The following is a 55,900-nucleotide window of genomic DNA, read 5'->3' as shown; positions in this document are numbered from 1 at the left end:
ATGCCCCTGACGCTAGGAACGGACGCGGACCGGTTTAAGGTCCACTTCCGGGGCCGGTTCGGGGACCACTTTTCTGCGGGACCCGTGATCCCTTACGTACAGGAGGCGCATCCCGATGACAGGAGCGGCCGGTACCGCCGCCTGGGAGCTGCTGCTGCCCGCCGCGTCCGCGCCCGCCCGCAGCCGTGGCCGCAGCCTGCAGTCGGCGCTGCGCGAGGCGGTCAGGTCCGGGCAGCTGACACCGGGGACGCGGCTGCCCTCCAGCCGGGCGCTCGCCGCCGACCTGGGGGTCTCGCGGGGGCTCGTCACGGAGGCGTACGAGCAGCTGACGGCCGAGGGGTATCTGCGCAGCGACCGCGGCGCGGGAACCTGGGTGGGCGGCGCGGCGCGCAAGGCCGCTACGGGCACACGAGATCTGGCGCCGCGGCCCGTCCACGCGCGCGTGGACTTCATCGCGGGCACCCCCGACCTGTCCCTGTTCCCGCGCGCGGCATGGGCGGCGGCGCACCGCGGTGTCCTGGCCGAACTGCCCCACCAGGTCCTTGGCTACCCGGACCCGCGGGGCCTGCCCCGGCTGCGTACGGCCCTCGCCGGACTCCTCGTACGCCGCCGGGGTGTGGTCGCCGACCCGGAGGGGATCGTCGTCTGCTCCGGAGTGGCCCAGGCCATGGCGCTGCTCGGGTTCGTGCTCCACGCGCGCGGGGTGCGCCAAGTCGGCGTCGAGGATCCCGGCAGCCCTCAGCACGACGATCTGTTCGCGTCGGCGGACGTCGCCACGGTGCCGGTCCCCGTCGACGACGAGGGTGTGGACATCGGCGTACTGAGAGAACTCGGCCTGCGCGCGGTCGTCACCACGCCCGCCCATCAGTTCCCGCTGGGTATCGGATACTCGGCCCGGAGACGGGCCGAACTCCTGCACTGGGCACGGTCAGTGGACGGTCTGATCGTCGAGGACGACTACGACGGGGACTTCCGCTATGACCGCGCCCCGGTGGGCGCCCTGCAAGGACTTGATCCCGAACACGTCGCGTACACGGGCTCGGTCAGCAAGTCGCTCGCTCCCGGCCTTCGCCTGGGCTGGCTGCTCGTACCGGAGTCGATGAGCGATGAGGTCGTCGCCCGCAAACGCATGATGGACCTGGGCAACCCGGTACTCGACCAGGCGCTCCTCGCGCGATTCGTCGAACGCGGTGACTACGACCGTCAGTTGCGCCGCTGCCAGCGCGCCTACCGCGAGCGCAGGGACGTACTCGTCGCGGCGCTCGACCAGCACTTCCCCGGTACGGAGGTGACCGGGATCGCCGCAGGACTGCACGTCATCGCCCGGCTGCCCGGGCGGTGGGGTCCGCAGGAGTCCTTCCTGCGGCGGGCCTCGGCGGCCGGGGTCGCGCTGCGGCCGCTGAGCGACTACGGCTCGGCGCCCGGCCCTGGCGTGCGCCTCGTGCTGGGCTACGCGCACCTGGCGCCCGCCCAGATCGCCGAGGGGGTGCGGCTCCTTTCCGGGGCGGCTCAGGAGTTGGACCACGCGCGCGTGCAGAGCACCAAGCGGTAGCCGTCCGGGTCTTCGACGGTGACGCCCCACTCGTTCCAGTACGGGTTGGGGGACAGGACGCGTGTGCCGCCGTGCGCCTCCAGGCGGGCCACGAGATCGTCGGGGACCGGTTCGTCGAGATAGATGACGAGCAGATCCTCGTCCGTGGGCCGGGGCAGGACCGGCTTGTCGGCCTCGTGGACGAGTTCGAGATGCCAGGACGCGTCCGGCCATCCGGCCATGAGCAGGTCGTGCTCGCCGGGAGCGGCGCCACCCTCCGACCGCCATACGACGTCCAGACCGAGGCCCGTCACCCAGAAGCGCTCCGCCGCCGCGAGGTCGCGGGACGGGCGGGCTATGCGGATGTGGCTCTGACCGTTGACAGGCATGGGGCTCCCCCTGGTGATGCATCGACGTGATGCTCCGGCGCGGCGCGCTCGACCGTGCGCCGCTGCCGCCGAGCGTAGGCAGGCGAGCGATCGTCGCGCATCGGCCGTCCGGCCCCGGCCGCGTGGCGGGACCTTGCGACCTCCGTTCTGCGACCTCCGTCCTGCGACCTGCGTCCGGAGACCTGCGACCGGGGATGTAGACCACATAGCGTTCGCACACCGGTTCCCTTTATCCCATGGGCAGTTGTTCACTTGTGGTTTGTGTGTGCGCCGCAGCGCACCATTAGTTGTTGCCCTGCACACTGGTCCGACCTGTCACTGGAGGCGCATTCATGTCACACCCTCAGCCGAGCCCGTCCCCTCGCCGCCGCAGTGTGCTGCGCGGTTCGCTCGCCCTGCCGGCGGCGCTGGCCGTGCCGTCCCTCTCCGGGGCCGCTCCGGCGCTCGCCCTGTCGGGACGCCCGCGGGCCGAGTGGGGCGTGCAGGCCGGTGACGTGACGGCGCACGCGGGCCTGGTGTGGGTGCGTTCCGACCGTCCGGCCCGCATGATCGTGGAGACCTCCGCCACCGAGTCGTTCCGCGACCCCGTCCGCTGGAAGGGCCCTCTGCTCGGCCCGGACACCGACTTCACGGGGACGACGCGGCTGCGCGGACTGCCCGCGGGCGAGCAGATCCACTACCGCGTGCTCCTGGCCGACCCGGACGACCCCCGGCGCACCGGGGAGCCGGTCACCGGCACGTTCCGTACGTCTCCGAAAGGCCGCAGGGAAGGCGTGCGCTTCCTGTGGTCGGGCGATATCGCGGGCCAGGGGTGGGGCATCAACCCCGACCGCGGGGGCTGGCGCATCTTCGAGGAGATGCGCCGCAGGAACCCGGACTTCTTCCTGTGCAGCGGCGACAACATCTACGCCGACGGGCCCATCCTGCCGAGCGTCACCCTGCCCGACGGCAGCACGTGGCGGAACGTGACCACGGAGGAGAAGTCGAAGGTCGCCGAGACGCTCGCGGAGTTCCGCGGCGCCTTCCGCTACAACCTGCTCGACGAGAACCTGCGGCGCTTCAACGCCCAGGTCCCCTCCATCGTCCAGTGGGACGACCACGAGGTGAAGAACAACTGGTATCCGGGGCAGATCCTGACCGACGCCCGCTATACGGAGAAGAACGTGGACGTCCTCGCCGGGCGCTCCCTGCGGGCGTTCAGCGAGTACTTCCCCATCTCGACGCTCCCGCCGGGCGACGAGGACGGGCGGGTGTACCGCGTGCTGCGGCACGGGCCGCTCCTGGACGTGTTCGTCCTGGACATGCGCTCCTACCGCAACGCCAACTCCCCCGGCAGGCAGCCCGACGACACCACCGGCATCCTCGGCGCCCGGCAGTTGCAGTGGCTCAAGCGCGAGCTGTCGCGCTCGCGGGCCACCTGGAAGGTCATCGCCTCCGACATGCCGCTCGGCCTGGTCGTGCCCGACGGCTCGGCGAACTTCGAGGCCGTCGCGCAGGGCGACCCGGGCGCGCCGCTCGGCCGCGAGCTGCAGATCGCAGAGCTCCTGCGGCACATCAAGCACCGCAAGGTCACCGGAACGGTGTGGCTGACCACCGACGTGCACTACACGTCGGCCCAGCACTACGACCCCTCGCGGGCCGCGTTCAAGGACTTCGCGCCGTTCTGGGAGTTCATTTCCGGGCCGCTCGCCGCGGGCGGATTCCAGGCCCTCAAGCTCGACGGGACGTTCGGCCCCGAGCAGCGCTTCATCAAGGCGCCGAACCGCGCCAACACCTCACCGGCCGAGACCCCGCAGTACTTCGGCGAGATCGACATCGACGGCGACAGCGGCGAGCTGACCGTGCGGCTGCGGCAGGAGGGCGGCGGGGTGCTGTTCACCAAGGCGCTGCAGCCGGGGCGGGTGGGACAGGAGTGATCATGGCCTCGAACGCGCAACGAAAGCGCATACCCGGACGCCAAGAGCGAGCAAAGAGGAATTAAACGGGCAGAAGGTCTCTTAACTCGTCAGTCACAGAACGTTCGTGATCACGCAACACCCTTCCTCCACAGTGGCTGTATGAGTGCAGACATGTCTGATGTGAAGCGAACCAAACACGGCCGTCCTGTCCACCACTGGCGGCGGGATCTGGTGGAGCTCGCCGCCCTCTTCACGGCTGTGGCCGTGGCGGACGCGGTGGCGAACATGATCGGGCACGGGCCCGACGGTCCCGCCCTGCTCGTGATCTCGGCCGTGGCGCTGCTCGCCACGGTCGGGTTCCACACATGGTGGGCACGCCGCCACAACCACGCACCCCCGACGGCGGACGATACCGGCGCCCGGCCGCCCACCGCCGGGCAGCCCGGGCAGCGGGACCGGGAGCCGGCCGGACCCGTGACGGCCATGGAGCAGGCCGGGGCCGCCGCCGCGGAGTCGTCCGCGGGGGCGACGACGCTGTGGCGGATGCGCACCACGGTGCGGGACGAGCCGGGCTCGCTCGCCGCCCTGTGCACGGCCCTCGCGCACGGCAGGGTCGACATCCTGAGCCTCCAGGCGCACCCGCTGGCCGAAGGCACCGTCGACGAGTTCCTGCTGCGTGCCCCCGCCGACCTGCCCGCGTCCGAGATCACCCGTGGCGTCTCGCACGCGGGCGGCTTCGGCACCTGGATCGAGCGGGCGGACGCCCACGACCTGGTGGACGCCCCCACCCGCATCCTGGGCCTGGCCACCCGCACCGCCCTGGACGCCGCCGAACTGCCGCTCGCACTGCGCCAGTTGCTGGGCCGCTGCACCATCCGGTCGCTGCCCGCGAAGGCACCGGGATCGTCCGGACCACAGGCGGAAAAGCCCGTCGAGGGCGCGCTCGAAGGCGAAGGCACGGTGCTGCGGCTGCAGGCGCCGGAAGGCGAAGTGATCACCGTGGAGCGGCCGTATCTGCCGTTCACGCCCACCGAGTTCGCCCGTGCGCGCGCCCTGGTCGAGCTCGACACCCGGCTCGGCCCCCGCATCCCGCACAGCCAGGACGTACTGACGCTCGCCGAGGGCAGCGCCATCACCGTGCGCCGCGCCGACACCGACGACGTCGAGGCGGCCAAGGCCATGCACGAGCGCTGCTCGCAGCGCACCCTCGGCATGCGGTACCACGGTCCGGTGCGGGACGCCGACCGCTATCTGAACCACCTGCTCAGCCCGCGGTTCGGCCGCACCCTGGCGGTGCAGACCGCGTCCGGGCGCATCGTCGGCCTCGGTCATCTGCTCTGGGACGGCGACGAGACCGAGATCGCGCTGCTCGTCGAGGACGACTGGCAGCGCCGCGGCATCGGCAGCGAACTGCTCGGCCGCCTGGTGACGATGGCCGTCGAGGCGGGCTGCGAGAGCGCGTACGCGGTGACGCAGGCGTCCAACACGGGCATGGTCGCCGCGATGCGCGGCCTCGGACTCCCCCTGGACTACCAGATCGAGGAGGGCACGCTGGTCATCACCGCCCGCCTCGAAGCGACGCCGGTCAGCTCACGACTGCCGTACGACCCCTCCCAGCAGGAGCGGACGCACTAGCAGCCGGGGCGGGGGCCGGGCCGAGGGCCCGGTCGAGGTCCTGCCACAGGTCCTCGACGTCCTCGAGCCCGGCCGAAAGCCGCAGCAGGCTGTCGCTCACGCCCGACGAGCGCCGGTCCGCCGCGTCCACCACCCGGTGGCTGATGGACGCCGGATGCTGGATGAGCGTGTCGACGCTGCCGAGACTGACCGCCGGGGTGATCAGCCGCACCCCGGCGGTCACCGCGTGCGGATCGCCGATGACCTCGAAGGCGACCATGGCGCCGCCGAGCCGCGGATAGTGCACGCGGCGCACGCGCGGGTCGGCGGCCAGGCGCCGCGCCAGTTCCGCCGCGTTCGCGGAGGCGGCACGTACCCGCACCGGCAGGGTGGAAAGGCCCCGCAGGAGCAGGTATCCGGCGAGCGGATGCAGCACACCGCCGGTGGCGAAGCGGACCTGCCGAAGCTGCCGGGCGAACTCCTCGTCGCACGCGACCACTCCGCCGAGTACGTCGCCGTGGCCGCCCAGGTATTTGGTGGCACTGTGCAGCACGAGGCGCGCCCCGCTCTCCACCGGCCGCTGGAGCACGGGCGTCGCGAAGGTGTTGTCGGCGAGGAGCGGCACCGTGCCGCAGGCGTGGGCCACCGCGCGCAGGTCGAGTTCGGCGAGGGTGGGGTTGGCGGGCGACTCGACGAGCACCAGGCCGGTGTCGGGGCGGATGGCGTCGGCGATCCCGGCGGGGTCGACCCAGGTGACCTCGGAGCCGAGCAGCCCCGCGGTGAGCAGGTGGTCGCTGCACCCGTACAGCGGGCGGACGGCGACGACATGACGCAGTCCTGCCGCTCCCCGTACGAGAAGGACCGCGGTCAGCGCCGCCATGCCGCTCGCGAACGCGACCGCGCTCTCGGTGCCTTCGAGGCGGGCCAGGGCGGTCTCGAAACGCGCGACCGTGGGGTTAGCGAGGCGGGCGTAGACGGGCGGCCCGTCGTCCAGGGCGCCGTCGGCGGCGAAGGCGTCGATGCGCGCCGCCTCGCCCCGGGTGTCGTACGAGGGGTATGTGGTGGACAGGTCGATCGGCGCGGCGTGCAGGCCGAGCCCGGCGAGGTCGTCGCGTCCGGCGTGCACTGCCTCGGTGGCGAGGGCGCGCGGCGCGGCGGGCGGTACTGCCGTGGGAGCCGGGTGGCCGGATCCGGTGCGGGATTCCGTGTTCGTGTCCATGCCGGACAGCCTGAACAAAGGCCGGTGCCTGATGGTTGAACCCCGTGCTACGTTCGGCGAGTGGCTGAATCTGTCGTACTCGACCCGGTGGATCTCCGAATACTGCGGCTGCTGCAGAACGATGCCCGGATCACCTACCGCGATCTCGCGGCCCAGGTGGGCGTCGCGCCGTCGACCTGTCTGGACCGTATCTCCCGGCTGCGCCGTTCCGGTGTGATCCTCGGTCATCAGCTGCGGCTCGATCCGGCGAAGCTCGGGCGCGGCCTGGAGGCGCTGCTCTCCGTGCAGGTGCGGCCGCACCGGCGGGAGCTCGTCGGGCCGTTCGTGGAGCGGATCAGGGCGCTGCCGGAGTCCCGGTCGGTGTTCCATCTCGCCGGGCCCGACGACTATCTGGTGCATGTGGCGGTGGCCGACACGGCGGACCTCCAGCGGCTCGTCCTCGACGAGTTCACGGCGCGGCGCGAAGTGGCGCGCGTGGAGACCCGGTTGATCTTCCAGCAGTGGGAGTGCGGGCCGCTCCTGCCGCCGGGGCCCGGTGCCGACGACCGTCCCGGGGCCGATGACCAAGGGGCAACCTCCGGCCAATCCTGCTGACGCGGGGTTGTCCCGCATACGAGTATGTCCGCATGTCAGACACGAAGATCCCGAGCCCCAACGCGAGCGAGAGCGCCGATCCGCTGCCTCGCCAGGTCGCCGACACCTATGTCGACGAGCTCATTGCCCTCGACCCCATCAACGGCACCTATCTCGGCGTCAGGGCGAGCCACAGCAAGCTCCCCGACACTTCTCCGGCGGGCCAGGACGCCATCGCGGAGCTCGCCCGCACGACGCTCGCCCGGCTCGACGACGCGGAGCGTCTGCCCGGCGCCGACAGTGACGCCGAGCGCCGGTGCGCACGGCTCCTGCGAGAGCGGCTCACCGCCGAACTCGCCGTGCACGAGGCCGACGAGGGGCTGCGCGCGGTCGGCAACCTGCACACGATTCCGCACGCGGTGCGCGAGATCTTCACCGTGACGCCCATGGAGACGGACGAGGACTGGGCGGCGATCGCCGAACGGCTGCGGGCCGTGCCGGCCGCGTACGAGGGATATCGTGCCTCGCTCGAACTCGGTCTTGAACGCAAGCTGTTCGCGCCTCCCCGCCCGACGGCCACCTTCATCGAGCAGCTCGGCGAGTGGGCGGGGCCCGGCGGCAGCGAGGGCCGCGGCTGGTTCGAGGAGTTCGCCTCGGAGGGCCCCGACTCCCTTCGCGCCGAACTGGACGCCGCCGCGCGCGCCGCCACCGCGTCGGTCGTGGAGCTGCGCGACTGGATGCGGGACGTGTACGCGCCCGCGATCGAGGGCGCCCCCGACACGGTGGGCCGCGAGCGCTACGCCCGCTGGTCGCGCTACTTCAACGGCGCCGACCTGGACCTCGACGAGGCGTACGCGTACGGCTGGTCCGAGTTCCACCGGCTGCTCGGCGAGATGCGCACCGAGGCCGAGAAGATCCTGCCCGGCGCCGCCACGCCGTGGGTGGCGCTCGCCCACCTCGACGAGCACGGCACGCACATCGAGGGCGTGGACGAGGTGCGGGTCTGGCTGCAGGAGCTGATGGACGAGGCGATCGAGGCGCTTGACGGCACCCACTTCGAACTCGCCGAGCGGGTACGCAAGGTGGAGTCCCGCATCGCCCCGCCGGGCGGCGCCGCGGCCCCGTACTACACGCCCCCGTCGGAGGACTTCTCGCGTCCGGGGCGGACATGGCTGCCCACCATGGGCGACACCCGCTTCCCCGTGTACGACCTGGTCTCCACCTGGTACCACGAGGGCGTGCCCGGCCATCACCTCCAACTGGCGCAGTGGGCGCACGTCGCGGAGAACCTCTCCCGCTACCAGGCGACCATCGGCATCGTCAGCGCCAACGCGGAGGGCTGGGCGCTGTACGCGGAGCGGCTGATGGACGAGCTCGGTTACCTCACGGACGCCGAGCGCAGGCTCGGTTATCTGGACGCGCAGATGATGCGGGCGCTGCGCGTCATCGTCGACATCGGCATGCACCTGGAGCTGGAGATCCCGGCGGACTCGCCCTTCAGGCCCGGCGAGCGCTGGACCCCTGACCTGGCGCAGGAGTTCTACGACGCGCACTGCAGCCGTCCCACGGAGTACGTCGCGAGCGAGATGACCCGCTACCTCTCCATCCCCGGCCAGGCCATCGGCTACAAGCTGGGCGAGCGGGCGTGGCTGCTCGGCCGCGAGAACGCGCGGCGCCGCCTGGGTGAGGCGTTCGACGCGAAGAAGTGGCACATGGCCGCGTTGTCGCAGGGGTCGCTGGGTCTCGACGATCTGGTGGACGAGTTGTCGGCGCTCTGAGGCCCTTCGGAGGTGGCTTTCAACGGCGGAAGCCGCCCTCCGAATCGATCACCTGCCCGGTGATCCACTCGGCCTCGTCCGTGGCGAGCCACGCGATGAGCCGGGCCGGATCATCGGGCATGCCCCACCGCCCGGCCGGAAACCTGGCCGCGATCGCCCCGTAGACGTCACCGGTGAGGTAATCCGTGTCCACCGGGCCGGGGTTGACGGCGTTCACGGTCACGGCGTGCTCGGCGAGCGTCGTGGCCAGGGAGCGGGTGGCGGAGGCCAGGGCTCCCTTCTGCAGGCTGTAGGCGATCTCGTCGGGCATGCCGCCCGCGATGTCCTGCCCGGACGTCATCATCACCACGCGTCCGCCGGGCGTACGAGGGGGCAGCCCCGCCCGCAGCCGCGCGTACGCCTGCACGAGGAGGATCACCGACCTGGTGTCCACCGCCCAGTGGGTGTCCAGCATGGCGGCGTCGATGGTGTCGAGGGTGCCGTCGGCGCCGCTGACCGCGTGGTTGGCGACGAGGATGTCGATGCGCCCGCCGAGCGCTTCGGCGGCCGTGGCGATCAGTTCACCCGGGGCGGCGGGGTCCGCGAGGTCGGCGGGCCCCTCGTGGACGGCTGCCGCCGGATCTCCGAGCGCCTCGCGCACTCCGGCAACGACGTCGGCGGGGCGGTCGGCACCCCAGGGCATCGCGGCGTCGTGCGGCACGTGGTGATGCAGATAGACGCCGGCTCCGTACGCGGCGAGGCGTCTGGCCACGGCATATCCGATGCCGCCGCGCCGACTGGCTCCGGTGACGAGAGCGGTGCGACCGCGCAGCGGCAGAGGATCACGCCGCAGCGCTTCGGGGGCGGGGTGCGGAAGTTGGGGCATGGCAGATCATGATGAGGGGCGCGGGGCCGGGGCGCATCCCATTTGCGGCGCGCTCCGTTCCGTCTCAGCAGCCGCAGTCCTCCGCGTCCAGCGGCGCCGTCAGCGGGTCGGGGGTACGCCGCTCGCCGCCCTCCCAGGTTTCGAACGCGAAGCCCTCGCGGGCCCAGTACTCGAAGCCGCCCAGCATCTCCTTTACCTGGAAGCCCAGTCGGGCGAGGGCGAGGGCGGCGCGGGTCGCGCCGTTGCAGCCGGGGCCCCAGCAGTAGGTGACGACGGGGACGGACTTGTCGAGGAGCCGCTCGGCCTGCTCGGGGATGAGCGCGGTGGGGAGGTGGATCGCACCGGGGATGTGTCCCTGGTCCCAGCTCCCGGTCGAGCGGGAGTCGACCACGACGAAGCCGGGGTCACCGTCGGCGGCGAGCGCCGACGCCACGTCGGACACGTCGGCGTGGAAGGCGAGGCTCGCGCCGAAATACGCGGCGGCGGCAGCCGGGGAGGCGGGGGCGACCCGCAGGACGGAATTCGGGGCGGTCGTCGGTTCTGTGTTCGTCGCTGTGCTCATGGCAAAAAATCTACGGGCGAAGCCACCGCCCCAGAAGAGCCGATCCCCGGCCTACCTCTTGATCGGCCGGGGATTCCCCTGTTATCTCTCAGGCATGACCGGCTATTCCACGGACGCCACCGACTGGCGCATCCTCGACGTCCTCCAGCGCGAGGGCCGCGCCAGCTACGCCGAACTGGCGCGCGCCGTCTCCATGTCCCCGAGCGCCGTGACCGAACGGGTCCGCAGGCTCGAGGAGGCGGGCGTGATCCAGGGGTACGCGGCCGTGGTCGACCCGGAGCGACTGGGCCTGCCCATCCTGGCGTTCGTGCGGCTTCGCTACCCGAACGGCAATTACAAGCCGTTTCATGACCTGGTGGAGGCGACGCCCGAGATACTCGAGGCGCATCACGTCACCGGCGACGACTGCTTCGTGATCAAGGTCGCGGCACGCTCGATGAGTCACCTGGAGGAGGTCGCGGGGAAGATCGGCGCTCTGGGGTCCGTGACCACGAGCATCGTCTACTCCTCTCCCCTGCCGAGGCGCCCGCTGGGCAACTGACCCCGGCCGCCCTGCACGCCCCCGGTCCTCACACCCCGCCGCGCCGCCGTACGACCGACCCCGCACGCCCCTTCTCCACCCACAGCTGTGCGTGGACGCGGCGCCGCAGGTCGGCGACGTGGCTGACGATGCCGACGCTGCGGTCCCGCTCGCGCAGCGAGTCCAGGACGTCCAGGACCTCGTCCAGGGTCTGGTCGTCGAGGCTGCCGAAGCCCTCGTCGATGAAGAGCGTGTCGAGCCGTACGCCGCCCGCCTCGTCCGTGACGACGTCCGCGAGGCCGAGCGCGAGGGCGAGCGAGGCGAAGAACGTCTCGCCGCCCGAGAGCGTGGCCGTGTCGCGCTCGCGGCCCGTCCACGCGTCGACCACGTGCAGGCCAAGGCCGGAACGGCCGCGCCCGGTGCGGTCGTCGGAGTGGACGAGGGTGTAGCGGCCCGACGACATGCGCCGCAGCCGCGCGGTCGCCGCCGCCGCGACCTGTTCGAGCCGGGCGGCCAGTACGTAGGACTCCAGACGCATCTTGCGTTCGTTGTCCGCCGATGTGCCCGCCGCCAGGCCCGCGAGGCGCGCCACGCGGTCGTACTCGGCGCGCAGCGGCGCGAGCCGCCGGGCTCCGGCGGCCGACCGTCCGGAGAGCCGGTCCAGTTCGGCGCAGCACCGGGAGGCCGCGTCGAGCGCGGAGGCGGCCTCGCGGGTCCGCCTGGCGGCGTGCTCGGCGGCTTCCTGCGCGGCCCGGACGTCGGCCGGGGGCTGCTCGGCGGCAGCGGCCGTGTCCGGCTCGGCGAGCAGGGAGCGCACCGCGGCCTCTTCGTTCCGCCACTCGTCGATACGGTGCTGGAGCTCGCGGTGGCGGGCATCGTCGAGCAGGGCTTCGGCCGCGTCCCGCGGCGTGTCGAACCCGGCGCGGAACGCCGCGTCGGCGAGTCGCGCGTCGGCGTCCTTGAGCCGCTGGGCGGTGTCGTCGGCGACGCGCGCGGCCTCCGCCGCGTCGGTCAGGAGCGCGGCCTGGCGCTCCAGCTGGGACGCGCGGGCCGCGACACTGCCGCTGGCTCCCCGCGCACGGGTCAACTCGGCTTCCAGACCTGCCTGTTCGCGGTCCAGGGAGTCGCGCAGGGTGGTACGCGACGCGGCCCGCACGGCGGCTTCCTGCCGCACGGCGACCCTGCGGTCGTGCTCGCGCTCGGCCTGCGCGAGGGCTTCGCGGGCGGCGTGCAGTCCCGATGCGCTGCTGCGCGCCTCGGCGTGTTCGGCCCTCAGCTGCTCGACGAGTCCGGCGAGTCGCTCGACGGACGGCCCTTCCGGGGAGTCTGCCGGTTCCTCGTCGCCAACGTCCTTGCCGCAGTCCCCGCCGGACGACCCCAGCGCGGCGGCACGGGCAGCCGCCAGCGACTCACGCACCTCGCCGAGATGCCGCTCGTCCCGCGCACGCCGCTCCTCCGCCTGCCGGTACGCGGCGAGCGCCGACTCCTCCGTGGCGCGATCGACGTGACCGGCGTCCTTCGGGGCGGGGGCGGGGTGTTCGGTGGCGCCGCAGACCGCGCACGGGTCACCGTCGGCCAGGCCCGCGGCCAGTTCCGCCGCGATGCCGGTGAGGCGCTGTTCCTTCAGGGCCAGCCAGTGCTCGTGGGCCGCGGTGGTGCTCTCCCGGGCCGCGAGGGTGCGCTCGTACGCGGTCGCCGCCTCCCGGGCGAGGCCATCGCGGCGGCGCGCCGCATCCAGCCTGCCCTGCGCGGGCTCCAGTCGGCCCGCGAGCTGCTCCGCGCGCGTGGCCGCCTCCTGGGCGGAGTCGATGCGCTCCTGGAGCGCGGCCTTGCCCGCCGCCCAGCCGTCGAGCCAGCCCGCGGCCTCGCGCAGCAACTCGTCGTCGGCCCGCTCCTCGCGCTCCGACGACGCGCGCTCCGTGCGGAGTTCGGCGAGGCGCTGCTCGGCGCGCCGGGCGGATTCGAGGCCGCCGAGTTCTTCGGCGGCCTTGCGCGCGGCGGCGGCGAGGCCCGCGGAGCCGGAGTCCGCGAACGTGGCGGGCAGGTGTCCACGCGCGCGTGCCTCTTCGTCGGTCGCGCGCCGGTGCTCGTCCTCGGTGGCCCGGCGCAGCCCGAGCGCGGGGGCGACCGTCTCGGCCTTGCGGGCCCGCTCCATCAGGGTCTGCCGCTGCCGGTGCTCGTCCGCCCGCTCCTGGAGGCGCCCGGCGCGCTCCCGGGCAAGGGCGAACCGCCTCTGCAGCCCGTCGAGTTCGCGTACGCCGTCGAGCCGGCGCCCCGCCGCGGCCTGCAAGGACTCGGCGGCCGTGAGCGCGCACCCGGCGATCGTGTGCCGTTCGCGGGCGCTGCTGCGGGCGACGGCGGCCCAGGCCAGGACGGCGTCGGCGAGCCCCGGATCGCCGGGCGACAGATCGGGCAGCGGCGACGAGGCGCCGACCAGCGCCTCCCCGGCGGCCTGCTGCATCCGGTGCGCGTCGGCGAGGAGCTCCCGGTCGCCCTCGCGCACCGCGCCCTCGGCCTCGCGCCGCTGCTCGGCGAGCCGCTGCTCGACCGCGGCGAACCTGCGCGTGTCGAAGAGCCGCCCGAGCAGCTTGCCGCGGGCCTCGGCGTCGGCCCGCAGGAAGCGCGCGAAGTCGCCCTGCGGCAGGAGCACCACCTGGCAGAACTGTTCCTTGCTCATGCCGAGCAGCTGCGTGATCTCCTCGCCGACCTCCTGGTGGGAGCGGCTGAGGTCCTTCCAGGTGCCGGGCTGCCCGGCTTCCCCGGCCTCGTACTCGCGCAGCCAGCTCTGCGCCTTCTCCGTGGTCGTGCCGGTGCCGCGCTTCTTGGGGCGTTCCCACGGCGGCTGCCGGGTGACCTCCAACCGCCTTCCCGCGACGGTGAGTTCGAGGCACACCTCGGTGCGGGTGCCGGCCTCCGCGTGGTCACTGCGCAGCGTCACACCCTGGCCGCTGCCCTGGCGGGGTCCGGGCACCGAGCCGTACAGGCCGTAGCAGACGGCGTCCAGGACGGAGGTCTTTCCGGCGCCCGTCGGGCCGTGCAGCAGGAAGAGCCCGGCGGCGGAGAGGTCGTCGAAGTCGATGTCCTGGGTGGTGCCGAAGGGACCGAACGCGGTGATCCGGAGCCGGTGCAGCCTCATCGGGCGACCTCGCGCAGCGTCTCGTCGGTGCGGACCGTGTCGAACGCGGCCCGCAGCACCGCCTGCTCCCGCTCGTCGGGCCCCGCGCCTCGCACATGCGTCACGAAGTCCTCCGCGATCTGCTGGTCGGTGCGGCCCTCCAGGCGCTGGGCGTACGAGACGTCCGGGTCCTCGGGGGTGCGTTCCGGGTCGAAGACGAGGCTGAGGGTGTGCGGGAAGCGCTCGCAGAGGCGGGCCATGGGGTCGTCGGGGCGCACCGGGTCGGTGAGGGTCGCCTCGATCCAGGAGTCCTCGTGTACGGCGAGCTCCGGGTCGGCGAGCAGCGTCTCGATGTCTCCCCTGATGCGGGCGAGGGGACGCGGCACCGGGCAGTCGATGCGCTCGGCGGCGATCTCACCGGCCGGGCCGAGGTCGACGAGCCACATGCTCTTGCGGTGCGCGGACTCCGAGAACGAGTACGGCAGCGGGGAGCCCGAATAACGCACGCGTTCGCTGATGGCCTGGCTGCCGTGCAGGTGGCCGAGCGCCACGTAGTCGACGCCGTCGAAGACCCCGGAGGGCACGGCGGCCACTCCGCCGACCGTGATGTCCCGCTCGCTGTCGCTGGCCTCGCCGCCGGTGACGAAGGCGTGGGAGAGGACGACGGACCGGGTGCCCGGCGGCCGGGCGGCGAGGTCGGCGCGCACGCGCTCCATGGCGGCCCCGAGCACCGCCTCGTGACCGGCGCGCTTGACGCCGAGCTCGTCCTTGACCAGCGCCGGTTCGAGATAGGGCAGGCCGTAGAAGGCCACGTCCCCCTGGTCGTCGGCGAGGACGACCGGCTCCCCGCAGGCGGCGGGCGCGGTGCGCAGGTGGATGCCCGCGCGGCCGATGAGCCCGGCGCCGACACCGAGGCGGCGCGCCGAGTCGTGGTTGCCGGAGATCATCACCGTCGGGATGCCGAGATCCGCGAGCCGGTGCAACGCGTCGTCGAACAGCTCGACGGCGGCGAGCGGCGGCACCGCCCTGTCGTACACGTCACCGGACACGACCACGACGTCGACCTCGCGCTCACGCGCCGTGGCGACGAGGTGACCGATGAACCCGGCCTGGGCACCGAGCATGTTCACGCGGTGGAACGACCGGCCGAGATGCCAGTCGGACGTGTGCAGAATTCTCAAGACGCCGCTCCGGCCCGCATACTCACTCAACCCCTCCTGTGCCCCGGAACGAGGACCGCCCCAGCACGGCCTCTCCGACAGCACCCACCACGCTAGCGCCTGCCGGCACCTGCCCGATCACGAACCCCGATCCGCCACGGGCGAACATCCCGCCCGGCATCAGGCGTCCCCGTACGCCTCTCCCCCGAGTTCGAACACCGCGCTGCCCGCGGTCGCGTCCGCCAGCCAGGCCGTGAAGGCCTCGACGTCGGCGTCGGGCAGGCCGATCTCGATGGTCACCGCGTCGCCGTACCGCACGTCGCGCACCTCGCGCCCCGCCGACCGCAGATCGTTCTGGATCTTGCCCGCGCGCTGGTGGTCGACCGTGACGGTGGCGAGCCTGAAGCGCCTGCGGGTCAGCGTGCCGACCGCGTCGAGCGCCTCGCCGACGGCGCCGCCATAGGCCCTGATCAGGCCTCCGGCGCCGAGCTTGACCCCTCCGTAATAGCGGGTCACGACGGCGACGACGTAGCGCATGTCGCGGCGCAGGAGCATCTGGAGCATCGGCACCCCCGCGGTGCCGCCGGGCTCCCCGTCGTCGCTCGCCTTCTGTACCCCGGCGTCGGCCCCGATGACGTACGCGAAGCAGTTGTGCGAGGCGGAGGGGTGCTCCTTGCGGATGCGGGCGACGAAGTCCCGGGCCTCCCCTTCGGTGGCCGCGGGTGCCAGGGCGCACAGGAAGCGCGAGCGGTTGATCTCGGTCTCGTGCACGGCCTCACGGGCCACTGTGCGGTACTCGTCGTGCATCCCGCCAGAGTAGGCCCCCGCGCAGACCACGGCCCCGGTACGGTGATCCGTTGTGACGTCACCCTCGAATCGCGTACGCCAAGTCCCCGAGAGCACCGACGTGTTGGGGACGCTGCTCGCCGCCGACCCGGTCACCGTCGTGGAGACCCGCGAGGACCCGGTCGATCCCTTCCTGTTTCCCGAGGAGTCGGACGCCGTCGCGCGGGCCGTGGACAAGCGGCGCCGCGAGTTCGCCACGGTCCGCCAGTGCGCCCGTACCGCCCTGGCCGGGCTCGGCGTGCCGCCCGTGCCGATCCTGCCGGGACCCAAGGGCGCGCCGCTCTGGCCCGAGGGCATCGTGGGCAGCATGACGCACTGCACGGGCTACCGCGCCGCCGTCGTGGCCCGCGACTCGGCGGTCTCGTCGATCGGCATCGACGCGGAACCGGCCGCTCCGCTCGCCGACGCCGACGTCCTGAAGCTGATCACGGACGAGACGGAGCGCGCGGCCCTGGCCGAGCTCGGCACCCGGCATCCGGACGTCCCCTGGGACCGGCTCGTCTTCAGCGCCAAGGAGTCCGTCTACAAGACGTGGTTCCCGCTCACCGGGCGCTGGCTCGGCTTCGAGGAGGCGCGGGTGGACCTGGCCCCGGACGGCACGTTCACCGCGGCCCTCCTCGTCCCCGGTCCGACGGTCCGGGGGCGCGAACTGACGGGTTTCAGGGGTTCCTGGCTGATACGTGACGGTATCGCCGTCACCGCCATCGTCCTGCCGCTCACTCCTGCTCCTCCCCTGCCCGGTACGTAGGGACTCCGCCGAGCCACGTGCCGAGCACCCGCACGTGCCGGATGGCCATCGGGTCCACGGTGCGCGGGTCGGCGGAGAGCCGCACCAGGTCCGCGGGCGCGCCGGGCACCAGGGCGAGGCGGTCGTCGGCGCCCGCCTGGTGGGCGACGCCGCTGGTGGCGGCGGCAAGGGCCTGCTCCACGGTGAGCCGCTGATGCGGGATCCAGCCGCCCTCCGGTGCCCCGTCGAACGTGCGCCGGGTGACCGCGACCTGGATGCCCTCAAGCGGTTCGTACGAGCTGACGGGCCAGTCGCTGCCGAAGGAGAGCCGCACCCCGTCGCGGGCCAGCTCTCCCATCGGGTACTGCCGGTCGGAGCGTTCGGCGCCGATCCGCGGCATCGACAGATCGGTCTGCAGCGGGTCGGGCTGCGCCCACAGGGGCTCGAAGTTGGCGATGACGCCGAGCGCGGCGAAGCGCGGCAGGTCGGCCGGGTCGACGAGCTGGACGTGGGTGATCACTGGCCGCCGGTCCCTGGCGGGGTTGGCGCGGACCGCGGCCTCCACCGCGTCGAGCGCCGCCCGCACGCCCGCGTCGCCGATGGCGTGGATGTGCGTCTCGAAGCCGTCGGCGTCGAACGCGCACACCGCTTCGGCGAGCGCGCGCGGCTCCCACACGGGCATGCCGCAGCTGTGCGGCGCGTCCAGATAGGGGGCGAGCAGGGCGGCCGTGCCGCCCTCGATCACGCCGTCGCTGAAGTACTTCACGGTGCGCGCGGACAGCATCGGGCCGCCCTCGGCCCTCACCCGCTCACGCGTGGCGTCGAACTGCTTGCGCTGTTCGCGCCAGCGGTCGGGGTCGGCACGCTGGGCCAGGTCGACGCGGACGCTCAGCGCGTCGTGCCGGGCCGCCGCGAGATAGGCCTGAGCCATCTCCGGCTCGACCCAGGCGTCCTGCACCCAGGTGATGCCCGCTCGCGCGTACGCCCGGGTCGCGCGGCGCACGGCTTCGACGAGTTCGGCCTCCTCGCGGGCCGGCACCTGGTCGAGCACCAGGTCGCAGGCGTGCCACTCGCGCAGGGTGCCAAGCGGCGAGCCGTCGGGGCGCCGCACGATCCAGCCGAGGCGCGGCTCCGGCGTCGTGTCGCGCACTCCGGCCCGGCGCAGCGCCTGAGTGTTGCACCACACCGTGTGGTAGTCGTGGGCCCGCAGCACGACGGGCCGGTCCGCCACGGCGGCGTCGAGCCACCGGGCGTCGAACTCGCCGTCGGGCGCGAGCGCGGGGTCGTAGGACGCGCCGACGATCCACTCCGCGTCCGGGTGCGCGGCGGCCCACCGTCCGACTTCCGCCGCGATCGCGTCGACGGAGGTGAGGTCCTTGATCTGCGGGCCGAAGCTCTCCAGACCCCCGAAGAGGGGATGGGCGTGGCCGTCGCCGAAGGCGGGAAGGAGCAGCCCCTCCCCCAACTCGACCACCTCGTACGCCACTTCGGCGAGCGCGCGGGCCTCGTCCCCGAGCGCGGCCACACGTCCGCCTCGTACGGCCAGTGCCGTGGTGTCTCCGTGGGCGGGGCTTCCCGTACGCACCCGCCCCAGGAAGACCCGCGTCACCGTCTCGTCCGCCATGTTGTTCCGCTCCTCCGTCATCACACGCTTTCCGCGTCCACTGTCGTCAGCCGTTCGTACGCCCCCGGTTCGCGCCGCCTGATCCGCAGGGCGAGGGCCGCTCCCGCCACGAACAGCACGGGCAGCGGGGCGATCAGCGCCGCGTTGACGCCGCCCGAAGCCCCCGTCAGGAGGTCGAAGTTGGCGCATACGAGGGCGATCAGCACGGCGAGGCCCGCGCAGGCGGTCAGCGGGGCCAGGGCCACGCGCCAGGCGGGCATGCCCCTGCGGTCGCGCCGGAAGAATCCGTACACGGCGAGTGCGGCGAGCGCCTGCATCAGCATCACGCCGAGGATGCCGGAGCCGTTGCTCCACAGGAAGGTGACGGTGTACGGATCGGCGCCGCTCACGACGGTCACGCCGATCACGGCCAGGGCGAGCGCCGACTGTGTCACGACCGCCGTGGCGGGCGCCCGTGTCTTGGGGGACACGGTGCCCAGGCGGCGCGGCAGGAGTCCTTCGCGACCCAGGGCGTAGAAGTAGCGGGCGGCGCCGTTGTGGAAGGCGAGGGTCGCGGCGAAGGCGCTGGTGATGATCAGTACGTGCATGGAGTCGGCGGCCCGGGCCCCGGCGAACCGTTCGGTGGCCGTGAAGACCATGTCGGCGCCGCCCTTGCCCTCGGCGACGGCCTGTGCGCGGTCGGACCCGTACGCGTTGATGATCATCCATACCGTGAAGGTGTAGAAGAGCGCGAGGAACGCCACGGCGATGCAGGTGGCGCGCGGCACCGTGCGCTGCGGTTCGCGCGCCTCCTCCGCGTAGATGGCCGTCGCCTCGAACCCGACGAAGGCGCCGACGGCGAGCACGAACATGCCGCCGACCCCCGGGCCGCCCAGGTGCTGCGGGGAGAGCGTGCCGAGGTCGAGGCCCCGCGGCCCGCCGCCGTGCGCCAGGAGCCCGGCCTCGAAGACCAGCAGGACGAGTACTTCGAGGACCAGCGCGACACCGAGGACCTTGGCGCTGAACGTGACCTTCAGATAGCCGAGCACTCCGATGGCGACGAGCCCGGCGAGCGCCCAGAGCCACCAGGCAACGCGCACCCCGGTCAGGTCCTCGAACCCGGATTCGGTGAACCATCCGAAGGCGACGAGCAGTCCGACCTCGATGGCGTTGTACGAGAAGAGCGCGACGTACGCGGAGCCCGCTCCCGCCGGGCGTCCGAGCCCGCGGCCGATGTAGGCGTAGAAGGCGCCCGCGTTGCGGACGAAGCGGCTCATGGCGGTGAATCCGGCGGCGAAGACGATGAGCAGCAGCCCCGCCATCAGGTAGCCGAGCGGCGCCGCCCGGCCCGCCATGCCGATGGACAGGGGGGCCACGCCGGCCATCACGGTCAGCGGCGCGGCGGCGGCCACGACGAAGAAGACGAGGTCACCGGTGCCGACGGCGCCGCCGCTCAGACCTTTGGCGGGGTGGGGGGTGGGTTCGCTCACGCGCGTACTCCGGCTGTTCCGGGGGCTCGGGCGGGGCGGCCCGAAAACTAAAGGCTTTAGTCCGGGCCGGTCAGGACCGTACTCTGCACGCGGGCGGCTGTGAAGACCGCATTCGGAGAGGGGAGTTGCGGGATCATGCGCAGAGGCAGACCGCGCGTACCGGTGCTCAGCGCGGACCTGATAGCGCGGGAGGCGCTCGCGCTGATCGACGCCGAGGGGGCCGACGCCTTCAGCCTGCCCCGCCTGGCCGCGCGGCTCGGGGTGAAGACCGCCTCGCTCTACAACCATCTGGACGGCCGCGCCGAGGTCATCGAGGGCGTACGGCGCCTGATCGTCGAGGAGATGGACGTCTCCGCGTTCGAGACGCAGCCGTGGCCCGACGCCCTCGCCGCCTGGGCCCGTTCGTACCGCGACGCCTTCGCCGGGCACCCGCACTCCATCGATCTGCTCGCCACCACCACCATCAGCTCGCCGGCCACGCTCAGCATGTACGAGGCGGTCGTGGCCGCGCTCGCCCGCGGCGGATGGCCGCAGGAACGCCTGATCGGGGCGATGACGAGCGTCGAGTCCTTCCTCCTCGGCTCGGCCCTCGATCTCGTGGCGCCGCCGCTGATGATCGACCCGGCCGGGCACGCGCCACGGGTGCCCGTCCTTACGGCCGCGCTGGAGAGCGCCGCCGGCGGCAGCAAGGCGGCGCGGGCCGAGGAGGCATTCGCGGCGGGGCTCGACGCGCTGATCCGCGGGCTCGTGGCCCAACTGGAGGCGTTCCGCGGGGAGTAGCTTCCCTTCCGGGGGCGGGGACGCGGGAGGTCAGAGGCCGCGCGCCGGGTCGGCGAGCGTCTCCCAGAACATCGCCTCGTAGCGTTGCAGGAGCTTCCCGTAGCGCAGAGCGGAGCCTGCCGTGTCGAGGCCCCGGCACATACCCGCGTCCACCGCGGCCAGTGCCTGTCGCTCCAGGTCGGGCGCGGGCTCGGCGAAGAAGGCGAAGAACCCGCAGGCCTCTTCACTGAAGCCGTAGTGGACGGGGAGCGCGTGGGCGAGGGTCGCGCAATAGGCGCCCCAGGCACTGAAGTTGGCGGTCAGGGCGAGGACCACGTCGGCGGGCGCGCCGTTCAGGGCGAGCCAGGCCACGTAGGCGGGATAGGCCTGGCAGCCCGCGCGCGGCTCGTACGCGTCGGCGTCGGTCTTGTCCACTCCGCACGCCGCGACCAGGGCGCCGAGCCGGTCGAAGGCGAGCGATTCCCCTTCGGCGAGGGTGCGGAAGAAGGCCTCGCACTCGACCTCGCCCGCATCGGCCGAGCGTGCGGCCAGGTGCAGGAACGAGCGCCGGTCGGCGGGGATCACGGAGCGCTGCTCCAGGGCGAGAGCAGCGATCGCGGAGCGGTTCGCGGTGCCGTCCGCGACCCGCGGGACGAGCGGGTTGGCCGCCGGGTCCGGTGCGAGCTCCGCCACCACGGCGTCGAGCAGTTCCTGTGCGGTCCGAGTCATCGTCCGTTCTCCCTGCCTCCGGCGAACCTCCCGGCCCGCCTGCTAGTTTCTACACTGTTGTAGAAACAAGAAACCTCGACTTACCGACACACCGATATACGGAGCTCTCATGGCCCTGTGGGACCGCGTCAAGGAATCCGCATCGACGATGCAGACCCAGCTCGTGGCGAAGAAGAACGACCTCAAGAGCGGCGCCTTCCGCGACTCCAGTATGGCGATGTGCGCCCTCGTGGCGGCGGCGGACGGCACCATCGACGCGTCCGAACGACAGCGCGTGGCGCAGCTCATCGCCGGCAACGAGGTGTTGCAGAACTTCCCCGCCGACGAGTTGCGGCGCCGCTTCGACACGTACGTCGACAAGCTGACCGCCGACTTCGACTTCGGCAAGGTCAGCGTGTTGCAGGAGGTCGCCAAGGCGAAGAAGAAGCCCGCCGAGGCGCGTGCCGTGATCCAGATCGGCATCGTCATCGGCGGCGCCGACGGCGACTTCGACCAGACGGAGCGTGCGGTCGTACGGGAGGCGTGCTTCGCGCTCGACCTGCCGCCGCACGAGTTCGACCTCTGACCGGCCCGCGCCGGTAGACCCGCACCGGTAGACCCGCACCGGTAAAGAGGCACATCGGTAAGGGGCTTGTGGCAGTCAGCCGCGAGCCCCTTGCCTCACCGCACTCTCGCCCGACGACCCGAGGAGCCCTCGCAGCATCCGCTCGTCGTCGGGCGAGAGCGCGGTGACGAAACTGGCGAGCACGGCCCCGCGGTCGCGCTCGCCGTCGAGCACCCGGCGCATCCGCAGCGCGGCGAGCCCCGCCTCGTCCGCCGCCGAACTCCACAGGAACGAGCGGCCCGACCGCTCGCGCGTGACGGTGTCCTTGGCGAGCAGCCGGGTCAGGATCGTCATCACCGTGGTGTACGCGAGACCCCCGCCGACACGTTCCTGCACCCAGGCCGCGTTCACCGGTCCGGGCGCGCCGTGCAGCGCCGCGAGCACCTGCGCCTCCAACTCGCCCCGCGCACGCCGACGGAGGCGGGGATGCCGCGCTTCGTGTTCATGCAGTTCCATGCCCGCATCCCTCCCTCTCGCCCTCTTGACGGCCCATCGAGGAGCGCCACATCGTAACGGGACGCAGCAGGAGGAACCGGTGGCGGGATGCGGCACGCCGGTAACTTCTACAGTGTTGTAGATTTTAGACTCCGGCCCTGACCACGGCCGGTACGCACATCACCTCAGGACTTCAGGAGGACATCGTGGGAGTTTCCCTGGCCAAGGGCGGCAACGTCTCGCTCAGCAAGGAGGCCCCCGGCCTCACCGCCGTCCTGGTCGGCCTGGGCTGGGACGTCCGCACGACCACCGGCACGGACTACGACCTGGACGCAAGCGCCCTGCTCTGCGACGACTCGGGGAAGGTCGTCGACGACCAGCACTTCATCTTCTACAACCAGCTCAAGAGCCCCGACGGCTCCGTCGAGCACACCGGCGACAACCTCACCGGCGAGGGCGAGGGCGACGACGAGGCCGTGAAGGTGAACCTCGCCGCGGTGCCCGCCACCATCACGAAGATCGTCTTCCCGGTGTCCATCCACGACGCCGAGAACCGCGGCCAGAGCTTCGGCCAGGTCCGCAACGCCTTCATCCGCGTGGTCAACCAGGCCGACAACGCGGAGATCGCCCGCTACGACCTCTCCGAGGACGCGTCGACCGAGACCGCCATGGTCTTCGGCGAGCTCTACCGGCACGGCGCCGAGTGGAAATTCCGCGCGGTCGGCCAGGGTTATGCCAGTGGGCTGCGCGGCATCGCGTCGGACTTCGGCGTAAATGTCTGACGCAGTCATGGACACGGTCATGGACGCGATCACCGACACGGTCGTTGACGCGGTCACCTGACACATCGGCGGCAGAGGGAGCGGGACGTGTACGGCGATCCGGCAGCAGTGCGCAAGATCCTCACGGAGCTCGGGGACACCTGGGCGGTCGTGGGTCTGTCCACGAACGAGGAGCGAGCGGCGTACGGCGTCGCGGACGTCCTGCAGCGCTACGGAAAGCGCATCGTCCCGATCCACCCGAAGGCCGAGACGGTGCACGGCGAGAAGGGCTATCCGTCCCTCTCCGCCGTGCCCTTCGAAATCGACGTCGTCGATGTCTTCCTCAACAGCGGCCTCGCGGGCCAGGCAGCGGACGAAGCCGTCACGATCGGCGCGCAGGCGGTCTGGTTCCAGCTGGGCGTCATCGACGAGGCGGCGTTCGAGCGGACGCGGGCGGCGGGCCTGGAGATGGTGATGGACCGCTGCCCGGCCATTGAAATCCCCCGCCTCTGACCCACACCACTTCCCACCGGGAAAAATGCCGGCCGGGGAGGCGTAGCCCTGCTCATGAGCCCCTGTGCGTTCGATGGTACGAAGCGGTGGCGGCGTGCAGCGCGTCGATGCGGGGGCGGAGCAGGTGCGGGAGGCCGGACGGTGAGGTCGCGCCATGGGACTCCATGTCCTGGAGGCACCGGACGAGGATGGATCTCACCGAGCGCAGATACGTGAGATCACGTTCCGTCATGTCGCGCCATTCCTCTTCCAGGAGTTTCAGCTGCAGGTCGTCGGCGGATTCCAGCGCGTCGTAGAGACGGGTGACGGCGGAGGAGAGGTGTTCCGCGCTGTACTGCGGAATCGGCGAGTCGTCGATTCCTCTGCCGAGTTCTTGTGTGAGCGTCGTCGCGATGTCGAGGCGGGTGCGGGCTACGAACCGTTCGTGTACCTCCACAGAGAACTGCAGGGTGTAGCGCGTCAACTCACCCGGCGAGGTCGCCATACTCGTGCGTGCGTCCCGGATCGAAAGGTCGGCGGTCAGGGCGTTCGCGTGCTGGGTCAATTCCGTTGCCCAGCCCAGCCAGGTTTCGTACGTCGTGGACAGGGGCGTGGTGTGCGCTCCGCCGGTGAGGAGGAACGCCGGGCGCCGGACCTCCCCGATCCGCATTCTGTCCAGGAGCGCCGTCACGCCGGCGTCCCGGTCGTGGGCGATGTGCTCGAATATCTCGGTGACGTCCGTGCCCAGGTAATTCACCAGAGGGCCTGCCCCGCCCGGATGGCGGCGCAGGAAATTGGTGACGTCGAACACCTCGTCGCGAAAGGAGATCCACCGGCGGGAGGCCGAGTGGTCGTGCCACAGGAGTTCCGAGGGGAAGAAGACCTGTTCTTTCGTTTCGGGCGGCGCGGGAGAGGAAGGGGTGGATTCGGCTTCCGTACCGTCGGGGGAAAGGCGTTCTGCGCGGGATGCGGCGAGTTCGTTTCCGACGCGGACGGCGGCGGGGAATCCGGAAATCGTGACGTCGCGGCCCACCCGGTAGGACGTGTTCAGGTAGCCGGACACCTTGAGGCGGTGGCGGGCGAGCAGACCGCCTTCTCCGGAGTAGGACTTCTTTAGATCGGCGAACGCGGCGCCCAGTTCGGGATGGCCGCTGGTCGTGACGTAATCGGGAAGAGAGCGGAAATCCACGGCGTGGATGAAGTTCCGCCAGGAGCGGGGAAAATTCTCGCGCAGGCGTCTCGCCTCCGCTCCGATGAAGGAGCGGTAGCTGGCCCGGCCGATCACGGTGTCCATGAGATGGAACATCGGCGAGGCCGTTCCGCTCGGCCCGAGTCCGTGCTCGACCAGCGGCACGGCGAGGGGTGCCACGGTCTTGGCCCAAATGACGGGATCGACGTGGAATTTCCGTCCCGCACGCGGATCGATCTTTGGCAGACCGTGCCGCGTAATGTCCGCGATGCAGTCCGCCATCCGGACGAGTTCCTCCGCCAGGGAGGCCGCATCGTCAATCTCCACGGCCTCGCACGCCCGTATCGAGGAGCCCACCAGCGGGGTGCCGCGGGAGAGCATCTCCAATTGGGTCAGATAGAAGAACTGCTCCTCGTCGGTGCCCACGGTGGGTACGAGGAGCCGCAGGTTCTCCACTCTGCGCGGCTGCTCGCCCCGGGGGCCCAGGGGCCGCCAGTTGCAGACGATGAGGTCGAGGTAGGAGAGGAACGGGCTCTGCCTGCCCAGCCGGGCGCACACCGCTTGCCACGGCGCAAGGATGGCGTCCGGGGTCGGGGTGTCGTACCGGGGAGAGACCCGGTGGTAAGCGTGTACGAGGATGCCCAGGACGGTGGCGGCACGCTGGAGCCAGCGGTCCGGGAGCGCCGCCTCGGAGGCGTCGAACGGCTCGATCCGCTCCAGAAGGCAGCGCAGTTCGAGGCTCGCGTACAGCTCCGGCAGGTCGCGGGCGACCTCGTCCCAGACGGCATGGGAGGAGGGGAAGGAGGCCAGCGGGTCCGGTCCGGGCGTGAAGCCGTGAGCCAGGGAAAGCGGGCCGGAATTCTCGTGCCCCAACCCGCCGTTCAGGTTTTCCGCGGACCGTAGTATTTCCCCGGGGCGCTCCTCCACGGAGAACATTTCGGGTGAGCCGTCAAGCTGTGCGGGCACGATGAACATCTCCACTCTTCGGGTCGTCCGTCAACTCTTGGCCGACCCGGCAGAGTGCTGCAATGCTGAACTGTCTGGTTCTGGTTAAGTTCCGTCTGCGGAAATGTCCTTCGGCGCGGCTTGTTCGAGCCGCTGCGCTCGGTACTCGCCGGGGGTCATACCGAACTCCTTGCAGAACGCCAGATGGAACCCCACATGGCTCCCGTACCCGATGATCCGGTGGATTTCCCGCTGCGGGACGGACGGATCGGCCAGTATTCTGCGCGCCTCCTGGAGCCTGCGGAACAGCAGGTGCCGGGCCGGTGGCTCGCCGACGAGTTCACGGAAGACCCGCGAGAATACGGCACGCGACATTCTCGCCTCACGGGCGAGCGATTCGACCGTCCAAGGGCTTGCGTACGAGGCATAGATGGCCGTCAGCGCCCGGCTCACCCCCTCGTGGCGCAGGGCTTTGAGCGCGGGAGAGGCTTCGGCCAGTTGTTCCATCGCCGTGCGCAGCGCCAGGACGAACACCATCTCGAATGCGCGCAGCGAAACCAGCTGTGCCCCCGGCGCCATCCGCGCGCCTTCCCTGGTCAGGCACTCCAGCGTGTAGTGCAGGAGCGGTTCGTCGCGCAGCATGTGGCTGCGCAGCACGATGATGCGGGGAAGCGCACGATACAGCGCGGGTTCCGTCACCGGGTCGTAATGCAAGCTGGCGCAGAGCATTTCGGTGTCCGGCGCCGCGCTTCCGATGGTGACGGAATCAGAGCTTCCGAGTGGGAGGTCCGAGAGGACGGAATTCAGCGGAGTCACCGCACACCCGGGGGCCGATGCAAAGGAATGCGCCGCCCCGTGCGGAAACATCGCGAGGTCACCCTCGTGCAGCCGTATCGCTTCTTCGTCGCCGAAGGATATGTAGCAGCCGTTGCGGACCATGTAATGGAGGATTGCGTGGCTGTCCTCCTCTCCCTCGATTCCCCAACTCCCGCCCGCCAGCCACTTGCTGTAGTAGGTATCGGCCAGCCTTAAGGGCTTGAGCAGCTCACTGAGCACGTCGGCCTGCGGCATGGACGATCCTTAAACGTTTTGAGTCTTCGGTTAATTGATCTTACCTCCCGGCCCGTCCAAACCTAGAGGGAGAGGGCCCGGCCACGGGGGGCGGCCCTTAAAAGAGCCACGGGGGAACGGGCTATGAACATCCTGATCGCGGGCGCCGGCATCGGCGGGCTGGCCGCTGCGCTGAGCCTGCATGCCGCAGGATGCGAAGACGTGCGCCTGGTCGAAGCAGCTCCGGAAATACGCCCGTTGGGCGCCGGAGTCAACCTGCTGCCGAACGCGGTACGGGAACTTGCCGCCCTCGGACTCTACGACGAACTGCTGGACAGGGCTGTCCCGTTGGAGCGGCTCGGCTACTACAACCACCGCGGCCAGACCGTGTGGAGCGAGGCGCGCGGCCGCACCGCCGGACACCACTGGCCCCAACTCGCCCTCACACGCGGCGCCTTGCAGGAACTCCTGGCGGACCGGGTGGCGGAGCGACTGGGTGCCGACGCCATCCGCACCGACGCAAGGCTCGCCGGCCTCACCGTGCTGGATTCCGGCCGGGTACGGGTGGACCTGACCCACCGTGCACACGGCGACGCGGTGAGCACGGCCGAGGCCGACGTCCTGGTCGGCGCGGACGGCATCCGCTCCGCCGTGCGCGGCGCGCTCTACCCGCAGGAGGGCGCGCCCCGCGCCCGGGGCGTGGTGGTGTGGCGCGGCGTGACCCGTGGCCGCCCGTTCATGGGCGGACGCTCGATGGTGGTGATGGGCGACGGCCGCTGGAAGGCCGTCGTCTACCCGCTGTCCGACCGGCCCGACGCCTCGGGCCTCGTGCCGGTCAACTGGGCCGCCTCGTACACCGGTGACCTCGACGAGCGACCGGAGAGGGTTCGCGACCGCTTCCTGCCCCGGTTCGCCGACTGGCGCTGCGAGGACCTCGTGCTCCGCGACGTCCTGGGCGGAGCGGAACCGGCGCAGGAGTTCCCCATGATGGACCGCGACCCGTTGCCGCGCTGGTCCTTCGGGCCGGTCACCCTGCTCGGCGACGCCGCCCACGCGATGGCGCCCATGGGCTCCAACGCCACCACACAGGCGGTGGTCGACGCGCGCACCCTGGCCCACGCACTGGCCCTGCACGCCGACCCGGTGCGCGCGCTCCAGGCGTACGACCGCGACCGGCGGCCCGCCATGAACCGGCTGCAGCTGATGAACCGGGCCAAGGGCCCGGAAATCGTCATCGACCTCGCCTGCGAGCGGGCACCCGACGGTTTCGCGCGCCCCGGGGACGTACTGCCGCGGCAGGAACTGGCGGAGATCGCGGACGCCTACGCCCGCGCCGCCGGCACGGACACGAAATCGGTCAACTCCCCTACTCCGTACGGGATTCCGGCACTTCCGATGCCCGCCGAGGTATCCGGCTGAAGCAGTCCGCCCCCGTGGGCGCCCAGCGCTTTTCCTTGCATCCGCAGCGCGACCGCAGCACCTTCACCCACCGTATTCCCAGGAGAGAAATGCCCCGCACCGGCCAGGACTACCTCGCCTCCTTGCGTGACGGCCGTGCCGTCTGGCTCGACGGAGAGCTGGTCAAGGACATCACCGAACACCCGGCCTTCCGCACCACCGCCCGCTCCATCGCGGACCTCTACGACTCCGCGGCGAAAGGCCCGGCGCGCGACGTGCTCACGGTGCTGCCGGAGGGCGCCGAGGAGCCCGTCCTGCGCGCGTACCACGTACCGCGCACCCACGCCGAACTGGTGGAGCGCCGCAAGGCGTTCAAGATCTGGTCCGAGGCCAGTTACGGCTTCCTCGGCCGCTCGCCCGACTACATGGCCACCGGCATCGCCGGATTCGTGTCCGCCCCCGAGGTGTTCGCCGGGGGCGAGTTCGACGGCCGGGGCAACCTGGCCGCGTACTACCGGCGGATGGCCGAGGGCAGCCTGTACCAGGCGTTCACCATCACGAACCCGCAGATCGACCGCACCAGGTCCGCCTCCGAGCAGGAGGAGGACGACCTGTACGTGCGCGTGGTCAAGGAGCGCGACGACGGCATCGTTGTCCGGGGTGCCAAGATGATCGGCACCGCGGCGGTATTCGGCGACGAGGTCATCGTCGGCACCATCGAACCGCTCGCCCCGCAGGACGTCGACTACGCCCTGTGCTTCTCCGTGCCCATCGACACCCCGGGACTGAAGTTCATCTCCCGCACCTCGTACGAGGCCGGGGCGCGCAGCGTCTTCGACAACCCGCTCTCCTCGCGCTTCGACGAGAACGACGCGCTGCTGGTGTGCGACGACGTGTTCGTGCCGTGGGAGAACGTGCTCACCTACCGGAACGTGGACGCCACCTTCCAGATGTGGTGGGGCACCCCCGCGTACACCAACTTCGTGCACCAGGCGTCCGTCCGCTACTGGACCAAGCTGGAGTTCCTCACCGGACTCGCGATCCTGCTGGCCAAGTCGAACAACACCTACCAGCTGCCGCCGGTCCAGATGCAGATCGGCCGCCTCATCGGCTGGCTGAACATCGCCAAGTCGATGGTGCTCGCGGCCGAGTCCGAGTACGAGCGGGTCGGCGGTGCCGCTGACGGCGCCGTGCACATCAGCCGCGAGATCGCTTCCGCGCACCGGGCCATGGCGGGCGACCTGTACCCCAAGGTCCTGGCCGAGCTCAAGATGCTCGCCGGCGGCGGCCTCATCCAGATCCCGGCCTCCGGCTACGACCTCAACCACCCGGAACTCGGACGGCTCGTCGCCAAGTACGTGCGCTCGCCCGGCACCCCGGCCGAGCAGCGGATAAAGCTCCTGAAGCTGGCCTGGGACGCGCTGGGTTCGGAGTTCGCCAGCCGCCACGAGCAGTACGAGCGCTTCTACCACGGCGCCCCGCACGTCTACCTGCCGGGCATCGTCAGGGACGGCCGTCCTGACCTGCTCGAGGCGTTCACCCAGTCCTGCCTCGACGGGTACGAGCTGGGCGAAGGCCCGGGGACAGGGGCGGTCCTCCATGGCGGCCGCTAAGAGCGGCTGGGCGCTGGCGCTGCTGGCGGGCACCCAGTTCGTACTGATCCTGGACACCTCGGTGATCAACGTCGCGGCCCCCTCCATGGGCCGAGAGCTCGACATCTCACCGGCGGCCCTGTCCTGGGTGGCCAACGCCTACCTGGTCTCCTTCGGCGGCCTGCTGCTCCTCAGCGGGCGGGTGGCCGACCTGCTCGGGCGGCGCAGGGTGTTCGTGTCGGGCCTCGCGGTCCTGATCCTCGCCTCCCTGTTCGGCACCTTCGCCAACAGCGCCGCGCTGCTCATCGCGGCGCGCACGCTGCAGGGCGTCGGAGCGGCGATGGCGGCGGCATCCGCGCTGGCCCTGCTGCTGATGCTGTTCGAGGAGGGGCCGGCAAGACACCGGGCGCTCGGCGTCTTCGCGGCGATGGCCGGCGCCGGAGGAGCGGCGGGCACCGTGCTGGGCGGCGTGCTGACCAGCTGGTTCGGCTGGGAGTCGACGTTCGCGATGAACGTCGTCGCCGGGCTGATCCTGATGATCCCGGCATTCCGGCTGCTGCCCGAAGGACGTGCGGAACGCGACGGACGCGGCATCGACCTGCCCGGAGCGGTCACGGTGACCGGAGGGCTCGCGCTCCTCGCGTACGCCGTGGTCAGCGCCGGAGAGGCGGGCTGGAACGCGCCGCAGACCCTCGGCACCGCCGCCGGGGCCGTGGTGCTGCTGGTTGCCTTCGTGCTGATCGAGCGCAAGGCGGCCGCACCCCTGGTGCCGCTGGACGTCTTCAAGCGCCGCACCCTGCGCTCGGCGAACGTCCTGTCCGCGATGTGGCAGATGTCGCTGTTCCCGATGTTCTTCCTGGTGAGCCTCTACCTGCAGAACGTTCTGGGGTACGACGCGGTCGGCGGCGGCCTCGGCCTGCTGCCGCTGTCCCTCACGGTGGTCCTGGTCGCGGGCGGCGCGGACCGGCTGATCGGACGGTTCGGGCTGCGCACCGTGATGTGCGCCGGGTTCGTGCTGATCGCCGTCGGCATGGCCTGGCTGTCCCGGCTCTCGGCCACCGGGTCGTTCGTCAGCGAGGTGTTGTTCCCCAGCCTGCTGCTGGGCGTCGCGCTGCCGCTGGCCTCCATCACCACCCAGGTCGCCGCCACCGCGGGCACCGGCGACGACGAGGCGGGGCTCGCCTCAGGGCTGGTCAACACCAGCCTCCAGTTCGGCTCCGTGATCGGCCTCGCGGCCCTTTCCGGAATCGCGGCGGCCCGCACCCCGGCGGTGGGCGCGGACGGCGCCGCAGCCCTCACCGAGGGCATCGGAGCGGCCTTTCTCGCCGGCGCGGTGATCGCCGTGATCGCGGTGCCGGTCGCGGCCCGCCTCCGTATCCCCGCACCTCCCGCGGCGAGCGGCAGCGCCGTCGCGGACACCGCTCCGGCCAACCGCTGAGAGACCCCCGTACAACCGGAAGGAAAATCCGCATGCCCGACAACAACACCCGGCGCTACCTGGTGACGGGAGCCACCGGCTTCCAGGGCGGGGCCGTCGCACGGCACCTCGCCGCCCGGGGGGCCGAGGTGATCGGCCTGGTCCGCAACCCCGCGAAGGCGGACCGGCCCGCGCCCGCCGGAGTAACCCTGGTCGGCGCCGACCTGGGTAACGCCGACGAGGTCCTCAACGCCTTCGAGGGCGTCACCCACGCCGTGGTGACCATCCCCCTGGAGTACGACACGGACACCGTGCTCTCCTACGCGCGCAACGTCGCCGACGCGGCCCGGAAGGCCGGCGTCCAGCGGCTGGTGTTCAACACCAACACCGCGCTGCCCGACGCGACGACCGAGTACGCCGCCTTCGAGACCCGGCGGGCCGCCGAGGGCGTCATCACGGCAAGCGGCGTGCCCACGGTGGTCGTGCGCCCGCCCGTCTACCTCGACAACCTCTTCAGCCCCTGGAACGGGCCCGCGCTTGTCAACGACGGCGTGCTCGCCTACCCGCTCCCCGCGGACCAGCGGGTGGCCTGGATGTCGCACGACGACCTCGCGCGGGTCGTCGCCGCCGCGCTGGAGAACGACGCGCTGGTGGGCCGGGTGCTGAACGTCGGCGGCGCGGACGTCGTCACCGGACCCGAGCTGGCCCGGGCGTTCGCCGAGGCGCTTGGCCGGGACGTGGCCTACCTCCCGCTGGACGTCCAGCAGTTCGAGGACGGGCTCGCCCACGTCGTGGGCGCGCCGGCCGCCGCGGGAGTCGCCGGGATCTACCACCACGTGAGCACCGGCGAGGCCCCCGGCCTGCTGGCCGCCGACCCGGCCCGGACGGAGCGGGAGCTGGGCATCAAGCTCACCCCGGCCGTCGAGTGGATCAAGTCGCAGCCCTGGGACCACTGGGCCGGGGCCGCCGGCTGACGGGCTGTCGGGGAGCCGCCCTGGGGAGGGGCGGCTTCCCCGGCGCACGCAGCGCACGCAGCGCACGCATGCAGAAGGAACGGGGGGAGCAAGTGGCAAACATCCGTGACCAGGACGGTAAGGCCCGTCGCAGATCCAGCATCCCGATCGCCGTGGTCGGCATCGGATGCCGACTGCCCGGAGCACGCGGTCCCGAGGAGCTCTGGGACCTGCTGACCAGCGGCGGCGACGCCACGACGGCGTTGCCGAAGATGCGCGAAGGGGATGCGGCGGTACGGGGCGGTTTCCTCGACGGCCTCGAAGACCCCGACGCGTTCGACGCCGCCTTCTTCGGGATTCCCCCCGAGGACGTACCGGCGATGGACCCCCAGCAGCGGTTGGCGCTCGTCGTCGCCTGGGAGGCCCTGGAGGACGCCGGTCTCGTCCCGGCCGCACTCTCCGGAACCCGTACCGCCGTGTTCCTCGGACAGAGCCACGCCGACCACTGGGAGCGGCTGCGCGCGACGGAGCCCGCACAGGAGGCGTCCGACGCGCTGGCCCGGCTGGCCGGCACCGAGCAGCGGGCGCTGCTCTCGGGACGGCTCTCGCACTTCTTCGGCTGGCACGGCGCCAGCCTGACCGTCGACACCGGACAGGCATCCTCGCTCGCGGCCGTCCACCTGGCCTGCGCCGCCCTGCGCAGCGGCGAGGCGACGCTCGCCCTGGCGGGCGGGGTCAACGCCGCGCTCTCCCCGGCCGTCACCGGCCTGTTCGCCCGGGCGGGCGTCCTGTCGCCCGACGGAGCCTGCCGCTTCGGCGACGCCCGGGCGAACGGTTTCGTACGGTCCGACGGCGCGGGCATCGTCGTACTCAAACCGCTGGAGCGGGCCCTGGCCGACGGCGACCGGATCCGGGCCATCCTGCGCGGCAGCGCCATCAGCAACGACGGGGCCGCCAAGGAGCATGTGACCGACCCTTCGCAGACCGGCCAGCGGCTGGCCATGCGCTGGGCCCACGAGGACGCGGGCACCTCCCCGCACGAGGTCGGCTACGTCGAGGCCCACGGCACGGGAACCCGCATCGACCCGGTGGAACTCGGGGCCCTCAACGACGTGCACGGCGAAGGGCGTTCCCCCGGACTGCGTTTGCTCGTCGGCTCGGTCAAGACGAACATCGGGCACTGCGAGGCGGCCGCCGGAGTGGCCGGACTCATCAAGGCAGTCCTGTGCCTGGAGCACCGCACGGCGCCGCCGAGCCTGCACTTTCAAACGCCGTCCCCCCGGGTCGACTGGGCGGGGGTCCCTCTCGTGGTCCCCACCGCGAACGAACCGCTTCCGGTGGACGGGCGGCCCGCCCTCGTCGCGGTCAACGGCCAGAGCATCTCCGGCGCGAACGCCCACGTGATCCTGGCCGAGGCCCCGACCGCGGCATCCGAGAGGCCCGGCGGCGACGGCCCCTGGCCCCTGCGCCTGTCGGCGCCCACCGAGCGCGGACTCTCCCTGCTCGTACGGGCGTACGTCGACCACCTCGCCCCGGACGGCCGGGGGCGCGCGCACTTGGCACGGGACATCTGCTGGACCTCCTTCGCCCGGCGCACCCCGCACGCCCGTCGGCTCACTGTGCACGGCAGCACCCACGACGAATTCCACCGCGCGCTGACGGCGCTCCGCGTCGACGGCGCGTGTACGGACGCGGGCTCGCCCGGCGACCCGGCGGAGTGTTTCCCCGCCGGTCCCGGCGCGGTGGTCCCGCTGCCCCGGCACCCCTGGAACGCCGGCGCCCACCCGCTCTGAGGCGCAGCGCCGACCACGTTCCCGACGCGCCCGCACCGCCCGACGACGTACGGAGCGCGCGTCCTTTCCGCACCTTCCCCCTTTCCAGCCCTGCCACGGGCTGCACCTTCCCATGGAGAAAACCGATGAAGTCACCGACCGACCTCGACCTCGGCAACCCCATACGCGTGGCGGCCATCCAGGAGCTCGACCCGCTGGCCGCCGACCTCGCCTGCTTCACTCTCCGTCGGCAGAACGCGCAGGCGGACCTGCCCGCCATGACCGCCGCCCTGCGCGCCCTCACCCCGGCTGTGGAGCGCGTCGACGCCTTCTCCACCGAGGAGTGCGTGGCGGCGATGCGGGACCTGGGGATGTTCCTCGGCTCGATCAGGCGGCACGAGGCGGAGCCCCTGGACCTCGTCCCCGAAGCCCTGCCCGTCCTGCACGAACTCGGCCGCCGCACCGACATGGTGCCCCGCGACACCGTGCACCACTACTGCACCTGGAACCCGGTCGGCGACCGGCAGCGGATGTACACCGGCGACATCCAGGAGGCGTACCTCCAGGAATCCGTGCGCATGGTCTTCCCGCACCTTCGCGCGGGACTCGAACTGTCTTCCACGCTCAGTGAAATGCCGCTGGAGGACCCCAAGTTCGCACGGCTCACCGACGAGCTGACGACGCACGTGGAGACGATGGTGACCTCCATCGACATGGTGGTCAGCCACGTGAGCCCGGAGTTCTTCGCCCGCACGCTGCGCCCGTACTTCGAGGAGATCACCGTCGACGGACGCGTCCTGCTTGGCCCCGCTGCCGCGCAGGTGCCGCTCTGGCTGATCGACGAGGCCGTCTGGGCCTCCGACCGGAGCGAGCCCGAGTCTTACGGCGCGCGGGACACCTCAACCCACCCTCCGCAGCGCCCTCTCCCGGCGCATCGCCACACTGGAGCCCGACTCCCTGCGTGCCATGCGGCGCAGTACGACCGGGGCCACGAGCAGGCCGAGTACGGCCCATGCGCCGAGGACACCGGCCGTCTCCCAGGGTCGCCAGGAGCCGGCGATCTCGATGGCGGCCGCGCTGTCCGGCAGCAGGGCCGAGCGCATGCCGAGGCCGAGCCAGTAGACGGGGAACGCCTGGGCGGCCCACTGCAGCCAGTTGGGCATCGCGGTGACCGGGTAGAAGATGCCGGAGATCGCGATCATGCCGAGGACCGGCAGCTGGATCAGTCCCTGGCTGCGCGCGCTGGTGAACACCGAGCCGAGGATCGCGCCGATCGGCAGGGTCGCGACCATGCCGAGGGCGAGGACCCAGATCAGCGTCAGCCAGGAGCCGGGGCCGCCGATCGCGAGACCGCCCACGATGAAGATGCCGGGGACCAGCAGGATCGCGAGGTCGGCGAGCAGGCCGCCCGCCACCGAGACGACCTTGCCGATGAGGTAACCCGGCATCCCGTTCGGCGTCGCCTTGGCGCGCAGCAGGGTGCCGTCCTCGCGTTCGGCGGTGAGCGCCTGGCTCATGCTGACCATGCCCATCGCCGCGTTCATGCCCAGGATGCTCGGCAGGGCGAGGGTGCCGAGCAGGAGTCCGCTCGTGCCGAACGCCGTGTCCCGCATGAAGAACATGACGCTCAGCATCAGCACCGGCCAGAGCAGATGCGACAGCACGTCACCGCCGTTGGTGAACGACTGCCGCAGTTCGATCAGGCCACGGGACCAGCCCGCGCGGAGCGCCACGCCCGTCCCGTTCACAGGGCCGCCGCCTTCCCGGCCGCCGCACGCGTCCGGGCCCCGGCCGGCGTACCGTCCTCGCCGTGTCGTCGTACGAGCGCCAGGTAGGTGTCCTCCAACGAGGCCCGGCGGACCTCCAGTTCGCTCACCGCATCGCCGTGCTCGCGCAGCAACCCGCGGACGAACGCCGTCGATTCGGCCGTCGCCTTCACGAAGTGCCGTCCGCCGCACGTCCAGCGCACCTCGTCGTCCCCCACGATGCGCCGCGCCAGGTCAGCCGCCGAACCGTCCGCGATGATCCGTCCCCCGGACAGGATCAGGATGCGGTCGGCGAGCTTGTCCGCCTCGTCGAGATCGTGCGTGGTGAGCAGGATCGTGGTCTCGTGATCGGCGGCGAGACGGTGGACGAGTCCGTGGAACTCCTGTCTTGCCTCCGGGTCGAAGCCCGCGGTGGGCTCGTCCAGGAACAACAGTTCCGGGCGGCCCACGATCCCGATCGCCACGTCCAGCCTGCGCCGCTGTCCGCCGGACAGCGTCTTGACCTTCTTGCCCGCGTGCGCGGTCAGGCCGACCGCCGCCATGAGCTCGTCGGTGTCCCGGGGCCGACGGAGCGCGCCGGTGGAGTAGGGGGCGTAGTACGTCCCCAGGTGCGCGAGCAGCTCTCGCACCCGCCACTTGCCGTGGTCGCGCCAGGACTGCAGGACGACTCCGATGCGCGCACGCCATGCCTCCGTGCCCAGCGCCGGGTCCGTGCCGAGCACCTGGACACGGCCCGCCGAACGCATGCGGAACCCTTCCATGATCTCGATGGTGGTGGTCTTGCCCGCCCCGTTGGGTCCGAGCAGGGCAAGCACCTCGCCGCGCCGCGCCCGGAATGTCACGTCGCGCAGCACGTCGGCCGTGCCGTAGCGCATCCGCAGCCCCTCGACATCGAGCACGACGTCCCCCTCGCTCGTCGCCGTCACGTCAACTCCTCGCCGTATGCGTCCAGATGACGGCGAAGCTACGTTGCGTTCAGTGTGGCTTCAATGAATTACTGGGGTGATACCCCTCCCCCATAGGGGATTTCGGGGATTCATTGCAATGAACTTGCCGATGAACGCAAGGAGGCCGCGCTCATGCCGGGAGGCAGGCTGACGCATCAGGACCGCCGGCACATCGGCGAGGGCCTCGCCGAAGGACGCGGGTACGCCGAGATCGCCCGGCAGCTCGGCAGGCCGACGTCGACCGTCAGCCGCGAGGTGACCCGCAACGGCGGGCCCGCGGGCTACCGCGTCGACCACGCCCACCTCGCCACCGAACGACGCGCCCGCCGCCGCGGGAAGATCCCGCGCCACGATCCGGCCACACCCGCCGATGCCTACGGACGCCACCCCGACGCCGTACGCGATTTCGCCGAGCAGCTCGCGGCGCTCATGGTCAGGACGGGGGTACCTCGCATGGCCGCGCGGGTGCTCGCCCGCCTGATCACCGACGACTCCGGCAGCCTCACCGCCGCGGACCTGGTCCAGCGGCTGCGGGTGAGTGCCGCGTCGGTCTCCAAGGCCGTGGGCTATCTGGCGGATCTGGAGGTGATCCGCCGCGTGCGGGAACCCGGTCACCGCCGCGAGCGGTACGTCATCGACGACGACGTCTGGCTCCGGGCGTGGATGACGAGCGCCCAGAAGCACGCCATGTGGGCAGAGACGGCGCAGCGAGGGGTCGACGTCCTCGACGCGGCGACGCCCGCGGGGGCCCGGCTCGCCCGGATGAGCGAGTTCTTCGCGACCCTCAGCGACGACATGGGCGGCGGCGGGCACGACGCCGTGGACGACGCGCTGACGTTACTGGCGGCGCTGCGGCACGCGGGCGCGTCTCTTTCGGCGGACCGTCTGACGGAGGACCGTCTGACCGCCGCACTGGGCTGGACTCCGGAGCGCGTGACCGCCGCCTTGCGCTGCGCGGATCAGGACCGGCTCACTCCTGAGCAGCTCAGCGCCCTGACGGGGTCCTGACGGCCGCCCGACTCGGAGCCGGGCGGCCGTCCAGGGGCGGGCGTCAGGCCGCGGACCCCACGAGTGCGGGGCGTTCGGCATCCCGCAGTCGCTCCATCAGCGAGACACGGGCCCGAGCCACGCGCGAGCGGACCGTGCCCACCGGGCAGCCGGTGAGCAGCGCGGCCTCCGCGTAGGGCAGCCCCAGGAGCTGGGTGAGGACGAAGGCCTCACGCCGCTCGTCGGGCAGCGTCGCGAGCAGGTCGGCGAGGACCACGCCGTCGTCGAAGCCCGGCAGGCCCCTCGGCTGGGCCCGCTCGGCGGCGGACTGCCAGTCGTCCGTGTCACAGAGGCGGGGCCGGGCCGCGGCGTGCCGCAGGCTGTCGATCACCGCGCGCCGGGCGATGGAGAGCAGCCAGGTACGGGCGGACGAGCGCCCCTCGAAACGGTGCAGGCTGCCGAGCGCCCGCAGGAACGTGTCCTGCGTCAGGTCGTCGGCGGCCTGCGGGTCGCCGCCCAGGTACGTCACGTACCGGCGGACGTCCCGGTGCAGGGCGCGTACGAAGTGCTCGACGGCCTCGGGGTCACCGGCGCGGGCGGCGAGCGCCCAGGCCGTTATCGACTCGTCGGGTGAGCTGGGCAGGGCAGGAATGATCACCTGGTGTCCTTCTCGGGAATCCGGGATCCGGACACGCCGTGCGCACAGGCGTCTGTGTGTCTCGTCGACGGCGCGACCACGCGTCCGGCGATCCGGTGATGGGGGGTACGGCCGCGCAGGAGTGCGTACGGCCGATGCCCGAGCCGTCCTGCCGCGCGGCATGGCGCACGGTGACGGCGTCGGGGAACCAGCTGTCAGGCGACAGCGGTCCCGGCGGGCGGACCCCGAGAAGTGATGACGTGCACGAGAAGCAACTGCCGCGGCCGGCCCGCCGGACGGTGGCGGCGGAACCGGATGCGGGGCCGGTGGGCGGGCGAGGGCAGCGCGAGGGGAACCCGCAGCGGGGCGACGAGCCACCCGGCGAAGGCACGCGCGACACGGAAGGCCGCGCGTTCGCCGTGCGCGAGCCAGAGGCCGCAGAGGAGAGCGGCGAGCAGGTGGGCGGCGAGCATGCCGGTCGGCGACATGCCGCTCATGTCATGGCCGCCGCCCATGTGTTCCATGTGCTCCATGGAGGACCCCGCCGAGGGCGTCGCCGACATGTCAGGCATCGCGGGCATGGGCGTCGCCCCCGAGGCGGCCCCCCAGGCAGCCCCCGACGGCGACGCGGACATCACCGAGCCCTGCCCCCTGCCCGTCGCGTCGGCACCCATCGGCGCCGCGCAGAGCATGTGCTGCACCCACCGCCGTACGAGCGGCACTCCGCCGGAGGGCTGCGCGGCGGCCTGCGCCAGGGAGAAGCCCGAGTGCAGCGCGGCCTGCGCGGCCACGGTCACGGCGACGACGAGGGGCAGCCCCCGCTCGCGCCCGGCGAGCGCCCACGCGGTACCGCCGACCCCGATCGCCCCGGCACCCAGCGTCCATCCGGGCACGGAGGCCCCCGACATCAGCACGTGCCCCAGGGCAGCGAGCAGCACACAGGCGGCCGCGAACACCGCAGCCCGTACCGCGCGAGAACACCACCCAGCAGTCATGGCGGGGCCATCCTTGCATTCGCGCCACTTCTTTCACGGGTGGGTACGTGAAATGAACCCGGTCCGCTCAAACAGCTTCAGGACTTATCGGTGGCCCCCGCCCGAATGCATGTCGTGCCTCCCGGTGTCGGTGCCGGCGCCGGGGTCCGTCTCCGTCTCCTTGTCCGGCTCGGTCCGCTGCACGCCGGGCTCGTCCGGGCCGACGGCCGACCCCACGCCGTACGACACCGCGAAGACCACCGCGAGCAGCACGAGGAACCCGCAGAGCGGGGCAAGCCGGGGGCGATCGCTCATCGCCGCTCTCCTGACACTCGTGAACGCGACGGCGCGGAGCGTTCGCGCCCGCGCCTCTTCAGGAGTCGGCCGCGGACGGCCCCGAGTTCCCGGGACGCGCGTCACACTTGACCTCAACCAAACTTGAGGAAAGAGCCTGGGTCCATGAACCGGACCTCAGGAACGACGACCGAAGCGGCAGTCGACTGGCTCACCCAGCACGCCCGTCCCCTCAACACCACCGACGCGCACTCCGATTCGACCGATCTGCGGCCGCTGGCCGACGCGGTGGCGGGCGCCGAGATCGTCGCGCTCGGCGTGGCGTCGCGCGCGACACACGAACTGTCCGTCCTCCAGCACCGGATGCTGCGCTTCCTGGTCGAGGAGCAGGGGTTCCGTGCGCTCGCCCTCGAAGGGGACGACCCCGTACGGCTCGGACTCGACTCGTATGTCCTGACGGGGGCCGGTGATCCCCGGGCGATGCTCTCCGGAGCCCGTTCCTTCTGGCGGACCGGCGAAATCCTCGACGTACTGCTCTGGCTGCGCGCCCACAACGCACGCAACCCGCACGACCCCGTCCAGTTGGCCGCGCTCCCCCACCAGTCGGCGCCGCCCGGTGCCGGACTCGCGGAGATCGAGCGGGCCCTGGCCGACGACGCCGTCCGGTGGCACGAGCGCACCCGGCAGAAGACCGTCTACTGGGGCGGCATCGCCCACACGGCCGTCGGCGATCCCCGCACGGTGTCGTCTCCCGAGCCCCAGACCCACCGCAACGCGGGCGGTCACCTGCGCGAGCACTTCGGCGACGGCTACGCGTCCGTCGCGCTCACCTTCCACCACGGCACGGACTACCCGGCCCCGCCCGCGGATTTCGCCGAGGCGGTGCTCGGCGCGGTCGGACTGCCCGCGTACTTCCTCGACCTGCGCGCACAGCGCCCCGAACCCGTCGATCCCTGGCTCGGCGCCCCCGCGAGGACCCGACTCGTCGGCCCCTTCTACGACGCGCGCGAGGACGCGTCGCATCACCTGTCCGGCAGCTCACTCGCGGGATGGTTCGACGCCGTGGCCCATGTCCGCGAGGTGACACCGGCCAGGGCTCTGGAGAGCTAGAGGGTGAGAGGGCCGGAGGGCTCAGAGATGAGCCGGCATCTCGTGGGCGCCCACGGCCGCCTGTGCATCGGCGGCCAGTTCCCGCCGGTCACAGCCGTACAGCGGGGTGTGCGCGGTGACCCGCACGGTCAGTGCGCGGGCGCCGGCGACTCGGTGCAGCGAGGCACCGAAGGTCTCGTCGCCGAGGAAGGCGGCCGTGGTGCTGCGGGTGCCGTGCTGGTAGTAGCGGATCGTCACGGGACGCACGGGCGCGCCCGCGTCGGCCGCCGCCTGGAAGGTGGCCCGGCGGAACCGGCCGCCGGGCACGGAGCACCAGGTCGTCGCCTGCGGGAAGACTAGGACGGAGCGGCCCTCTCGCAGCGTGGAGGCCAGTTCGGCCACGGAACGGGGCAGTTGGCGCAGCCCGTCGCGGTCGATGAACCGGGTACCTGCTTGTCTGGCGAGCGCGCCGATGACCGGCCACTGGCCCACCTCCCGCTTGGCGAGGACCGTCACCGGCTCGACGGCGAGCAGGCTGACGACGTCGAGCCAGGAGATGTGGTTGGCGACGATCAGGGTGCCGGGGCGGGAGCCGTCCGCGGACAGCCGCCGGGGCGCCTCCTCGAGTCCCACGCCCAGCGCGTCCAGGATCGCCCGGGCCCGCGCCCGCAGCGCATGGGGCTCGGCGAGGCGCTCGCCCTGCGCCACTCCCAGGCCGATCGCGTACGACAACGCGGCGTACCGGCGGGCCAGTTGGACCGGCGGCACCCGTGCTGCCGAGCGCGTGACGCAGGCCGGGGTGCACAGGGCGGCGGGGGCTGCCGCGGGGTTCATCGTGTCTCCCCCAGGAAGTAGCGGCGGTAGCGGTCGCCGAGCCGGTCCATGTCGAGGAGGACGAAGAAGTCGGCGACGTCGAACTCGGGGTCGTGCGCGGGCGCCCCGCACATCCACGCGCCGAGACGGAGGTAGCCCCTCAGCAGTGGCGGCAGGTCGGCGTAGGAGGGCCGCTCCACCGTCGGCTCGGTCGGCGCCCAGGGGCGGCGGGGATGCACCCGCAGCTCCGGCGGCGACGCGTGCCTGGAGGTGCCGAGCAACCAGGCGCTGGACGCCGCCTTGCCGCCGTCGGCGAGCGGGACCGAGGCGCAGCCCGCCAGATAGCGGTGGCCGGAGAGCAGGACATAGCGGGCGAGCGCCGACCACATCAGGTTGATCACGGCACCGGTGCGGTGGTCGGGGTGGACGCAGGAGCGGCCCGCCTCGACCGTGGAGGAGCGCAGCTCTTCCAGCGCGAGCAGATCGAACTCGCCGTCCGAGTAGGACCGTTCGGCCCGTCCCGGCGGCAGCAGACGGTAGGTGCCGACGACCTCGCCGGTGGTGGTGTCGGTGACGATCAGATGGTCCGCGAGGTCGTCGTAGGGGTCAATGTCGTGGCCGGGCAGGGTGGTGTGGAGCGTGGCGCCCATCTCTTCGCCGAAGACGCGGTACCGCAGTCGCTGCGCGGCCCGTATCTGTTCTTCGGAGTCGGCGATGGAGGTGACGTAGGAGCTGGAGGCGGCGGGGGCAGCAGCGGGTGCGGCCGGAGTGGTGGGTGCAGCCGGAGTGGCGCGTGCAGCGGATATCGAGGGCATGACAGGTCCGGTCTCCGTTCGGGGAGGGTCGGCCCCGGGCCGCGGAGGCGGCTCAGGCGTCGCGACGCCTGAGGACCGCCGTGGCCAGGGTCAGGGAGGCGGCCGTCCAGGCAGCCAGGAGCAGGAGTCCGGCGGCGGGACCGTAGAGATCCGCGTCGCCCGTGAGGAACTGCGTGCCCGCCGTCTGAGGCAGGAACTGCGCCAGGTTCGTGAGGAAGTCGAGGGGAGTCGATTGGAGGATCGTCGGCACGATGAGCAGCAGCACGAACAGCACGGTGATGGTCCCGGCTGAACTGCGCACGATGGCCGCGAGGCCGACGGTCAGGACACTCATGAGCATCAGGTGAACGGCAACGGCAAACACCTGGCCCGCCACGTGTGCGAAGTCGAACGCCGACTCGTCCAGGGCCGCCGCGCCCGCCAGGGTCCCGATCACGGCGAGCACGATCCCGGCGCCGAACGCCACGACACCGACGGTGAGGCTCTTGGCGATCAGCAGGCGTGCGCGGTCCGGCACGCACTGGAGGGTGTGGGTGATGCTCCCGGTGGCGTACTCGCCGGTGACGCAGAGCATGGCGAGAGCGGCGACGACGAACTCGACGCCGTAGACGGTGGCGAGCGTGGCGGGGTCGGCGGGCGACGCTCCCGCGTCATGGGTGACCGCGCCGACGCACGCGGCCGTCGCCCCCATCACCGCGGCCGCCGTGAGCAGGAAGTACCAGGTCGAGCGGAGCGAGAACAGCTTGGTCCACTCCGCGGCCACGGCCCCGCGAAGCCCGGCGCGGGCGGTCCGCCGCTGCTCGGAGACTGAAGTACTCACGGCCGGGCCTCCCCGAACTCGACACTGCCTGCGGTCAGTTCCATGTATGCCTCTTCCAGTGACGCCTCGACGGCGCGCAGCTCATGAAGTCGTACGTGCGTCTCGTGGGCCAGATCGCCGACGCGTTCCGGCGGCAGGCCCGTCACAAGAAGTTCGTTCGCCGACACCCACCGGACGTCGTCCGCCTCCGTCGTGGGCCGTCCCGCCAGGGCGTGCAGGCCCTGTTCCTCGGGCCCGCGCACGCGAACCGCGTTGCGGGAACTGCGCGCGAGGATGTCCGCCACCGGCGCGTCCGCGATGAGCCGTCCCTTGCCGATCACGATCAGCCGGTCGGCGGTGAGCTCCATCTCGCTCATCAGATGGCTGGAGACGAATACCGTCCTGCCCTGCGCGGCGAGCGACCGCAGGAAGCCGCGGATCCAGAGCACGCCGTCCGGGTCGAGCCCGTTGACCGGCTCGTCGAGCATCAGCACCTCGGGGTCGCCGAGCAGCGCCCCCGCGATGCCCAGGCGCTGGCCCATGCCCAGCGAGAAGGAACCGGCCTGCTTGTCCGCCACGTCGCCAAGGCCCGTGGCGTCGAGCACCTCGTCGACGCGGCGGGCGGGAATGCCGTGGCTGCGCGCCATGGCCAGGAGGTGCTTGTACGCGCTGCGCCGGGGATGTACCGCCTTGGCGTCCAGGAGCGCGCCGACCTCGCGCAGGGGATGCGTGTGGTCGGCGTATCTCCTGCCCTTGATGAGGGCGGTACCCGACGTGGGGTGGTCGAGGCCGAGGATCATGCGCATGGTGGTGGACTTGCCCGCGCCGTTCGGCCCGAGGAAGCCGGTGATCTTCCCGGGCGCCACGTCCAGGGACAGCGCGTCGACGGCCGTCTTCTCGCCGTATCTCTTGGTCAGGCTCTGCAGTGTGAGCATCGTTCCCCAAGTCCCTCTCGGTGCCCGCGCCTTCGTGGGCGCAGGCGGTGATGTGAGGGACGCTACGAAGCCGCGGCGCCCGGCACAGGGGACGTTGGTCAGCACCTGCCCTGGACTTTCGTAAGGTCACGGACGGCAGGTCGCTGAGGCCGGGTAGCGTGCTCGCATGATCCGAGTGCTGCTTGCCGACGACGAGGCGATGATCCGGGCCGGGGTGCGGGCGATCCTCGGCACTGCCGACGGCATCGAGGTCGTCGCCGAGGCGGGCGACGGGCGCGAGGCGATCGACCTCGCACTGGCCCACCGCCCCGACGTCTGCCTTCTCGACATCCGGATGCCGCGCGTCGACGGCCTCCAGGCGGCGGCCGAACTGGGCCGGGTCGCGCCCGGCACGGCCGTGGCGATGCTCACCACGTTCTCCGAGGACGAGTACATCGCGAGCGCGCTGGGCTCGGGCGCCGCCGGTTTCCTCCTCAAGTCCGGCAATCCGCGCGAGCTGATCGCCGGGGTGCAGGCCGTCGCCGAGGGCGGCGCGTACCTCTCCCCGTCGATCGCGCGGCGGGTCATCTCCCACCTCGGCGCGGGGCAACTCGGAAAGCAGACCACCGCGCGGGCCCGCATCGCAGAACTGACGGCGCGCGAGCGCGAGGTGCTCGCGCTGGTGGGCGCAGGCCTGTCGAACGCGGAGATCGCCCGGCGCCTTCATGTCGTCGAGGGCACGGTGAAGGCGTACGTCAGTCAGGTCCTTGCCCGCCTCGGCTTCAAGAACCGGGTGCAGGCGGCGATCCTCGCTTACGAGGCGGGGCTCGTCGGCGCGGAGTGAGCGGCCCGGGTCTCCGGCGGCTCCTGTCGGCGCCCGGCGCGATCCCCTACTTTCGGCAGGGGCGCCGGCCAGGGGTGATCGGCGATGCTGTGCGGATGCGCGGCGTACCCGGCTGGTTCTCCCGGCTCCTCGACATCGGACTCTGGCTCGTGGTGTGCGTACCGCCGGTCTCGGGCGTCTTCGGTCTCGGCGGACGCGACGCGGTCGTGGCCGCCGTGGGTGTCCCGCTGCTCGGCGGCGCCGTGGCGTGCGGCAGGCGGTGGCCGCTCGCCGCCCTCGCCGTGCCGGTCGCGCTGAGTGTCCTGACGGACCCGGAGATGCTGACGCCCGCGTACTGGGCGGCGCTCGCCGTCTTCGGATACCTCGCCGGCAGCCGCATGGTGGCGATGCGCCCGGCGCTGTGGTTCTTCGGGGCGGTCGCCGCGGTCGGACTCGTGCTGTGCACGTCCGTGTCGAGCGATCTGTGGGGCTGGCCCACGATGCTCCTGACGCTGCTGATCGGCGTGGTGCTGCCCTGGCTGCTCGGGCGCTACCGCCGCCAGTACGCCGATCTGATGGCCACCGGCTGGCGGCTCGCCGAGCGCATGGAGCACGAGCAGCAGGCCGTCGCGGACCGCACCCGCATCCGCGAGCGGGCCCGTATCGCGGGCGACATGCACGACTCGCTCGGCCATGACCTGACGCTCATCGCGGTCCGGGCGGGCGTGCTGGAGGTCGACCCCACGCTCGATGCCCGTCAGCAGGCGGCCGTCGGCGAGCTGCGCGAAGCCGCGGGTGCGGCGACCGAACGGCTGCGGGAGATCATCGGCGTGCTGCGGGCCGACGACGAAGTGCCGCCGCGGGCCCCGTCGGACGAGGGCGCGGACACCGTGGTCGAGCGCGCCCGGGCCTCCGGGGTCGAGGTCACGCTCCGACGGTCGGGGGACACGGAGCACCTGCCGCCGATGGTCGCTCTCGCCGTGCACCGCGTGCTCCAGGAGTCCCTGACGAACGCCGCCAAGCACGCGGCGGGCGCGAAGGTCCGGGTCCGGATCGTGCGGGACGGCGACATGCTGCGCCTGACGGTGGCCAACGACGCGGCACCGGCGGGGGGCCTGTCCGGCGTCGCGTCGAGCGGCAGCGGCCTGGTCGGCCTGGACGAGCGGGTGCGTCTGGCGGGCGGCACCCTGCGCGCGGACCCCACGGACGACGGCGGCTTCGAGGTGACCGCCGAACTGCCCGCGACGGGCGCCGCCCCGCGTGCCGTGAACCCGCCCCGGCCGACCACGTCCGCCCGCGAGCTGGAACAGGCCAGGCGGCAGATCGGACGGCGGCGCGCCCAGGCGGTCCTTGCCCCGCTCGCGGTCCTCGCCGGAATCCTGCTCCTGATGATCCCCGTCAGCCTGATCAGCTCCGTCTTCTCGGTCCTCGACCGGGAGGTGTACGACGGCCTGACGACCGGGCAGCCGCGCGACGAAGTGGAGTCCCGACTGCCGGACTTCACCAGGGACGGCCCGCCGGACGGCGCCCCCGCGACACCGCACGGCCAGGACTGCACGTACTACAGCACACGCTTCATGTCCGCCGACGGCTACCGCATCTGCTTCGCCGACGGTCGGCTCGTGTCCAAGTCGGTGGTGGGCGACAAGGACTGAGGGCGCAGGCCCGCGGCGCGTCCGGCACCTCGTATGTATGTGCCGGTACCTCGTATGTGACCGTACAGACTCAGGCGTGACCAGCGGATGAAGCGAACGAGAGGCAGTCATGGCGTCGATGCACCACGATCCGGCGGGCCCGCTCCCCCTGGAGGGGATTACCGTCGTCAGCCTCGAACAGGCCGTCGCCGCCCCCTTCGCCACCCGGCAGCTGGCCGATCTCGGCGCGCGTGTGATCAAGGTCGAGCGGCCCGGCGGCGGTGACTTCGCCCGGCGTTACGACACCACCGTGCACGGGCAGGCCAGCTATTTCGTCTGGCTCAACCGTTCCAAGGAGTCCCTCACGCTGGATCTCAAGTCCGAGGAGGGCGTGGCGATCCTGCACGAACTCCTCGCGGGCGCCGACGTGTTCGTGCAGAACCTCGCGCCCGGCGCGGCAGAGCGCCTCGGCCTCGGCGCGGACGCTCTCCGGGCCCGCTATCCGTCGCTGATTCCCCTGCACCCTCACCGGATACGGCACCAGCGGCTCCTGGGCGGACCGGAAGGCGTACGACCTGCTCGTGCAGTGCCAGACCGGGTTGCTCTCGCTGACCGGCACGCCCGACGAGGCGGTGCGGGCCGGCATCTCGGTCGCGGACATCGCGGGCGGGATGTACGCCTACACCGGCATCCTCACCGCGCTCTTCACCCGGGCGACCACCGGACGGGCACCGGCCGTGGACGTGTCCCTCTTCGACGCGCTCGCCGAGTGGATGGGCCAGCCCGCGTACTACACGCGCTACGGCGGCACACAGCCGCCGCGCGTCGGCGCCCGGCACGCGACCGTCGCCCCGTACGGCCCGTTCACCGCGTCCGACGGCAAGGACGTCCTGCTGTCCGTGCAGAACGAACGCGAGTGGGCCGCCCTGTGCGAGCAGGTCGTCGGACGGCCCGAGCTGACCGACGACCCGCGCTTCGCCACCGGATCGGACCGTGTCGCGCACCGCGACGAACTCGACGCCATCATCTCCGCACGGTTCGCCGGACTCGGCAGCGAGGAGGCGATGGAGCTGCTCGACCGGGCCAACATCGCCAACGCGGGCGTCAATTCGGTCGCCGAGTTCCTCGACCACCCCGCGCTCACCGAGCGCGAACGCTGGCGGGATGTCGCGATTCCGGGCAGCCCCTCCCCCGTTCAGGCCCTGTTGCCGCCCGCGAATCTGAGCGGCGTGGAACCGCGCATGGATCCCGTACCGGCCGCGGGCGAGCACACCGAGCGGATCCTGGGGGAGCTGGGGCGCGGCCCTGACGACATCACCCGGCTGCGCGAGGAAGGGGTGTGCGGGGCCTGAGCCCCGCCCGCGTCAGGCGACGCCGAGTCCTTCGAGCACCACGGCGTTCGGCAGCTCGGCGAACGCCTTGCCCGGCACGATGAGCTTGCCCCGACGGCTGCCGCTGCCGATCAGGACGTACGGCAGGTCGACGACGGCCGCGTCCACGAGCAGCGGCCAGTCGCCGGGCAGGCCGACGGCGGTGATGCCGCCGTACTCCATGCCGGTCTCGCCGGTCGCCGTGTCCATCGGCGCGAACGAAGCCTTGCGCGCGCCGAGTTGGCGGCGCACGACGCCGTTCACGTCCACCCGGGTCGTGGAAAGGACCAGGCACGCGGCGAACGAGGTCTCGCCGCCGCGCTTGCCCGCGACGACCACGCAGTTCGCGGACTGCTCCAGGATGTCCCGGCCGTAGTGCTCCACGAAGGTGGCGGTGTCGGCCCACTGGGGGTCGGTGTCGACGTGGATGACCTGCTCGGCGGGGACGCTCCCGCTCCAGCCGCGCAAGGCGTCGGCGACGGGCGCGACCAGCAGGTCGAGAGCCTCGGGCGCGGGGCGGACGACGTCGAAATCTCCCATGGGTGCACGCATGGCCGCACGCTAACAAACCCGGCGGGACTCAGGACCCGGGGCTCAGTACGAGGAGGCGTGCGCCGGCGGCACGGAGACCGACATGGTCATCTCGACCGGCTCGGCACCCTTGTTGTGATAGCCGTGCGGCACGTTCGCCTCGAACGAGGCGGCCGACCCCGCGGGCACCTGATGCTCCACGCCGTCGACGAGGAGCGTCAGCTCGCCCGCGGCGACGTGGAGCAGCTCCATGGTCCCCGGCGGGTGCGCGTCGGAGTCGCTGCCGTCACCGGGCATCAGCGTCCACGCCCACAGCTCGAAGGGGCCGCGCGCCTCGGTCCCGACCAGGAGCGTCGTGCTGCTGCCCGCCTCCGTGGACCACATCCGCACCGCCTGCTCCGGCGGCACGAGGCGGACGTGCGAGCCCTGCTCGTAATCGAGGAGCGTGGTGATGCTGACGCCCAGGGCGTCGGCGAGCTTCACCGTGATGCCGACGCTGGGGTTGGTCCTGGCCTGCTCGATCTGGATGATCATGCCGCGACTGACGCCCGCGCGGGCCGCGAGCGCGTCGAGCGTGAAGCCCCGTTCCGAGCGCCAGCGCTTGAGGTTGCGGGCGAGCGACTGGGTGAGCTGATCGAGGTCCGACACATTCCGTCCATTATTTTGGATGACAGAGTCAAAGATACTGAACTACGGTGTGGTGCACCTGAAGGTTCACCACACTGTACTTGCGAGGAACTCCGATGACAGCACTGTTCGCCCTGGCCACCAGCCTGATGTACGGCCTGGCCGACTTCGGCGGCGGACTGCTGACCCGGCGCATCCCCGCACTCACCGTGGTCGTCGCCTCGCAGACCATCGCCGTGATCGTCCTCGGCGTGATCGTGGTCGCCACGGGCGGCTGGACGGAGTGGGGCCCGCAACTCTGGTTCGCGGTGGCCGCGGGGCTCCTCGGCCCGGTGGCGATGCTCGCCTTCTACAAGGCCCTGGCCATCGGGCCGATGAGCGTCGTCTCGCCGCTCGCCTCCGTGGGCGTCGTCGTACCGGTGGCCGTCGGGCTCTTCCTGGGCGAGCGGCCGGGCGTCCCGCAGTTCGCCGGGCTGACCGTCGCCATCGTGGGCATCGTGCTCGCGGGAGGGCCCGAACTGCGCGGCGCCCCCGTGCAACGGCAGGCGATCCTGCTCACCCTGCTCGCGGCCTTCGGCTTCGGCGCGGTCCTCGCCCTCATCGCCGAGGCGTCCAGCAGCCTCACCGGCCTGTTCCTCGCCCTGTTCGTGCAGCGCGTGACGAACGTGGCCGCGGGCGGCACCGCGCTGTTCGTCTCGGTGAAGCGCGGCGGCACCGCGCTTCCGGAGGGCGCGGGCATGGGCCTGCTCCTGGCAGCACTCCCGGCACTCGCCTTCGTGGGCCTGGCGGACGTCGCGGCCAACGGCACGTACTCGATGGCCGCCCAGAACGGCCCGATCACCCTGGCCGCGGTGCTCTCCTCGACGTACCCGGTGATCACGGCACTGGCAGCACGAGCGGTACTGAAGGAACGCCTGCGGGGAGTACAGGCAGCAGGGGCAGGATTGGCCTTGGTGGGCACGGTACTGCTGGCCAGCTAGGACGGGCCCCTTCAGGGGCGCGGGGCTGTGACATGTGCGGCTCCGCCGCGTGGGCGCGAGCAACCACAACACACCCGCACCCGAAAGAGCACCGAACTACCCCTCCAACTCCCCCAGAGCAAGAAGCTGTTCCGGCGTGACCCCGTCAGGAATAGGCACAGGCGCAGGCGTACGCAACGGCGGCTGCCACCCGGCCTCCGGATCCCAACTGCGTACGACACGGGCGGGGGCTCCCGCGACCACCGCATGGTCAGGAACGTCACCACGCACAACCGCCCCCGCCGCCACCACCACGTTCCGCCCGATCCGCGCCCCCGGCAGGATCACCGCGTTCGTGCCGACCCAGCAGCCGGGCCCGATCTCGACGGGCTCCATCCGCGGCCACTGCTTGCCGATGGGCACATGCGGATCGTCGTACGAGTGGTTCGTGGACGTCACGTACACCGTGGGCCCGAAGTAGCAGTCGTCGCCGATCGTCACCGTGGTGTCGGCGATGACATGGCTGCCGCGGCCGAGCACGACGCCGTTGCCGATGCGCAGGATCGGGTCGGGGCCGAGGTCGAGGTCGGGCATCATCCCGGCGGTGAGCGTGACCTGCTCGCCGATGATGCAGTGGTCGCCGATGCGGATCCAGGGCTCACCGAAGACGGTCCCCTGCGGGAAGGCCAGCTTCGTGCCCTCGCCGAGCGCACCGAACCGCAGCCGCCCCGGCCGTTGCGCGGTGACGGCGCCCGTCCGCTGCACCCACGCCCAGGTCGCGTGGACGGCGCGCTGGGTAGCGCGGCGCCGCCAGTCGGCGACCGCGGATGAGAACGTGTTCCTGTTCTTCGGCACGGGCTCACGTTACTCAGCCCCGCGCGACCCGGTGAGCCCGGACCCCTGTGATCTTCACCCCACAGGGCGGCGGACCCGCCCCCGTCCCGTACGGTTCCGCCAGGCGCGAGACACGTACGAATGGAGAAATCCGATGGGCCACGAGGCACTCGTCACCGGGTTCGGCGGCAAGAACCCGAAGATCGATCAGGACGCCTTCACCGCGCCCACCTCGGTCATCATCGGCGAGGTGACACTGCACGCCGGTGCGAGCACCTGGTACGGGGCGGTCCTGCGCGCCGACGGCGGGCCGATCGTCGTCGGCGCCGACAGCAACATCCAGGACAACTGCAGTCTCCACGTCGACCTCGGCTTCCCGATGAAGATCGGCGAGCGGGTCTCGGTCGGCCACAACGCCGTCCTGCACGGCTGCACCGTCGAGGACGACTGCCTGATCGGCATGGGTGCGACGGTCCTCAACGGCGCGGTGATCGGCGCCGGTTCGCTGGTCGCGGCGCAGGCGCTCGTCCCGCAGGGAATGATCGTGCCGCCCGGGTCGCTCGTCGCGGGCGTCCCTGCCAAGGTGCGCAGGCCGCTGACCGACGAGGAGCGCGCGGGCGTCACCCTCAACGGCACGATGTACGTCGAGCTGGCCAAGGCCCACCGGGACGCCCACGCCGGGTGAGGTCAGTCGGCGGCCGGAACGGCTACCGGCTCGGCCGCCGGCTCCGTACCCTTCTCGGCTTCGCGTGCCGCCGCCGACTTCTTGGCGCGGCGCTTGACGAGCAGCATGGAGCCGACGCCGATCAGGACGGCGATGGCGAGGCCGAAGTACGAGAACCGCTTGAGCCAGTCCTCGGCGACGACACCGATGTAGTAGATGACGGCCGTCGTGCCGCCCGCCCAGACGATGCCGCCCAGGACGTTGGCGATGAGGAACTTCCAGTACGGCATGCGCAGGACGCCCGCGAGCGGCCCGGCGAAGATCCGCAGCAGGGCGACGAAGCGGCCGAAGAAGACCGCCCACATGCCCCACTTCTGGAACGACTGCTCGGCACTGCCGACGTTCGCGGCGCTGAAATGCTTGGGGAACTTCCGTTCCAGCCAGGCCAGGAGCGGCCGACCGCCCTTGCGTCCGATCGCGTACCCGATGGAGTCGCCGATGATGGCGCCCGCGGTCGCGCAGATCCCCAGGACGACGGGGTTGAGCTCGCCGTGCTGCGAGGAGAGCAGCGCGGCGGAGACGAGGACGATCTCACCCGGCAGCGGAATGCCCAGGCTCTCGAGGCCGATGACCACGCCCACCAGCGCGTAGATACTGACGGCCGGTACGGTCTCCAGCCATTCCTGGACGTGCAACGCCGGTTCCTCCTGTGCTGATGTGCCTGATACCCGGCGTGCGCGTTCCCCCCGGAGCGCGCACGCCGGGCAGCCTACCCGCTCACCCGGCGTCGGCCGGGGCGGAGTCCTCGTGGTCCCACAGGTCACACCGGTGCTCACGCGCCACGGAGGTGCTCAGCTCGTTGCCTCCCGCGGACGCGGTGCGCAGCGAGAGCACCTGGCCGGGCTGTTTGCGCTGGTCGGGCGCGGTGGGCTGGCCGTCGGCGCGCGGCGCGCCGCCGTGCACGAAGGAGCCCCAGTACTGGACCATCTGCCGGGCCAGGGCCTTCTGTTCGGCGTTGAGCGGCGTCGGGAGCCCGAAGTGCTTGAAGAGGTACTGCACCTCGTTGACATGGGTCGCCCCGAAGTCGAACGTCCTGCCCGCCTCGCGGATCGAGGCGAAGGGCGGCGAGGTGCGGTCGGCGAACTCATAGGCGTAGACGGGTCCGCGGCCCGCGAGTGTCCTGTCCATGCGCAGTGCCGTGCAGGCGAACATGCGGTCGCCCTGGGCCGCCGCGTACGCGTGCGTGGGCGTGGCGTGCCCGGACAGCGGATAGCGCTTGAGGACCTTGGCCCCCGTCTCGGCCCCGTACGCCTGCGTGAGCGCGGCCGGGTACTGCTCCTCGGTGAGCGGCTTGCCCTGCGCGTCGAACTGCCCGTAGGCGAAGAGCCGCCCTTCGTCGCTGTTCGCGCCGTTCAGGACCGGCACGCGGGAGGCGCTTCCGTTTTCGTACGCCTCCTCCGGCTGGACCGGCAGGAAGTCGCCGCCCGCCACCGGGCCCCAGTCGAATCCGGCCTGCGCCGCGAGGATCTGAGCCGCGGGCTTCTGGCGCAGGCAGGCGAGGGCGGTCGCCGGGTCGGGGCAGCCGGCCTTCTTCGCGAAGGCCGCGCCTTGGGTGAGCGCGTCCTTGCGCTCGCGGGCCGCGCAGTCGCCGTACGCGCCGCTCTGCACGATGCCCGCGCGGTAGAGGCCCTTGGCGGTGGGGGATGCGAGCTGGGAGCAGACGGAGCGGCCGCCCGCGGATTCGCCCGCGATGGTGACGCGCTGCCGGTCGCCGCCGAACGAGCCGATGTTGGCGCGCACCCAGCGCAGGGCGGCCTGCTGGTCGAGCATGCCGTAGTTGCCCGAGACGCCGTCGGACGCCTCACCGTCGAGCCCGGTCCCGGCGAGGAATCCCATGGCTCCCAGGCGGTAGTTGACGGTCACGACCACGGTGCCGGTACGCCGGGCGAAGGTGTCGGGCACGATGTCCTCGCCCGCGCCCGCGGTGAGCCCGCCGCCGTGCAGCCAGACCAGGACGGGGCGCTGCTCGTGCTGCCCGCGCGGCGCGTAGACGTTGAGGTCGAGGCAGTCCTCCGTGTGGCTGGGGTTCTCGTAGCCGGGGTCCCAACTGGCGCTCTGCACGCAGCGGTTGCCGAACGAGGTGGCACCGCGCACGCCCTGCCACGGCTTCGGGGGCCGTGGCTCCTTCCAGCGGAGGTCGCCGACGGGCTGTCGCGCATAGGGAATGCCGAGGAACTGCCGCCCCTCGGCGGTGGATTCACCCCGCACCCAGCCCGCGTCCGTACGGACGAGCGTGCCCTTGCCGGGAGCGGGGGCAGGGGCGGCCTGCGCGGCGTGCGGGGTGAGCACGGCCGCGGCGGCGGCCATGACGAGGAAAGCGGACGCGACGCGTCCCGCTCTCCCCGCGCTTCCCGCTCTCCCCGCACTTCTCACGCTTCCCGTTCGTCTCCTGCGACTCATGCGGCGACTCCCCTGGATGACGTCGACCCACTGGCGGCGGGAAAACTATGACGGTCACTGACTCGTGTCAATGAGTTGAACAGAAGACCGGAGGGAACGGCGGGAAAGAAGTCACGAAGGGAAACGGCGGAAGCCGTCAGAAACGGCGCCTCGCCGGTCGGGACCCCCGTGGCCCGGCCGACGTGACGCCGCTGTGTTCAATGAACGTACGGAAGTGAACGTCCGTACGCGACTCAGTTATTGGGGCGCAGCGTCCACACGACGGTCATCTCGCCGGTCACGGCGCCGTCCTCGCGCTGGATCGCGATCGCCACCGGGAACTCGGGGCGCTGCCCGGCGTCCAGCTCGGCGACGACCTCGGCGGCCGGGCGGCCGAGGGTCGCGGTGGCGGTCACCGGTCCCATGGCGAGCTTCTTGTACGCGATGTCGGCGCTGACGGCGAGGGGCACGGCCCGCGAGAGCTGATCCCCGAACGCGGCGAGCACGATCGCACCGCTCGCCGACTCCCCCAGCGTGAACATGGCTCCGGCGTGCGGCCCGCCGACGTGGTTGTGGTACTCGGCCTGGTCGGGCAGGGCGACCACGGCCTTCTCGGGCGTGGTCTCGCGGAACTCGAGGTTCAGGGTCCGGGCCATCGGCACGGTGGCGGCGAGCATCTCGCCTATCGACATCTGGTCAGCGCTCATGACCGCGATGTTACCCACGGGTAGCGTTCTTTGGCCAGGAGTCTCCTGGACATGGATCACCGTCGCCTATCGTTGCTGCGCATGTGGCCAGGAGAGCAGCAGCCCGGGGGCGGGCCCAGTCAGCAGCCGAATCCGTATCACCAGCCGGGATACCAGCAGCCGGCGCCTTGGAACGCGCCCACGGTTGCCGGAGCCACACCGCCGGCTCCGCAGGGCGACGGCGGAGGCAACGGCGGGGGCGACGGCGGGGGCACCGGCAACAAGACCAAGGTCATCGCCATCGTCGCCGCGGCCGCGGTCGTGGTGGCCGCCGGTGTGACGGGCTTCCTGGTCCTGGGCGGCGACAAGGACGACACCGCGAAGCCGGACCCCTCGAAGTCCACGTCCGCGGCGCCGGATCCGGCCGGGTCCGGCGAGGCCGGTGCGCGCGGCAACGGCGGCAATCCGAAGCCGACCGTCCCTGGCTGGCAGACGGTGGTGAACCCCAAGCGCGGCATCGCCTTCGACGTGCCCGCCGGATGGAGCCTGAAGTCAACGGACTGGGTCGGCTGGGTCTCGGAGGCCGACGACATCGACGACAAGCCCATCGTCGCCATCGCCGCACCGGCGTACCTCAAGGAGAAGTGGTGCGGGGCCGACGAGGACAAGGACGGCGAGAAGGACTACTCGCCCCTCGCTGCCACGGGCACCAAGGGCAACAACGGGGCCAAGAGCACCGACGAGGCGGCGAGCAAGGACGCGCGCCTGTGGGTGTACGGCGCCTTCACCCAGCCCGACAAGAAGAAGGTGCGGACCGGGGCCGCCGAGCCCTACACCACGAAGTCGGGCCTCAAGGGCAGTCTGGTGAACGCCTCGTCCACCGGTGTGGTCAAGGAGGGCAAGTGCGACACGGACGGCAAGGCCACGGTGTTCGCGTTCAAGGACTCCGAGGGAGCGTTCGCCTCGTGGTCCTTCCACGGCGCGACCGGAGTCAGTGACGAAGTCCCGGACACGACGGTCAAGAAGATCCTCAGTACGGTGCGGGAGATCGAGGCGCGGCCGACGTCCTGAGCGACCGGGGTCTTCGACCGCCCGCCGGCCGGAGTTGCCGTGACGTGTCCCCTCCAACACCCCGTATCGTTTCCCGCCATGTGGCCAGGACAGCAGCCGCCCGGGGGCGAGCAGAACCCGCAGGACCAGAATCCCAATCCGTACCAGCAGCCGGGGTACCAGCAGCCGAACCCGTACCAGCAGCCCGGGTATCAGCAGCCCAATCCCTATCAGCAGCAGGGGCCGGGGCAGCCGGGCCAGC

52 protein-coding genes and 3 pseudogenes (2 of these 55 cut by a window edge) are annotated in these 55,900 nt (G+C 71.8%); 26 read left to right on the top strand and 29 right to left on the bottom strand.

Annotated elements, in window-relative coordinates; translation table 11 throughout:
* Positions 1–2 (bottom strand): annotated as a pseudogene (locus tag ACWFR3_RS11145) (EamA family transporter) (its annotated part extends 403 nt beyond the left edge of the window); the annotation flags it as partial.
* Between the two features lie 113 nt (positions 3–115).
* Between ACWFR3_RS11145 and pdxR the strand changes: the two are divergent.
* Positions 116–1,552, top strand: coding sequence for a MocR-like pyridoxine biosynthesis transcription factor PdxR (gene pdxR, locus ACWFR3_RS11140; RefSeq protein WP_453734284.1), 1,437 nt, complete (start codon positions 116–118; stop codon positions 1,550–1,552).
* Here the strand turns inward: pdxR and ACWFR3_RS11135 are convergent.
* Positions 1,510–1,920, bottom strand: a complete 411-nt coding sequence (locus tag ACWFR3_RS11135; RefSeq protein ID WP_453734283.1) for a VOC family protein — start codon at positions 1,918–1,920, stop codon at positions 1,510–1,512. The genes pdxR and ACWFR3_RS11135 overlap by 43 nt on opposite strands.
* 332 nt (positions 1,921–2,252) lie before the next feature.
* On the opposite strand from ACWFR3_RS11135, the gene ACWFR3_RS11130 reads away from it, so the two are divergent.
* A complete protein-coding gene (locus tag ACWFR3_RS11130) occupies positions 2,253–3,836 on the top strand; it encodes an alkaline phosphatase D family protein (RefSeq protein ID WP_453734282.1) in 1,584 nt (527 codons plus the stop codon).
* 153 nt (positions 3,837–3,989) lie between these two features.
* Positions 3,990–5,453 (top strand): N-acetyltransferase family protein, encoded by a 1,464-nt coding sequence (locus ACWFR3_RS11125; RefSeq protein ID WP_453734281.1) that lies wholly within the window; start codon positions 3,990–3,992, stop codon positions 5,451–5,453.
* On the opposite strand, the gene ACWFR3_RS11120 is transcribed toward ACWFR3_RS11125, so the two are convergent.
* Positions 5,404–6,651: a trans-sulfuration enzyme family protein gene (locus tag ACWFR3_RS11120; RefSeq protein WP_453734280.1), complete on the bottom strand. Its 1,248-nt coding sequence runs from the start codon at positions 6,649–6,651 to the stop codon at positions 5,404–5,406. The genes ACWFR3_RS11125 and ACWFR3_RS11120 overlap by 50 nt on opposite strands.
* A 60-nt stretch (positions 6,652–6,711) precedes the next feature.
* On the opposite strand from ACWFR3_RS11120, the gene ACWFR3_RS11115 reads away from it, so the two are divergent.
* The gene (locus tag ACWFR3_RS11115) at positions 6,712–7,245 is read left to right on the top strand and encodes an Lrp/AsnC family transcriptional regulator (RefSeq protein WP_453734279.1); all 534 of its coding nucleotides are present in this window, start codon (positions 6,712–6,714) and stop codon (positions 7,243–7,245) included.
* A gap of 32 nt (positions 7,246–7,277) precedes the next feature.
* On the top strand, positions 7,278–9,002 hold the full coding sequence (locus tag ACWFR3_RS11110; protein WP_453734278.1) for a DUF885 domain-containing protein: 1,725 nt from the start codon (positions 7,278–7,280) through the stop codon (positions 9,000–9,002).
* A gap of 19 nt (positions 9,003–9,021) precedes the next feature.
* On the opposite strand, the gene ACWFR3_RS11105 is transcribed toward ACWFR3_RS11110, so the two are convergent.
* On the bottom strand, positions 9,022–9,867 hold the full coding sequence (locus tag ACWFR3_RS11105; protein ID WP_453734277.1) for an SDR family oxidoreductase: 846 nt from the start codon (positions 9,865–9,867) through the stop codon (positions 9,022–9,024).
* Positions 9,868–9,931: 64 nt separating this feature from the next.
* On the bottom strand, positions 9,932–10,429 hold the full coding sequence (locus ACWFR3_RS11100; RefSeq protein ID WP_453734276.1) for a rhodanese-like domain-containing protein: 498 nt from the start codon (positions 10,427–10,429) through the stop codon (positions 9,932–9,934).
* A gap of 94 nt (positions 10,430–10,523) precedes the next feature.
* On the opposite strand from ACWFR3_RS11100, the gene ACWFR3_RS11095 reads away from it, so the two are divergent.
* Entirely contained in the window at positions 10,524–10,970 is a 447-nt protein-coding gene (locus ACWFR3_RS11095; protein ID WP_190084232.1) for an Lrp/AsnC family transcriptional regulator, read from the top strand.
* 28 nt (positions 10,971–10,998) lie between these two features.
* Here the strand turns inward: ACWFR3_RS11095 and ACWFR3_RS11090 are convergent, their stop codons facing one another.
* The 3 genes from ACWFR3_RS11090 to ACWFR3_RS11080 form a co-directional block, all read right to left on the bottom strand.
* The gene (locus ACWFR3_RS11090; protein ID WP_453734275.1) at positions 10,999–14,085 is read right to left on the bottom strand and encodes an AAA family ATPase; all 3,087 of its coding nucleotides are present in this window, start codon (positions 14,083–14,085) and stop codon (positions 10,999–11,001) included.
* Complete coding sequence (locus ACWFR3_RS11085) at positions 14,082–15,245, bottom strand: exonuclease SbcCD subunit D (RefSeq protein WP_453734274.1); 1,164 nt, start codon at positions 15,243–15,245, stop codon at positions 14,082–14,084. Before ACWFR3_RS11085 ends, ACWFR3_RS11090 begins: the two co-directional genes overlap by 4 nt.
* Before the next feature lie 159 nt (positions 15,246–15,404).
* Positions 15,405–16,031 (bottom strand): YigZ family protein, encoded by a 627-nt coding sequence (locus ACWFR3_RS11080; RefSeq protein ID WP_453734273.1) that lies wholly within the window; start codon positions 16,029–16,031, stop codon positions 15,405–15,407.
* A gap of 100 nt (positions 16,032–16,131) precedes the next feature.
* Between ACWFR3_RS11080 and ACWFR3_RS11075 the strand changes: the two genes are divergently transcribed.
* Positions 16,132–16,818, top strand: a complete 687-nt coding sequence (locus tag ACWFR3_RS11075; protein ID WP_453734356.1) for a 4'-phosphopantetheinyl transferase family protein — start codon at positions 16,132–16,134, stop codon at positions 16,816–16,818.
* Here ACWFR3_RS11075 and ACWFR3_RS11070 read toward each other — a convergent pair.
* Together ACWFR3_RS11070 and ACWFR3_RS11065 are read right to left on the bottom strand one after the other, a co-directional pair.
* The gene (locus tag ACWFR3_RS11070) at positions 16,787–18,421 is read right to left on the bottom strand and encodes an amidohydrolase (RefSeq protein ID WP_453734272.1); all 1,635 of its coding nucleotides are present in this window, start codon (positions 18,419–18,421) and stop codon (positions 16,787–16,789) included. The genes ACWFR3_RS11075 and ACWFR3_RS11070 overlap by 32 nt on opposite strands.
* 20 nt (positions 18,422–18,441) lie before the next feature.
* Entirely contained in the window at positions 18,442–19,890 is a 1,449-nt protein-coding gene (locus ACWFR3_RS11065) for an APC family permease (RefSeq protein WP_453734271.1), read from the bottom strand.
* A gap of 135 nt (positions 19,891–20,025) precedes the next feature.
* On the opposite strand from ACWFR3_RS11065, the gene ACWFR3_RS11060 reads away from it, so the two are divergent.
* Entirely contained in the window at positions 20,026–20,670 is a 645-nt protein-coding gene (locus tag ACWFR3_RS11060) for a TetR/AcrR family transcriptional regulator (protein WP_453734270.1), read from the top strand.
* A 30-nt stretch (positions 20,671–20,700) separates the two neighbouring features.
* Here ACWFR3_RS11060 and ACWFR3_RS11055 read toward each other — a convergent pair whose 3' ends face one another.
* Positions 20,701–21,378: a transcriptional regulator gene (locus ACWFR3_RS11055; protein ID WP_453734269.1), complete on the bottom strand. Its 678-nt coding sequence runs from the start codon at positions 21,376–21,378 to the stop codon at positions 20,701–20,703.
* Positions 21,379–21,487: 109 nt separating this feature from the next.
* Here ACWFR3_RS11055 and ACWFR3_RS11050 point away from each other — a divergent pair, with 109 nt between their 5' ends.
* A complete protein-coding gene (locus ACWFR3_RS11050; protein ID WP_453734268.1) occupies positions 21,488–21,943 on the top strand; it encodes a tellurite resistance TerB family protein in 456 nt (151 codons plus the stop codon).
* A 75-nt stretch (positions 21,944–22,018) separates the two neighbouring features.
* Here the strand turns inward: ACWFR3_RS11050 and ACWFR3_RS11045 are convergent, their stop codons facing one another.
* The gene (locus ACWFR3_RS11045) at positions 22,019–22,438 is read right to left on the bottom strand and encodes a BlaI/MecI/CopY family transcriptional regulator (RefSeq protein WP_453734267.1); all 420 of its coding nucleotides are present in this window, start codon (positions 22,436–22,438) and stop codon (positions 22,019–22,021) included.
* A gap of 185 nt (positions 22,439–22,623) precedes the next feature.
* Here ACWFR3_RS11045 and ACWFR3_RS11040 point away from each other — a divergent pair, with 185 nt between their 5' ends.
* Together ACWFR3_RS11040 and ACWFR3_RS11035 are read left to right on the top strand one after the other, a co-directional pair.
* Positions 22,624–23,199, top strand: coding sequence for a TerD family protein (locus ACWFR3_RS11040; protein WP_397711638.1), 576 nt, complete (start codon positions 22,624–22,626; stop codon positions 23,197–23,199).
* Positions 23,200–23,286: 87 nt separating this feature from the next.
* The gene (locus ACWFR3_RS11035) at positions 23,287–23,691 is read left to right on the top strand and encodes a CoA-binding protein (RefSeq protein ID WP_453734266.1); all 405 of its coding nucleotides are present in this window, start codon (positions 23,287–23,289) and stop codon (positions 23,689–23,691) included.
* A gap of 52 nt (positions 23,692–23,743) precedes the next feature.
* Here the strand turns inward: ACWFR3_RS11035 and ACWFR3_RS11030 are convergent, their stop codons facing one another.
* Positions 23,744–25,825, bottom strand: coding sequence for a cytochrome b5 domain-containing protein (locus tag ACWFR3_RS11030; RefSeq protein ID WP_453734265.1), 2,082 nt, complete (start codon positions 25,823–25,825; stop codon positions 23,744–23,746).
* An 84-nt stretch (positions 25,826–25,909) separates the two neighbouring features.
* Positions 25,910–26,875, bottom strand: coding sequence for an AraC family transcriptional regulator (locus ACWFR3_RS11025; RefSeq protein ID WP_453734264.1), 966 nt, complete (start codon positions 26,873–26,875; stop codon positions 25,910–25,912).
* A gap of 123 nt (positions 26,876–26,998) precedes the next feature.
* Here ACWFR3_RS11025 and ACWFR3_RS11020 point away from each other — a divergent pair, with 123 nt between their 5' ends.
* The 6 genes and pseudogenes from ACWFR3_RS11020 to ACWFR3_RS10995 all read left to right on the top strand — a co-directional run.
* Entirely contained in the window at positions 26,999–28,273 is a 1,275-nt protein-coding gene (locus tag ACWFR3_RS11020; RefSeq protein ID WP_453734263.1) for an FAD-dependent monooxygenase, read from the top strand.
* Between the two features lie 89 nt (positions 28,274–28,362).
* Positions 28,363–29,865 (top strand): 4-hydroxyphenylacetate 3-hydroxylase family protein, encoded by a 1,503-nt coding sequence (locus ACWFR3_RS11015; RefSeq protein ID WP_453734262.1) that lies wholly within the window; start codon positions 28,363–28,365, stop codon positions 29,863–29,865.
* Positions 29,852–31,282, top strand: a complete 1,431-nt coding sequence (locus ACWFR3_RS11010; protein ID WP_453734261.1) for an MFS transporter — start codon at positions 29,852–29,854, stop codon at positions 31,280–31,282. The genes ACWFR3_RS11015 and ACWFR3_RS11010 overlap by 14 nt, the downstream gene beginning before the upstream one ends.
* Before the next feature lie 32 nt (positions 31,283–31,314).
* Positions 31,315–32,235 (top strand): SDR family oxidoreductase, encoded by a 921-nt coding sequence (locus tag ACWFR3_RS11005; RefSeq protein ID WP_453734260.1) that lies wholly within the window; start codon positions 31,315–31,317, stop codon positions 32,233–32,235.
* 92 nt (positions 32,236–32,327) lie between these two features.
* On the top strand, positions 32,328–34,007 hold the full coding sequence (locus tag ACWFR3_RS11000) for a beta-ketoacyl [acyl carrier protein] synthase domain-containing protein (protein ID WP_453734259.1): 1,680 nt from the start codon (positions 32,328–32,330) through the stop codon (positions 34,005–34,007).
* 125 nt (positions 34,008–34,132) lie between these two features.
* Positions 34,133–34,804 (top strand): annotated as a pseudogene (locus ACWFR3_RS10995) (monodechloroaminopyrrolnitrin synthase PrnB family protein); the annotation flags it as partial.
* Between the two features lie 81 nt (positions 34,805–34,885).
* Here ACWFR3_RS10995 and ACWFR3_RS10990 read toward each other — a convergent pair.
* Together ACWFR3_RS10990 and ACWFR3_RS10985 are read right to left on the bottom strand one after the other, a co-directional pair.
* Positions 34,886–35,734 (bottom strand): ABC transporter permease, encoded by an 849-nt coding sequence (locus tag ACWFR3_RS10990; RefSeq protein WP_453734258.1) that lies wholly within the window; start codon positions 35,732–35,734, stop codon positions 34,886–34,888.
* Positions 35,731–36,627 carry an ABC transporter ATP-binding protein gene (locus ACWFR3_RS10985; RefSeq protein ID WP_453734355.1) on the bottom strand — a complete coding sequence of 299 codons (897 nt, stop codon included), beginning with the start codon at positions 36,625–36,627 and terminating at the stop codon, positions 35,731–35,733. The genes ACWFR3_RS10990 and ACWFR3_RS10985 overlap by 4 nt, the downstream gene beginning before the upstream one ends.
* A gap of 204 nt (positions 36,628–36,831) precedes the next feature.
* On the opposite strand from ACWFR3_RS10985, the gene ACWFR3_RS10980 reads away from it, so the two are divergent.
* On the top strand, positions 36,832–37,707 hold the full coding sequence (locus ACWFR3_RS10980) for a helix-turn-helix domain-containing protein (RefSeq protein WP_453734257.1): 876 nt from the start codon (positions 36,832–36,834) through the stop codon (positions 37,705–37,707).
* Positions 37,708–37,750: 43 nt separating this feature from the next.
* On the opposite strand, the gene ACWFR3_RS10975 is transcribed toward ACWFR3_RS10980, so the two are convergent.
* The 3 genes from ACWFR3_RS10975 to ACWFR3_RS10965 form a co-directional block, all read right to left on the bottom strand.
* Entirely contained in the window at positions 37,751–38,344 is a 594-nt protein-coding gene (locus tag ACWFR3_RS10975) for a sigma-70 family RNA polymerase sigma factor (protein ID WP_453734256.1), read from the bottom strand.
* A gap of 194 nt (positions 38,345–38,538) precedes the next feature.
* On the bottom strand, positions 38,539–39,318 hold the full coding sequence (locus ACWFR3_RS10970; RefSeq protein ID WP_453734255.1) for a hypothetical protein: 780 nt from the start codon (positions 39,316–39,318) through the stop codon (positions 38,539–38,541).
* Between the two features lie 84 nt (positions 39,319–39,402).
* Positions 39,403–39,612, bottom strand: coding sequence for a hypothetical protein (locus ACWFR3_RS10965; protein ID WP_453734254.1), 210 nt, complete (start codon positions 39,610–39,612; stop codon positions 39,403–39,405).
* A gap of 144 nt (positions 39,613–39,756) precedes the next feature.
* On the opposite strand from ACWFR3_RS10965, the gene ACWFR3_RS10960 reads away from it, so the two are divergent.
* A complete protein-coding gene (locus ACWFR3_RS10960; RefSeq protein ID WP_453734253.1) occupies positions 39,757–40,701 on the top strand; it encodes an erythromycin esterase family protein in 945 nt (314 codons plus the stop codon).
* 21 nt (positions 40,702–40,722) lie between these two features.
* On the opposite strand, the gene ACWFR3_RS10955 is transcribed toward ACWFR3_RS10960, so the two are convergent.
* From ACWFR3_RS10955 to ACWFR3_RS10940, 4 genes are read right to left on the bottom strand one after another with little or no spacing between them, the layout of a single operon-like run.
* A complete protein-coding gene (locus ACWFR3_RS10955; protein WP_453734252.1) occupies positions 40,723–41,514 on the bottom strand; it encodes a lysophospholipid acyltransferase family protein in 792 nt (263 codons plus the stop codon).
* On the bottom strand, positions 41,511–42,308 hold the full coding sequence (locus tag ACWFR3_RS10950; RefSeq protein WP_453734251.1) for a GNAT family N-acetyltransferase: 798 nt from the start codon (positions 42,306–42,308) through the stop codon (positions 41,511–41,513). The genes ACWFR3_RS10955 and ACWFR3_RS10950 overlap by 4 nt, the downstream gene beginning before the upstream one ends.
* Before the next feature lie 52 nt (positions 42,309–42,360).
* Entirely contained in the window at positions 42,361–43,128 is a 768-nt protein-coding gene (locus tag ACWFR3_RS10945) for an ABC transporter permease (RefSeq protein ID WP_453734250.1), read from the bottom strand.
* The gene (locus tag ACWFR3_RS10940; RefSeq protein WP_453734249.1) at positions 43,125–44,042 is read right to left on the bottom strand and encodes an ABC transporter ATP-binding protein; all 918 of its coding nucleotides are present in this window, start codon (positions 44,040–44,042) and stop codon (positions 43,125–43,127) included. The genes ACWFR3_RS10945 and ACWFR3_RS10940 overlap by 4 nt, the downstream gene beginning before the upstream one ends.
* A 166-nt stretch (positions 44,043–44,208) precedes the next feature.
* Here ACWFR3_RS10940 and ACWFR3_RS10935 point away from each other — a divergent pair, with 166 nt between their 5' ends.
* The 3 genes and pseudogenes from ACWFR3_RS10935 to ACWFR3_RS10925 all read left to right on the top strand — a co-directional run bounded on the left by ACWFR3_RS10935 (position 44,209) and on the right by ACWFR3_RS10925 (position 47,830).
* Positions 44,209–44,865: a response regulator gene (locus tag ACWFR3_RS10935; RefSeq protein ID WP_453734248.1), complete on the top strand. Its 657-nt coding sequence runs from the start codon at positions 44,209–44,211 to the stop codon at positions 44,863–44,865.
* A gap of 95 nt (positions 44,866–44,960) precedes the next feature.
* Positions 44,961–46,499 carry a sensor histidine kinase gene (locus tag ACWFR3_RS10930; protein ID WP_453734247.1) on the top strand — a complete coding sequence of 513 codons (1,539 nt, stop codon included), beginning with the start codon at positions 44,961–44,963 and terminating at the stop codon, positions 46,497–46,499.
* Positions 46,500–46,617: 118 nt separating this feature from the next.
* A pseudogene (locus ACWFR3_RS10925) lies at positions 46,618–47,830 on the top strand (CaiB/BaiF CoA transferase family protein).
* Between the two features lie 12 nt (positions 47,831–47,842).
* Here the strand turns inward: ACWFR3_RS10925 and ACWFR3_RS10920 are convergent.
* Complete coding sequence (locus ACWFR3_RS10920; RefSeq protein WP_453734246.1) at positions 47,843–48,400, bottom strand: YbaK/EbsC family protein; 558 nt, start codon at positions 48,398–48,400, stop codon at positions 47,843–47,845.
* 42 nt (positions 48,401–48,442) lie between these two features.
* Positions 48,443–49,027 carry a helix-turn-helix domain-containing protein gene (locus ACWFR3_RS10915; protein ID WP_453734245.1) on the bottom strand — a complete coding sequence of 195 codons (585 nt, stop codon included), beginning with the start codon at positions 49,025–49,027 and terminating at the stop codon, positions 48,443–48,445.
* A 95-nt stretch (positions 49,028–49,122) separates the two neighbouring features.
* On the opposite strand from ACWFR3_RS10915, the gene ACWFR3_RS10910 reads away from it, so the two are divergent.
* Entirely contained in the window at positions 49,123–49,986 is an 864-nt protein-coding gene (locus tag ACWFR3_RS10910) for an EamA family transporter (protein ID WP_453734244.1), read from the top strand.
* Positions 49,987–50,082: 96 nt separating this feature from the next.
* Here the strand turns inward: ACWFR3_RS10910 and ACWFR3_RS10905 are convergent, their stop codons facing one another.
* A complete protein-coding gene (locus ACWFR3_RS10905) occupies positions 50,083–50,820 on the bottom strand; it encodes an acyltransferase (RefSeq protein ID WP_453734243.1) in 738 nt (245 codons plus the stop codon).
* A 133-nt stretch (positions 50,821–50,953) separates the two neighbouring features.
* Between ACWFR3_RS10905 and ACWFR3_RS10900 the strand changes: the two genes are divergently transcribed.
* On the top strand, positions 50,954–51,484 hold the full coding sequence (locus ACWFR3_RS10900; RefSeq protein ID WP_453734242.1) for a gamma carbonic anhydrase family protein: 531 nt from the start codon (positions 50,954–50,956) through the stop codon (positions 51,482–51,484).
* Between the two features lie 2 nt (positions 51,485–51,486).
* On the opposite strand, the gene ACWFR3_RS10895 is transcribed toward ACWFR3_RS10900, so the two are convergent.
* The 3 genes from ACWFR3_RS10895 to ACWFR3_RS10885 form a co-directional block, all read right to left on the bottom strand.
* Positions 51,487–52,158: a DedA family protein gene (locus ACWFR3_RS10895; protein WP_453734241.1), complete on the bottom strand. Its 672-nt coding sequence runs from the start codon at positions 52,156–52,158 to the stop codon at positions 51,487–51,489.
* A gap of 82 nt (positions 52,159–52,240) precedes the next feature.
* Positions 52,241–53,830 (bottom strand): carboxylesterase/lipase family protein, encoded by a 1,590-nt coding sequence (locus ACWFR3_RS10890; protein WP_453734240.1) that lies wholly within the window; start codon positions 53,828–53,830, stop codon positions 52,241–52,243.
* Between the two features lie 326 nt (positions 53,831–54,156).
* Positions 54,157–54,609, bottom strand: a complete 453-nt coding sequence (locus ACWFR3_RS10885) for a DUF4442 domain-containing protein (protein WP_453734239.1) — start codon at positions 54,607–54,609, stop codon at positions 54,157–54,159.
* Between the two features lie 81 nt (positions 54,610–54,690).
* On the opposite strand from ACWFR3_RS10885, the gene ACWFR3_RS10880 reads away from it, so the two are divergent.
* Complete coding sequence (locus tag ACWFR3_RS10880; RefSeq protein WP_453734238.1) at positions 54,691–55,659, top strand: hypothetical protein; 969 nt, start codon at positions 54,691–54,693, stop codon at positions 55,657–55,659.
* A gap of 78 nt (positions 55,660–55,737) precedes the next feature.
* On the top strand, positions 55,738–55,900 hold the 5' portion of the coding sequence (locus ACWFR3_RS10875; protein WP_453734237.1) for a hypothetical protein. It continues 890 nt past the right edge of the window; only the first 163 of its 1,053 coding nucleotides appear in the window; the start codon lies at positions 55,738–55,740; its stop codon lies beyond the right edge, outside the window.

This window comes from Streptomyces sp. NPDC055189 (genome assembly GCF_053606765.1).
Note: the sequence above shows the minus strand (reverse complement) of the source record. Positions and strands in the feature narration are given on the sequence as shown.

Coding starts and splice junctions, on each gene's coding strand:
- ACWFR3_RS11055 (WP_453734269.1), bottom strand. CDS start 21,378: ATGACTCGGACCGCACAGGAACTGCTCGACGCCGTGGTGGCGGAGCTC.
- ACWFR3_RS11025 (WP_453734264.1), bottom strand. CDS start 26,875: ATGCCGCAGGCCGACGTGCTCAGTGAGCTGCTCAAGCCCTTAAGGCTG.
- ACWFR3_RS10960 (WP_453734253.1), top strand. CDS start 39,757: ATGAACCGGACCTCAGGAACGACGACCGAAGCGGCAGTCGACTGGCTC.
- ACWFR3_RS10900 (WP_453734242.1), top strand. CDS start 50,954: ATGGGCCACGAGGCACTCGTCACCGGGTTCGGCGGCAAGAACCCGAAG.
- pdxR (WP_453734284.1), top strand. CDS start 116: ATGACAGGAGCGGCCGGTACCGCCGCCTGGGAGCTGCTGCTGCCCGCC.
- ACWFR3_RS11080 (WP_453734273.1), bottom strand. CDS start 16,031: ATGCACGACGAGTACCGCACAGTGGCCCGTGAGGCCGTGCACGAGACC.
- ACWFR3_RS10955 (WP_453734252.1), bottom strand. CDS start 41,514: ATGAACCCCGCGGCAGCCCCCGCCGCCCTGTGCACCCCGGCCTGCGTC.
- ACWFR3_RS11120 (WP_453734280.1), bottom strand. CDS start 6,651: ATGGACACGAACACGGAATCCCGCACCGGATCCGGCCACCCGGCTCCC.
- ACWFR3_RS10980 (WP_453734257.1), top strand. CDS start 36,832: ATGCCGGGAGGCAGGCTGACGCATCAGGACCGCCGGCACATCGGCGAG.
- ACWFR3_RS11045 (WP_453734267.1), bottom strand. CDS start 22,438: ATGGAACTGCATGAACACGAAGCGCGGCATCCCCGCCTCCGTCGGCGT.
- ACWFR3_RS10885 (WP_453734239.1), bottom strand. CDS start 54,609: ATGAGCGCTGACCAGATGTCGATAGGCGAGATGCTCGCCGCCACCGTG.
- ACWFR3_RS11105 (WP_453734277.1), bottom strand. CDS start 9,867: ATGCCCCAACTTCCGCACCCCGCCCCCGAAGCGCTGCGGCGTGATCCT.
- ACWFR3_RS11005 (WP_453734260.1), top strand. CDS start 31,315: ATGCCCGACAACAACACCCGGCGCTACCTGGTGACGGGAGCCACCGGC.
- ACWFR3_RS11130 (WP_453734282.1), top strand. CDS start 2,253: ATGTCACACCCTCAGCCGAGCCCGTCCCCTCGCCGCCGCAGTGTGCTG.
- ACWFR3_RS11010 (WP_453734261.1), top strand. CDS start 29,852: ATGGCGGCCGCTAAGAGCGGCTGGGCGCTGGCGCTGCTGGCGGGCACC.
- ACWFR3_RS10940 (WP_453734249.1), bottom strand. CDS start 44,042: ATGCTCACACTGCAGAGCCTGACCAAGAGATACGGCGAGAAGACGGCC.
- ACWFR3_RS11095 (WP_190084232.1), top strand. CDS start 10,524: ATGACCGGCTATTCCACGGACGCCACCGACTGGCGCATCCTCGACGTC.
- ACWFR3_RS11050 (WP_453734268.1), top strand. CDS start 21,488: ATGGCCCTGTGGGACCGCGTCAAGGAATCCGCATCGACGATGCAGACC.
- ACWFR3_RS11090 (WP_453734275.1), bottom strand. CDS start 14,085: ATGAGGCTGCACCGGCTCCGGATCACCGCGTTCGGTCCCTTCGGCACC.
- ACWFR3_RS11020 (WP_453734263.1), top strand. CDS start 26,999: ATGAACATCCTGATCGCGGGCGCCGGCATCGGCGGGCTGGCCGCTGCG.
- ACWFR3_RS10910 (WP_453734244.1), top strand. CDS start 49,123: ATGACAGCACTGTTCGCCCTGGCCACCAGCCTGATGTACGGCCTGGCC.
- ACWFR3_RS10970 (WP_453734255.1), bottom strand. CDS start 39,318: ATGACTGCTGGGTGGTGTTCTCGCGCGGTACGGGCTGCGGTGTTCGCG.
- ACWFR3_RS10930 (WP_453734247.1), top strand. CDS start 44,961: ATGCGCGGCGTACCCGGCTGGTTCTCCCGGCTCCTCGACATCGGACTC.
- ACWFR3_RS11070 (WP_453734272.1), bottom strand. CDS start 18,421: ATGGCGGACGAGACGGTGACGCGGGTCTTCCTGGGGCGGGTGCGTACG.
- ACWFR3_RS11100 (WP_453734276.1), bottom strand. CDS start 10,429: ATGAGCACAGCGACGAACACAGAACCGACGACCGCCCCGAATTCCGTC.
- ACWFR3_RS10890 (WP_453734240.1), bottom strand. CDS start 53,830: ATGGCCGCCGCCGCGGCCGTGCTCACCCCGCACGCCGCGCAGGCCGCC.
- ACWFR3_RS11110 (WP_453734278.1), top strand. CDS start 7,278: ATGTCAGACACGAAGATCCCGAGCCCCAACGCGAGCGAGAGCGCCGAT.
- ACWFR3_RS10985 (WP_453734355.1), bottom strand. CDS start 36,627: ATGCGCTACGGCACGGCCGACGTGCTGCGCGACGTGACATTCCGGGCG.
- ACWFR3_RS10920 (WP_453734246.1), bottom strand. CDS start 48,400: ATGCGTGCACCCATGGGAGATTTCGACGTCGTCCGCCCCGCGCCCGAG.
- ACWFR3_RS10965 (WP_453734254.1), bottom strand. CDS start 39,612: ATGAGCGATCGCCCCCGGCTTGCCCCGCTCTGCGGGTTCCTCGTGCTG.
- ACWFR3_RS10935 (WP_453734248.1), top strand. CDS start 44,209: ATGATCCGAGTGCTGCTTGCCGACGACGAGGCGATGATCCGGGCCGGG.
- ACWFR3_RS11125 (WP_453734281.1), top strand. CDS start 3,990: ATGTCTGATGTGAAGCGAACCAAACACGGCCGTCCTGTCCACCACTGG.
- ACWFR3_RS10880 (WP_453734238.1), top strand. CDS start 54,691: ATGTGGCCAGGAGAGCAGCAGCCCGGGGGCGGGCCCAGTCAGCAGCCG.
- ACWFR3_RS11060 (WP_453734270.1), top strand. CDS start 20,026: ATGCGCAGAGGCAGACCGCGCGTACCGGTGCTCAGCGCGGACCTGATA.
- ACWFR3_RS11015 (WP_453734262.1), top strand. CDS start 28,363: ATGCCCCGCACCGGCCAGGACTACCTCGCCTCCTTGCGTGACGGCCGT.
- ACWFR3_RS10950 (WP_453734251.1), bottom strand. CDS start 42,308: ATGCCCTCGATATCCGCTGCACGCGCCACTCCGGCTGCACCCACCACT.
- ACWFR3_RS11135 (WP_453734283.1), bottom strand. CDS start 1,920: ATGCCTGTCAACGGTCAGAGCCACATCCGCATAGCCCGCCCGTCCCGC.